57 protein-coding genes and 2 pseudogenes (2 of these 59 cut by a window edge) are annotated in these 57,671 nt (G+C 38.1%); 22 read left to right on the top strand and 37 right to left on the bottom strand.

Features of this window, described 5'->3' with window-relative positions; genetic code table 11:
• Both CUU64_RS15345 and CUU64_RS15340 read left to right on the top strand, forming a co-directional pair.
• Window positions 1–136, top strand: partial view of an IseA DL-endopeptidase inhibitor family protein gene (locus CUU64_RS15345; protein ID WP_101634461.1) — the 3' portion only. Its footprint begins 395 nt before the window's first position; only the last 136 of its 531 coding nucleotides appear in the window; the start codon falls outside the window, past its left edge; its stop codon occupies window positions 134–136.
• An 841-nt stretch (window positions 137–977) separates the two neighbouring features.
• Entirely contained in the window at window positions 978–1,169 is a 192-nt protein-coding gene (locus CUU64_RS15340) for a hypothetical protein (RefSeq protein WP_101634460.1), read from the top strand.
• Between the two features lie 404 nt (window positions 1,170–1,573).
• On the opposite strand, the gene CUU64_RS15335 is transcribed toward CUU64_RS15340, so the two are convergent.
• The 5 genes from CUU64_RS15335 to CUU64_RS15315 form a co-directional block, all read right to left on the bottom strand.
• The gene (locus tag CUU64_RS15335) at window positions 1,574–1,972 is read right to left on the bottom strand and encodes a rhodanese-like domain-containing protein (RefSeq protein WP_101634459.1); all 399 of its coding nucleotides are present in this window, start codon (window positions 1,970–1,972) and stop codon (window positions 1,574–1,576) included.
• Between the two features lie 342 nt (window positions 1,973–2,314).
• On the bottom strand, window positions 2,315–3,028 hold the full coding sequence (locus CUU64_RS15330; protein ID WP_101634458.1) for a hypothetical protein: 714 nt from the start codon (window positions 3,026–3,028) through the stop codon (window positions 2,315–2,317).
• A 13-nt stretch (window positions 3,029–3,041) separates the two neighbouring features.
• Window positions 3,042–3,827, bottom strand: coding sequence for an ABC transporter ATP-binding protein (locus CUU64_RS15325; RefSeq protein WP_101634457.1), 786 nt, complete (start codon window positions 3,825–3,827; stop codon window positions 3,042–3,044).
• Between the two features lie 12 nt (window positions 3,828–3,839).
• Window positions 3,840–4,850, bottom strand: a complete 1,011-nt coding sequence (locus CUU64_RS15320) for a FecCD family ABC transporter permease (RefSeq protein ID WP_374702727.1) — start codon at window positions 4,848–4,850, stop codon at window positions 3,840–3,842.
• Entirely contained in the window at window positions 4,850–5,869 is a 1,020-nt protein-coding gene (locus CUU64_RS15315; RefSeq protein ID WP_101634516.1) for a FecCD family ABC transporter permease, read from the bottom strand. Before CUU64_RS15315 ends, CUU64_RS15320 begins: the two co-directional genes overlap by 1 nt.
• 207 nt (window positions 5,870–6,076) lie before the next feature.
• Here CUU64_RS15315 and CUU64_RS15310 point away from each other — a divergent pair, with 207 nt between their 5' ends.
• Both CUU64_RS15310 and CUU64_RS15305 read left to right on the top strand, forming a co-directional pair.
• A complete protein-coding gene (locus CUU64_RS15310) occupies window positions 6,077–7,024 on the top strand; it encodes an ABC transporter substrate-binding protein (RefSeq protein WP_101634455.1) in 948 nt (315 codons plus the stop codon).
• A 263-nt stretch (window positions 7,025–7,287) separates the two neighbouring features.
• A complete protein-coding gene (locus CUU64_RS15305; protein ID WP_101634454.1) occupies window positions 7,288–7,746 on the top strand; it encodes an SRPBCC family protein in 459 nt (152 codons plus the stop codon).
• 305 nt (window positions 7,747–8,051) lie between these two features.
• On the opposite strand, the gene CUU64_RS15300 is transcribed toward CUU64_RS15305, so the two are convergent.
• Complete coding sequence (locus CUU64_RS15300; protein WP_101634453.1) at window positions 8,052–8,696, bottom strand: SDR family oxidoreductase; 645 nt, start codon at window positions 8,694–8,696, stop codon at window positions 8,052–8,054.
• 219 nt (window positions 8,697–8,915) lie between these two features.
• Here CUU64_RS15300 and CUU64_RS15295 point away from each other — a divergent pair, with 219 nt between their 5' ends.
• The gene (locus CUU64_RS15295; protein ID WP_257985546.1) at window positions 8,916–9,650 is read left to right on the top strand and encodes a hypothetical protein; all 735 of its coding nucleotides are present in this window, start codon (window positions 8,916–8,918) and stop codon (window positions 9,648–9,650) included.
• A 97-nt stretch (window positions 9,651–9,747) separates the two neighbouring features.
• On the opposite strand, the gene CUU64_RS22095 is transcribed toward CUU64_RS15295, so the two are convergent.
• The 4 genes from CUU64_RS22095 to CUU64_RS15280 form a co-directional block, all read right to left on the bottom strand.
• Window positions 9,748–9,915, bottom strand: a complete 168-nt coding sequence (locus CUU64_RS22095) for a hypothetical protein (protein ID WP_180954626.1) — start codon at window positions 9,913–9,915, stop codon at window positions 9,748–9,750.
• A gap of 243 nt (window positions 9,916–10,158) precedes the next feature.
• Window positions 10,159–11,760, bottom strand: a complete 1,602-nt coding sequence (locus tag CUU64_RS15290) for an ATP-binding response regulator (protein WP_101634452.1) — start codon at window positions 11,758–11,760, stop codon at window positions 10,159–10,161.
• A gap of 235 nt (window positions 11,761–11,995) precedes the next feature.
• Window positions 11,996–12,865, bottom strand: coding sequence for an SDR family oxidoreductase (locus CUU64_RS15285; protein WP_101634451.1), 870 nt, complete (start codon window positions 12,863–12,865; stop codon window positions 11,996–11,998).
• A gap of 275 nt (window positions 12,866–13,140) precedes the next feature.
• The gene (locus CUU64_RS15280; protein ID WP_101634450.1) at window positions 13,141–13,956 is read right to left on the bottom strand and encodes a ZIP family metal transporter; all 816 of its coding nucleotides are present in this window, start codon (window positions 13,954–13,956) and stop codon (window positions 13,141–13,143) included.
• 360 nt (window positions 13,957–14,316) lie between these two features.
• Between CUU64_RS15280 and CUU64_RS15275 the strand changes: the two genes are divergently transcribed.
• Window positions 14,317–15,456 (top strand): YibE/F family protein, encoded by a 1,140-nt coding sequence (locus CUU64_RS15275; protein WP_374702725.1) that lies wholly within the window; start codon window positions 14,317–14,319, stop codon window positions 15,454–15,456.
• Entirely contained in the window at window positions 15,453–16,223 is a 771-nt protein-coding gene (locus CUU64_RS15270) for a YibE/F family protein (protein ID WP_101634449.1), read from the top strand. Before CUU64_RS15275 ends, CUU64_RS15270 begins: the two co-directional genes overlap by 4 nt.
• Before the next feature lie 108 nt (window positions 16,224–16,331).
• Here CUU64_RS15270 and CUU64_RS15265 read toward each other — a convergent pair whose 3' ends face one another.
• Window positions 16,332–16,529 (bottom strand): DinB family protein, encoded by a 198-nt coding sequence (locus tag CUU64_RS15265; RefSeq protein WP_101634448.1) that lies wholly within the window; start codon window positions 16,527–16,529, stop codon window positions 16,332–16,334.
• A gap of 222 nt (window positions 16,530–16,751) precedes the next feature.
• Here CUU64_RS15265 and CUU64_RS15260 point away from each other — a divergent pair, with 222 nt between their 5' ends.
• Entirely contained in the window at window positions 16,752–17,627 is an 876-nt protein-coding gene (locus tag CUU64_RS15260; protein WP_101634447.1) for an STAS domain-containing protein, read from the top strand.
• A 350-nt stretch (window positions 17,628–17,977) separates the two neighbouring features.
• On the top strand, window positions 17,978–19,381 hold the full coding sequence (locus CUU64_RS15255) for a DHA2 family efflux MFS transporter permease subunit (RefSeq protein ID WP_101634446.1): 1,404 nt from the start codon (window positions 17,978–17,980) through the stop codon (window positions 19,379–19,381).
• A gap of 64 nt (window positions 19,382–19,445) precedes the next feature.
• Here the strand turns inward: CUU64_RS15255 and CUU64_RS15250 are convergent, their stop codons facing one another.
• A complete protein-coding gene (locus tag CUU64_RS15250; protein ID WP_101634445.1) occupies window positions 19,446–19,637 on the bottom strand; it encodes a hypothetical protein in 192 nt (63 codons plus the stop codon).
• A gap of 907 nt (window positions 19,638–20,544) precedes the next feature.
• Between CUU64_RS15250 and CUU64_RS15240 the strand changes: the two genes are divergently transcribed.
• Window positions 20,545–21,366: an STAS domain-containing protein gene (locus CUU64_RS15240; protein ID WP_101634443.1), complete on the top strand. Its 822-nt coding sequence runs from the start codon at window positions 20,545–20,547 to the stop codon at window positions 21,364–21,366.
• Window positions 21,367–21,807: 441 nt separating this feature from the next.
• Here the strand turns inward: CUU64_RS15240 and CUU64_RS15235 are convergent, their stop codons facing one another.
• Both CUU64_RS15235 and CUU64_RS15225 read right to left on the bottom strand, forming a co-directional pair.
• On the bottom strand, window positions 21,808–22,131 hold the full coding sequence (locus CUU64_RS15235) for a hypothetical protein (protein ID WP_101634442.1): 324 nt from the start codon (window positions 22,129–22,131) through the stop codon (window positions 21,808–21,810).
• A gap of 875 nt (window positions 22,132–23,006) precedes the next feature.
• Window positions 23,007–23,864: an STAS domain-containing protein gene (locus CUU64_RS15225; protein WP_257985545.1), complete on the bottom strand. Its 858-nt coding sequence runs from the start codon at window positions 23,862–23,864 to the stop codon at window positions 23,007–23,009.
• A 570-nt stretch (window positions 23,865–24,434) separates the two neighbouring features.
• Here CUU64_RS15225 and CUU64_RS15220 point away from each other — a divergent pair.
• Window positions 24,435–24,695, top strand: coding sequence for a hypothetical protein (locus CUU64_RS15220; protein ID WP_101634440.1), 261 nt, complete (start codon window positions 24,435–24,437; stop codon window positions 24,693–24,695).
• Window positions 24,696–24,923: 228 nt separating this feature from the next.
• On the opposite strand, the gene CUU64_RS15215 is transcribed toward CUU64_RS15220, so the two are convergent.
• Window positions 24,924–26,321: an aldehyde dehydrogenase gene (locus CUU64_RS15215; protein ID WP_101634439.1), complete on the bottom strand. Its 1,398-nt coding sequence runs from the start codon at window positions 26,319–26,321 to the stop codon at window positions 24,924–24,926.
• 234 nt (window positions 26,322–26,555) lie between these two features.
• Between CUU64_RS15215 and CUU64_RS23190 the strand changes: the two are divergent.
• A pseudogene (locus CUU64_RS23190) lies at window positions 26,556–26,663 on the top strand (class I SAM-dependent methyltransferase); the annotation flags it as partial.
• A 124-nt stretch (window positions 26,664–26,787) separates the two neighbouring features.
• Here the strand turns inward: CUU64_RS23190 and CUU64_RS15210 are convergent.
• Window positions 26,788–27,300, bottom strand: coding sequence for a CBO0543 family protein (locus CUU64_RS15210; protein ID WP_101634438.1), 513 nt, complete (start codon window positions 27,298–27,300; stop codon window positions 26,788–26,790).
• 588 nt (window positions 27,301–27,888) lie between these two features.
• On the opposite strand from CUU64_RS15210, the gene CUU64_RS15205 reads away from it, so the two are divergent.
• From CUU64_RS15205 to CUU64_RS15185, 5 genes are all read left to right on the top strand, one after another.
• Entirely contained in the window at window positions 27,889–28,140 is a 252-nt protein-coding gene (locus CUU64_RS15205) for a DUF2187 family protein (RefSeq protein ID WP_101634437.1), read from the top strand.
• A 184-nt stretch (window positions 28,141–28,324) separates the two neighbouring features.
• A complete protein-coding gene (locus tag CUU64_RS22090; RefSeq protein WP_180954625.1) occupies window positions 28,325–28,477 on the top strand; it encodes a hypothetical protein in 153 nt (50 codons plus the stop codon).
• 99 nt (window positions 28,478–28,576) lie between these two features.
• Window positions 28,577–28,786 (top strand): hypothetical protein, encoded by a 210-nt coding sequence (locus tag CUU64_RS15195; RefSeq protein ID WP_101634435.1) that lies wholly within the window; start codon window positions 28,577–28,579, stop codon window positions 28,784–28,786.
• 121 nt (window positions 28,787–28,907) lie between these two features.
• A complete protein-coding gene (locus tag CUU64_RS15190) occupies window positions 28,908–29,087 on the top strand; it encodes a hypothetical protein (protein ID WP_101634434.1) in 180 nt (59 codons plus the stop codon).
• A gap of 345 nt (window positions 29,088–29,432) precedes the next feature.
• Window positions 29,433–29,537 (top strand): YjcZ family sporulation protein, encoded by a 105-nt coding sequence (locus tag CUU64_RS15185; RefSeq protein WP_101634433.1) that lies wholly within the window; start codon window positions 29,433–29,435, stop codon window positions 29,535–29,537.
• A gap of 412 nt (window positions 29,538–29,949) precedes the next feature.
• On the opposite strand, the gene CUU64_RS15180 is transcribed toward CUU64_RS15185, so the two are convergent.
• The 6 genes from CUU64_RS15180 to CUU64_RS15155 all read right to left on the bottom strand — a co-directional run bounded on the left by CUU64_RS15180 (window position 29,950) and on the right by CUU64_RS15155 (window position 35,274).
• The gene (locus tag CUU64_RS15180) at window positions 29,950–30,489 is read right to left on the bottom strand and encodes a DsbA family oxidoreductase (RefSeq protein WP_374702726.1); all 540 of its coding nucleotides are present in this window, start codon (window positions 30,487–30,489) and stop codon (window positions 29,950–29,952) included.
• 932 nt (window positions 30,490–31,421) lie between these two features.
• Complete coding sequence (locus CUU64_RS15175; protein ID WP_374702724.1) at window positions 31,422–31,787, bottom strand: hypothetical protein; 366 nt, start codon at window positions 31,785–31,787, stop codon at window positions 31,422–31,424.
• Window positions 31,788–31,917: 130 nt separating this feature from the next.
• Complete coding sequence (rpsN, locus tag CUU64_RS15170) at window positions 31,918–32,187, bottom strand: 30S ribosomal protein S14 (protein WP_101634431.1); 270 nt, start codon at window positions 32,185–32,187, stop codon at window positions 31,918–31,920.
• A 110-nt stretch (window positions 32,188–32,297) separates the two neighbouring features.
• Window positions 32,298–32,552, bottom strand: a complete 255-nt coding sequence (locus CUU64_RS15165; protein ID WP_101634430.1) for a type B 50S ribosomal protein L31 — start codon at window positions 32,550–32,552, stop codon at window positions 32,298–32,300.
• Between the two features lie 274 nt (window positions 32,553–32,826).
• Window positions 32,827–34,467 (bottom strand): sensor domain-containing diguanylate cyclase, encoded by a 1,641-nt coding sequence (locus CUU64_RS22960; RefSeq protein ID WP_101634429.1) that lies wholly within the window; start codon window positions 34,465–34,467, stop codon window positions 32,827–32,829.
• Between the two features lie 363 nt (window positions 34,468–34,830).
• Window positions 34,831–35,274, bottom strand: coding sequence for a GNAT family N-acetyltransferase (locus tag CUU64_RS15155; protein WP_101634428.1), 444 nt, complete (start codon window positions 35,272–35,274; stop codon window positions 34,831–34,833).
• Window positions 35,275–35,436: 162 nt separating this feature from the next.
• Here CUU64_RS15155 and CUU64_RS22085 point away from each other — a divergent pair, with 162 nt between their 5' ends.
• Window positions 35,437–35,598 carry a hypothetical protein gene (locus tag CUU64_RS22085; protein ID WP_180954623.1) on the top strand — a complete coding sequence of 54 codons (162 nt, stop codon included), beginning with the start codon at window positions 35,437–35,439 and terminating at the stop codon, window positions 35,596–35,598.
• Between the two features lie 524 nt (window positions 35,599–36,122).
• Here CUU64_RS22085 and CUU64_RS15150 read toward each other — a convergent pair.
• From CUU64_RS15150 to CUU64_RS15130, 5 genes are read right to left on the bottom strand one after another with little or no spacing between them, the layout of a single operon-like run.
• Window positions 36,123–36,551, bottom strand: a complete 429-nt coding sequence (locus CUU64_RS15150) for a dUTP diphosphatase (RefSeq protein WP_101634427.1) — start codon at window positions 36,549–36,551, stop codon at window positions 36,123–36,125.
• Window positions 36,552–36,578: 27 nt separating this feature from the next.
• Complete coding sequence (gene nrdF / locus CUU64_RS15145; protein WP_101634426.1) at window positions 36,579–37,529, bottom strand: class 1b ribonucleoside-diphosphate reductase subunit beta; 951 nt, start codon at window positions 37,527–37,529, stop codon at window positions 36,579–36,581.
• Between the two features lie 17 nt (window positions 37,530–37,546).
• Window positions 37,547–39,730 carry a class 1b ribonucleoside-diphosphate reductase subunit alpha gene (gene nrdE, locus CUU64_RS15140; RefSeq protein ID WP_101634425.1) on the bottom strand — a complete coding sequence of 728 codons (2,184 nt, stop codon included), beginning with the start codon at window positions 39,728–39,730 and terminating at the stop codon, window positions 37,547–37,549.
• Window positions 39,699–40,088 (bottom strand): class Ib ribonucleoside-diphosphate reductase assembly flavoprotein NrdI, encoded by a 390-nt coding sequence (nrdI, locus tag CUU64_RS15135; protein ID WP_101634424.1) that lies wholly within the window; start codon window positions 40,086–40,088, stop codon window positions 39,699–39,701. The genes nrdE and nrdI overlap by 32 nt, the downstream gene beginning before the upstream one ends.
• Window positions 40,088–40,321: a glutaredoxin family protein gene (locus CUU64_RS15130; protein WP_101634423.1), complete on the bottom strand. Its 234-nt coding sequence runs from the start codon at window positions 40,319–40,321 to the stop codon at window positions 40,088–40,090. The genes nrdI and CUU64_RS15130 overlap by 1 nt, the downstream gene beginning before the upstream one ends.
• 422 nt (window positions 40,322–40,743) lie before the next feature.
• Between CUU64_RS15130 and CUU64_RS23350 the strand changes: the two genes are divergently transcribed.
• A complete protein-coding gene (locus tag CUU64_RS23350) occupies window positions 40,744–40,938 on the top strand; it encodes a hypothetical protein (RefSeq protein WP_483861838.1) in 195 nt (64 codons plus the stop codon).
• Between the two features lie 317 nt (window positions 40,939–41,255).
• Entirely contained in the window at window positions 41,256–41,432 is a 177-nt protein-coding gene (locus tag CUU64_RS22080) for a hypothetical protein (RefSeq protein ID WP_180954622.1), read from the top strand.
• Between the two features lie 183 nt (window positions 41,433–41,615).
• On the opposite strand, the gene CUU64_RS15125 is transcribed toward CUU64_RS22080, so the two are convergent.
• From CUU64_RS15125 to CUU64_RS15115, 3 genes are all read right to left on the bottom strand, one after another.
• Window positions 41,616–41,855, bottom strand: coding sequence for a hypothetical protein (locus CUU64_RS15125; RefSeq protein ID WP_101634422.1), 240 nt, complete (start codon window positions 41,853–41,855; stop codon window positions 41,616–41,618).
• A 33-nt stretch (window positions 41,856–41,888) separates the two neighbouring features.
• Window positions 41,889–42,158 carry a hypothetical protein gene (locus tag CUU64_RS15120; RefSeq protein ID WP_101634421.1) on the bottom strand — a complete coding sequence of 90 codons (270 nt, stop codon included), beginning with the start codon at window positions 42,156–42,158 and terminating at the stop codon, window positions 41,889–41,891.
• A gap of 67 nt (window positions 42,159–42,225) precedes the next feature.
• Window positions 42,226–46,491 carry a cation-translocating P-type ATPase gene (locus CUU64_RS15115; protein WP_101634420.1) on the bottom strand — a complete coding sequence of 1,422 codons (4,266 nt, stop codon included), beginning with the start codon at window positions 46,489–46,491 and terminating at the stop codon, window positions 42,226–42,228.
• 162 nt (window positions 46,492–46,653) lie between these two features.
• Here CUU64_RS15115 and CUU64_RS22075 point away from each other — a divergent pair, with 162 nt between their 5' ends.
• Window positions 46,654–47,199, top strand: coding sequence for a hypothetical protein (locus CUU64_RS22075; RefSeq protein ID WP_180954621.1), 546 nt, complete (start codon window positions 46,654–46,656; stop codon window positions 47,197–47,199).
• Between the two features lie 447 nt (window positions 47,200–47,646).
• On the opposite strand, the gene CUU64_RS15105 is transcribed toward CUU64_RS22075, so the two are convergent.
• From CUU64_RS15105 to CUU64_RS15070, 7 genes and pseudogenes are all read right to left on the bottom strand, one after another.
• A complete protein-coding gene (locus tag CUU64_RS15105) occupies window positions 47,647–48,018 on the bottom strand; it encodes a hypothetical protein (protein ID WP_101634419.1) in 372 nt (123 codons plus the stop codon).
• Window positions 48,019–48,131: 113 nt separating this feature from the next.
• Window positions 48,132–50,242, bottom strand: a pseudogene (locus CUU64_RS15100) (RNA degradosome polyphosphate kinase).
• Between the two features lie 339 nt (window positions 50,243–50,581).
• A complete protein-coding gene (locus CUU64_RS15095; protein WP_101634418.1) occupies window positions 50,582–52,222 on the bottom strand; it encodes an alkaline phosphatase in 1,641 nt (546 codons plus the stop codon).
• A gap of 647 nt (window positions 52,223–52,869) precedes the next feature.
• Window positions 52,870–54,582, bottom strand: a complete 1,713-nt coding sequence (locus tag CUU64_RS15085; protein WP_101634416.1) for a CocE/NonD family hydrolase — start codon at window positions 54,580–54,582, stop codon at window positions 52,870–52,872.
• 17 nt (window positions 54,583–54,599) lie between these two features.
• Window positions 54,600–55,511 (bottom strand): fumarylacetoacetate hydrolase family protein, encoded by a 912-nt coding sequence (locus tag CUU64_RS15080; RefSeq protein WP_101634415.1) that lies wholly within the window; start codon window positions 55,509–55,511, stop codon window positions 54,600–54,602.
• A gap of 73 nt (window positions 55,512–55,584) precedes the next feature.
• Window positions 55,585–56,358 carry an N-acyl homoserine lactonase family protein gene (locus CUU64_RS15075; RefSeq protein WP_101634414.1) on the bottom strand — a complete coding sequence of 258 codons (774 nt, stop codon included), beginning with the start codon at window positions 56,356–56,358 and terminating at the stop codon, window positions 55,585–55,587.
• 26 nt (window positions 56,359–56,384) lie between these two features.
• On the bottom strand, window positions 56,385–56,780 hold the full coding sequence (locus tag CUU64_RS15070; protein ID WP_101634512.1) for a RidA family protein: 396 nt from the start codon (window positions 56,778–56,780) through the stop codon (window positions 56,385–56,387).
• A gap of 493 nt (window positions 56,781–57,273) precedes the next feature.
• On the opposite strand from CUU64_RS15070, the gene CUU64_RS15065 reads away from it, so the two are divergent.
• On the top strand, window positions 57,274–57,671 hold the beginning of the coding sequence (locus tag CUU64_RS15065; protein WP_101634413.1) for a PucR family transcriptional regulator. 1,267 nt of this gene lie beyond the right edge of the window; the window shows 398 of its 1,665 coding nt (coding positions 1–398); the start codon lies at window positions 57,274–57,276; the stop codon falls past the right edge of the window.

Raw genomic sequence — 57,671 nt, 5'->3', positions numbered from 1 at the left:
GGTTTATCAGCGATCTAATGTCCGTTCTTATCTTTTTACAGTTCCTGATGTAGAAGGAGGAAGCGTCAAACGGACGGTTACTTTCTACAAAACGTCCTCTGGCTGGAAGGTAAACAAGTTTGATGCGGTCCAATAAGAAATAGCCCAGAAAAGCAAGGTCAAATATACAACCTTGCTTTTTCATATTTTAAAAATCCTTACTAACATAAAACCTTTTATGTTCACGGTTTTTTTGTACAATAAGCGATGCAGTACTAATCGGTTTACCCATTAAAAAAGCGTGTATTTTCAGGCAATGTAACGAGTGTAATTATTTCAAGTTCGTTAGAATCTGGTAAGATTGTAAGAAGACCCATTCCCTTTCCAACTCCTCCATAGAAATATCACTTGCTTTTCAATGTTCCCTCAATTTAAATTTGCGATCTTCGATCACCTGGGACGGAAAATTTGCTCCTGCAAGCATCCGTATGTGAAGACAATATAAATATCCACCTGCAAGCCCGGATTCTTTTTTCCCGATTCAACCGAATGCTCTGCCCCCGGAATCTTCACATAATTGTCGTTGAATGCTACGATTCCCTAGAGATGGCTATCGATAATCCCAAATGGACCCTGCTGCTATACCCAAAATCATTTGCATTAATATGCAGTTTAACCATTGAAAACATCCCCTTTTGTCTTTATACTGTATTCTAAAATAACCTTCATTGTCTGATTACTTATCATTCTCTGGCAATCGAAATTTTTTAATAGTCTAATATATGGACCCTTCCACTTATCTTGGTGCAGAGATTAACAGGTATATACAATTGCATTACTCATGCCCTTTTTGAATCGTACATAGACTCCAACATTTAGAAACAAAGGACCCAAATGAAATTCTTATTTTCAGTTTTGTCAATTTTGTGAACATGCAGGATAAATAATCAAACATAAAGAATAAATTTTCTAAGAAAAAAAAGGGAGAATATTTATTTATGAATATATATAACTTACAGCTTATGAAATGCGCATCATGCCAAAAAGAATTAGAAGCAATCGACTTAATTATAATAGATGAAACTAATGCGCTTACACATGTACAATGCCCTCATAAAAAAGATGTACCCGTAAAGGACTTAGGTTATTTAAATGATATTTTAGAGAAATATCCAAATATCCAAGGTTAATTTTCCGCTCTTGTGAAGCTAAAATAAAAACCTGAGCGGCAAGATTGGAAATTTGAAAATCACCCATTCTTGCTTCTCAGGTTCCGATTGTTATACGAATTAAATTATTTATGCCATTATCTCTCCCCGTTACTTGTTGTCTGGAATATTGCAGAAAGCTTGATTAACAGAACATTAATTCAGATATCCCAACTCTCCTCTTTTATATCACCCTATTAATTAGCCTTCTGCCAATTCATATACTGACTGAACAGTATTTCTCATCATATATTCTGCTGAGGTTTTTAATAAAATATTTCCACGTAAAAAAACTCGTGTAATGCATGAAAAAGGTTACCCAAAAAGGAATAATTACAGCCTTTTCGAGTAACCTGCTCTATATATACTCAATTCAATCATTTTCTTTATTCGTTTCCGACTACCTCAAAACCAGCCTCTTTCCAAGCTGTAGTTCCTCCCTGGATGTAGGCTACATCAGTGAATCCCATTTGTTTAAGAAGATAGGCTCCAAGTGTGGCTTGCCCGCCCGCACCACAAGTCACCAATACAGGTCGGTTTCGATCAGCTAACTGTGGTTCCCGCAAATGTTCAGGGAGCTCAAGGTCTGCCCTGATTGGCAGCATGCCAAGTGAAATATTGAGACTGCTAGGAATTAACCCGCACGCACCTGCATCTGCAGCGTCTTGTACATCAATTACTAAAGTATTTGGATTCTCCTTTATCTTTTCACGAGCATCCGCTGAACTAATGCCTGGAACATTTTCACGAGCTTCTTCCACCATTTCTCTAAATGTTTTTGCCATTTTGTATCCTCCTATCTAAATTCACCATGTAAAGGAATAATAATATTTATCATACGCCAATATTACCCATTAATACAAACATATTGCTCCATCATTTATCGAGAATATGGAATCCGCCTCTTTCGGTTAATCAATCTTTTTCCTCAAATAATCAATTACTCAGTGAATTTTGTATACATAGGTTCAGGATCAATCAAATACCGTGAATGGCCTTAAGCAAAGCAACATTACGTTTATTCCTTTCTCTCCAATGCCTTCAATAATTCTTAGAAAAAAGGACCACATAAAAGTGATCTCCTTTGTTTCATGAACTCATAAAAGTAAGCTGCATTAATTTGAAGATTATATCAGGCACCGATCATTTGAAACCTTTGGACAATACGGGCATTTATCATTGCCTGGAATCATATAATAAAGACAACAAGTAATCCGTGCATAATTTGCCATGCTTTCTTCAGGCGTTTGACCAGTTAAGAACTTTTGGAATGGAGACCTTCGTTCCAACCCCCTCCATGTTTCATCCCGTAAAAAATATTCAATGTCTTTCCTCGCCCGGTCCGCAATGTCACTAGATTCTTGAAATAGCTGCACGTACATCCAAAGCATATATCCCCACACATTTTCCCATAGTACGAATGGTGAGGATTTTGTAGCCTTCGCTACTGCTTTTATTAGCTGCCTACATTGATCACAGATTAATGTCTGAAGTGCGGAATGTGTTTCTGCGTCTCCTTCCACGGGAACCCATTCACCTTGAGGAAAAACCCACATAGGTGACCACCTTCCATTTACATCCCCATCTAAAAGGCCAACCTTTCCGTAATCTCCTGACCATTTCATACGATACTTGCTTAAGATGAATAATTGGGATACATATACAAATGCAGCATTTCTCATTAGGACCGAGGCCATAGCATGAGGCTTTGATGCATTCGTTCTTTGCTGTGCAAGCTCAAACACGGATGATAAATCCTTAGCAAAATTTTCAACTGATACTTTTTCATCACAAAGGATATTAAAGCGCTCGAGTTCTTTCCAAATCGCTACTTCTTGCATTTTGTTCCCGCCTTTATTTAATCAAATCGTATGAAATCATGGCTGGCTTCCCGGTTCTTGGGTCGACTACTATCTCTGTATCTATATTAAACACCTGCTTGAGTACAGCCCGATCCATTACCTCTTCTGCGGAGCCTTCCTTAACAATTTTTCCATTTTTCAGAGCAACCAACTGGTGGGCAAATCTTGCAGCTTGATTCAAATCGTGTATGACCATGATGATGGTCCTGCCATCCTCCTGGTTGATTTTTTCCAAAAGCCGTAATACTTCCAATTGATGGGCTAAATCCAGGTAGGTTGTTGGCTCATCCAGCATTAGTAAATCCGTTTCCTGTGCGATGGCCATGGCAATCCAGGCCCGCTGCCGCTGTCCCCCGGAAAGTGTCTCGACAGCCTGTTTCTGCAAATCAACTAAGCCTGTAACATCAAGTGCCCAATCTATCATTTCCCGATCATGCTTTTTCAGGCGTGAAAACCCGGTTTGGTGGGGAGTACGTCCATAGGAAATTAAATCATAAACTGTTAAACCTTCTGCTGCCTCTGGGCCCTGCGGCAAAATGGCCAGTTTTTTTGCGACTTCCTTTGCAGGAGTTTGATGGATTACTTTCCCGTCAAGATAGATTGCTCCGGAAGTTGCCGGGTGCAACCGAGCCATCGTTTTCAGGATTGTCGATTTTCCACAGCCATTTGGTCCAATAATAGCAGTAATTTGGCCAGCTTTAACATTCAAGTCCAAATCCCGGACAATCGTAGTTTCTTCATATCCAATCGTTAATTGTTCTGCTGACAGGGTTGTCATCCGTCAACCTCCTCATTTACTTTTCATTAATAAAACTAGAAAATACGGAACACTGACAACAGCAACTACCAGCCCTGCCGGTATTTCCGTAGGGGATAATGCATTTTTCCCGATCGTATCTGCCAGCACTAATATGATAGCGCCAATTATTGAAGCAATTGGAAGCAATAATTGATGTTTTGGACCAACTAGGCGGCGTGCAATATGTGGAGCGATCAATCCTAAGAAAGCAATCCCTCCCCCCGCTGCTACTCCAAGGCCGGCAAGTGCGACTGCAATTATAAGGAGAATGATGCGCTCTCGCAATGAACGGATACCAAGAGCGCTCGCCATTTGGCTTCCGAGATTCATGATATTTAGGGTATGAGCTTTTAATAGTGCATATATAGATAAAATCATAAACCAAGGAAATAACGCCCATACATACGGCCATTGGGTCGCCCACAGGTCACCTGACAGCCAAACCATGGCCTTTACAAAATCATTGGGTTCTAATCTTAATTGCAAGGCGATGATAACGGCACTTAATCCTGCGTTTATGCCGATTCCCACCAGTATCAAACGGCTAGAATGAATCCCCTTCTTCCATGACAGCCCCATAATGAGGCCGCCTGTCAATAGGGCTCCCAGAAATGCAAAAATAGGCAGAATGAAGGTACCTGCCAAACTGAGACCTCCAGCTACAGTTTGAAAAAAAGTGATATAAATAATAACGGCAAGCCCTGAACCTGAATTAATGCCCAGGATACCTGGATCAGCAAGTTCATTCCGAGTAATGCTTTGTAAAATCGAGCCGGATATAGCCATCCCCGCGCCAACCATAATCGCTAATACAATGGCAGGAAGACGAAATTGAAACAAAATTAATTCCTGCTGAGCTGATCCGTTTCCAAGGAAAGTCTGAAACACTTCCGTTGGGGCGATAGATACAGCACCAAGATTCAGGCTTATAAGACAGGATAGCAAAAGGAGGCCAAGCAAAATCAGGATATTCCACTTGAAACGGTCTTTTTTCTGTTTTATCATAATCTGCTCCTTCCGCTTCTAACCAAATATAGAAAGAATGGAACACCTATTGCCGCAGTCACTACTCCAATTGGCGTTTCGTAAGGCGGATTGATCATTCTTGAGCCAATATCCCCCAGTACCAACAGCAAACTGCCAAAGACCGCTGTTACAGGAAGGGAAAAACGGTAATCCGGACCAACCAGCATCCGGCTTATATGTGGAACAACAAGACCGACAAAGGAAACCGTTCCGGCAGCAGCAACTGAACTCCCAGTCAACAGAAGAACGGCAAAGACCCCCAGCATGTTCACGATTTGTAGGTTGATTCCAAGACCTTTCGTCACTTCAGCTCCCAGACTTAATATGGTTAAAGCTCGGGCCAGGATCATAACGATCGCTATCCCTATTGCTCCGACCACTCCAAGCATCTTAATGCCGTCCCAATCAGAAGCCTCTAAACTACCGGCATACCAAAAACTAAGCTCCTTCGCGACATCAAAATGGATGGCAATCACAGAAGTTAAAGAGCTAAGAAACATGCCAATCGCAACCCCGGCAAGAGCCAGTTTTACCGGCGCGATTCCTCCTCTTGAGACAGCTGTAAGGGAAAAGACAAGCACCACGGCGGCTCCTGCCCCTGCCATGGATATTAGAATAGATCCCGACCGGGAAATGCCAGGGAAAATCGTTAAACTAACTACTAGTGCAAAGGCAGCTCCGTGTGATACTCCTATTATTGCGGGCTCAGCTAAGGGGTTTCGAGTCAAAGCCTGCATAATTGCCCCAGAAAGCGCAAGAAAAGCCCCAATTATGGCCGCTGTTATGGCTCTTGGCAATCGAATTTCATGAACCACCTGATGTTCCTTGAGCTCCGGATGAAAATTAAAAATAGCCTGCCAAACCGTTTTTATTTCAATATTTGTTGAGCCGTAACTGAGAGAAATAACAAAGGCTGCAGCAAGAAAAATGATTCCAGCTAGCATAATCCATCCCGTTCGTACAGTTCGCCCTGCTGGTATATTGGTTTCTTCCATTTGGTCCTTCCCCACTACATTCAGCCTTCCTATTGTTGTTTTTATATATTGAGAATCGTTTTCAATGTAGTAAGTATAAAATTAATTCAATAGTATTTACAAGATATTTGTGTAAAATAATAATATTTATCCTATGATTATATTGACTTTTAATGTGAGAATGATTATCATTTCCATGTATATGCTTTATGAGGAGGAAAACGACTTATGAGATCCCAGAAAAAATACATAGGGGCAATTGCTGCTCTGCTTTCTATTCTACTACTTGCTTCAGCCTGCGGTAAGAATGAAAATGGAGCTGAAGAAACAAATAACGCACCAAAACAAATCACTATAACAGATGCAAACGGAAAAGTAACCATTCCATCTGAGCCTAAAAGGATTCTTGCACCTTATTTGGAAGATTCCCTTGTTGCGCTTGATGTAACTCCGGCTGCCCAGTGGTCAATTGGAACGACGGTTCTAGAGTACCTTCAATCTGATTTACAAGATGTACCGAAAATCGGCTGGGATTTGCCTCTAGAACAGACAATTAAGGCTCAACCCGATTTAATCATCTTCAGCTCCGCTGGTTCAATTCAAAACGGACAATATGAAGAATATAAGAAAATCGCCCCAACTTACGTATACAAAGATCAAGACAGCGCTGATTGGAAAAAACAGCTGGAAATAATGGGAAAAATAACAGGAAAAGAAAAGCTTGCAACAGAAAAAATAGCACAATATGAAGAGAAAACAAAAAACGCATCCGAAAAGATCAAAAAGGCAATTGGAGAAGAAACAGCTGCATTGATCTGGATTGCAGGAGATAAATATTACTTATTTGAAAATACTAGATTTGCAGCAAATGTTCTCTACAATGACTTGGGTGTATCCCAACCTGAGATGGTACAAAAACTGCCAAAAGCAGAAGCCGCTTGGCAGCCCATTTCACTCGAGTCTCTATCCGGACTTGATGCCGATCACCTCTTTTTAGTCAGCAAACCAGAGGAGCCCGGCCTTTCAAAATTAGAACAAAGCAATATATATAAAGGTCTTCCTTCGGTTAAAAAGGGCCATGTCTATAAAATGGATGACCCTAGCCATTGGACAATAAACGGTTTGATTGCCAATGAACTTTCCATAGATCGAATTGAAGAATCTCTTACAAAATAATTTTATAGCATGGTAGTTTACAAACGCGAAGAAATCCTCTTCGCGTTTGTTGTATTTAATCACATGTGTATGAACGCTTAATGATTTCTCTTAAAATGGTAAGAAATTTTTTCGGGCGTTATGATTCGTAACAAATATTCTAACGAGGTTTCTTATAAAATATAATTATGCCTGGGAATGGTAACTTTGCATGTATTGTATAAAGGATTGCATGGAATATAAAAATACATTATGTTAAAAATAAGATGAGGAGGTTAAAAGTGATGGATAATCGAACATTTGTCTATGTAACTTACATTTCAACAACGCCCGAGAAGATATGGGAAGGTCTTACTAACGGAGATATCAGCCAAAAATACTTTTTCGGGACCAGGGTTGATTCTGACTGGAAAGTAGGTTCGCCAGTCACATACTCCCGTAACGGGATGGTTAGCGACTATGGAAATGTTCTAAAATATGAGCCACAAAGCCTGCTTTCGTTTACATGGACCTATAAGGGGGATAACACACCCCGTCAGAGTCCAACACGAGTCACTTTTACACTCAAACCAATGGATAAAACTGTAAAACTTACGCTTAAGCATGAAAATCTATTGGCAGCAGATTTCGTAGAAAATGATGATACCTTTGAGGGATATAATAATGGATGGCCAGCCGTACTCAGTAATCTGAAGAGTTTCCTCGAAACTGGAGAGACTTTGCCGGTCATTCGGGTGGATTAAGGATGGAAAGAAAAGCGTTTAATCTTTTTTTGATAAGTGTAAATCCGTACATAATGTGGATTTAGTAATTTATTGGATATATTCTATCGAGGTTTTTAATAAGATAATCGTTCTACAATGTTTTGCGCTTATATGACTGTTCTCTTAAGTAGTCGGACGCTTATATATTTCAATTTTCGCTTATATTTCCAAATTTCCGCTTATATCCTAATTGTTTCAAAAATTAATACTGTCTCATTACAAGCAGAAAGGCTGCCGGACAAAGCAGCCTATTTTTTATCCTTATTGGTTTTCCTAAATAAGAATTAAATCGACTTCAATGCTTCAGAAATCGGAGTTTCTCCAGACACAAGATCAAATGAACGTTTGTAAGTACGTTCCTCATCTAAAGCCAGCATGATAGTTTTGGCCACATCTTCACGAGGGATAGATCCTCTTTCTAAATTCTCGGCGGCTGAAACTTTTCCTGTCCCCGGATCGTTCAGAAGGCCGCCTGGACGAATGATGGTATATATCAGACTGCTTTGCTCTAGCACTCTGTCTGCATAATGCTTCGCTACATAATACGGCTTGATTTTTTCGTTCCAGTTTTCCCTATGATGAGCCTGTAATGCACTTACCATTAAGAACCTTTGAATTCCTATTTTTTCGGCAGCTTCCATCGTTTTCACAGCTCCATCCAAATCGATGAGAAGCGTTTTGTCCATGCCGGTGTGCCCGCCGGATCCCGCAGTAAAAACAATCGCATCGCAGCCTCTTGCTCCCTCTGCGATTTCGTTCACACTGCCTTCTAAATTGACAATTGTGGTTTCCACCCCTATTTTACGAAAAACCTCTTCCTGTTCTTCCTTTCGAACCATAGCTCTTGCTGTATGTTCCTTACTTTCACTCAATAACTGAATTAGGTGACGGCCAATTTGTCCGTTCGCTCCGACTACGAATACCTTCATTCCTCAAACTCCTTTCGATCTACTATATTGTGCACTAAAATTATTTCGTAAAATAAACCCCGTATCAAATAATCTGTTCAAAAAATGGAACACCCAAAGGTTACTATTACTAGATCAATCATGCAATAAGCTGATTACATTTCCTTTGTAACGGGTAAATTATAGCAGCAACATGGTTACAATTTGTTTCAAACCTAAAGATGAACAAGGTGGTCCTCAATGAGTAAACAAATGGAAATATATTTACACACTGGAATCAAAGTGAGCGTACCAGAGTATTTAAACAAATTAAACAGAAAAGAAATAGAGCCCTTTGCCTTTGACCAAAATGTTTACAATGATTACGTAATAAATGAGAAAGAACAGGCTTGGTTATCAATTAATCACAATGGTGATTGCTTTTTTATAACCAGCTTTCAGGTGCAAACTCTCGCAGAATTAAAATTAGCAAGGCAGGCCTTTATACCGGAATATCTTGATCAAGATTTAAAATACCCTCTTATTGAAAAAATGAACCATTTGAAGCTGACCCCCATTTCAGATGGCTTTGACAAAGCTTTTGCTCACGTGTCTGTTTTCCTAACGGACATCCAATCATTGTCCCCAAAACAGCAGTCCCGCTTTGCCAATGCTGACGGAGATGACGACCCGATTGTCATTGATAAGCTTAATTACATTTCAAATTTTTATAATAAAAAAGAAACCCGCTTTCTAGCAGGTGCTGAATCTTTTTCATTTGCAACCATTTCGGAAAATGAAGAGTATTTCTATAAAATCCATCTTCCTAATACAAGTATTTTATATTTGAACTTTTATCTCTATTTTATGGAATATGGAAAAATACCTTCTAAACAAATGATGCCGCGTTTATTGGGAAATCTATGGCGCTCCATGCAAAGCAACAGAAATGATTTCAACCCTCTCCTTTTTAAAACGATGGACTTGTTTTCATGAGGGATATACAGTTCGAAACAGAACGGATGGAAAGGGACTTCTCCGGGACTCGAAGAGGTAGCTGCTTATTGGTCACCTGTCTTTTCATCTTCCAAAATTAATGATAATTCCCTGCCTCTTCCCACCCAACTGTAAATGGCGTTTCCTTTTCTCCCACTGTTATCTTAATGAGTTTCCATCCTTCACTTAAATACTGATTCAATTCATCTTTACTAATGTCTTTTCTTTTGGTTATGTTGTGGCAGTTATATTGTTCATCACTCATATTGATTCCTCCTTCATGTATAGATGGTAAATAGACTATTATTACAGTAGAGCTAGGATCTTCTTACGAACCAGGCTGATCGATCAGCCCTAAAAAATTCTTTCATACTAAATTATTTTTTGCAAAATACCCCGAGAAATACCAAACAATAAAGGATTACATGACTTGAAACAATAGGTAAACACGTCAAACAAAACAAGACCGCACCAGATATGATGCAGTCTTTCAATCCTGTTAAATTTTTCAATCAAGAAGATGTTCCAGTTTCTTATGTGAGAGTAGCTTTGTCACAGTCGCAATAAATTCACGAACATTTATCGGCTTTGTTACGTAACTGTCAAATCCCCTAGCTAAAGCAATTTCAATGTCTTTCTCCATAGCATTGGCACTTAAGGCTATAATGGGCGTATCCTTTAATAAAGGGTTAGCTTTTAAAATATCAAACACCTCAAAGCCACTTAAATCTGGAAGATTGAGATCTAACAAGATTACATGAATGTTTCCCCCTTGGGCATTTATAATACCTTCTTTGCCATTTCGTGCAGTTATGAGCTCAATGTTTTGAGAATTCATTATATGACCGACCAAGTTTAAATTGGACTCGTTATCTTCAATATATAGAACACGGCCTGCCGAAAGACAGGGTTCATATACAATATCCTCAGTTAGAGCAACACCGTGTAAATCAGTTGATTCCTTAACAATTAAAGGAAACTGAACCCAAAAATCGCTTCCCTTTCCAATGATGCTTTTTACTCCAATTTGCCCTTCCATTAAATGAACCAGTTGTTTAACGATCGATAAGCCTATCCCTACTCCGTCTTCTAGAGTTCCCTCAATCCGATAAAATGGTTCAAATATTTTTTTATATTCATCAATAGAGAATCCCTGTCCACTATCTTTAATATGAATGATAAGACTTTCTTTTTCTATTACTGTGTACATCGTGACCATTCCATTAACTGGTGTATATTTAATGGCATTATCCAACAAAATAAGCAGGATTTGTTTTATACGGATTGGGTCTGCCAAAATAGTAACTTCTTGCAGAAGATCAAGCTGGCTACGAAGAGTTATATTCTTCTTTGCTGCCATTGGTTGAACAGATCGAATACTCTCCTGTGCGATGGCATGTATGTTAATTTCATCGAAACATAGCCTCAATTTCCCCGCTTCAATGGAAGATAGGTCTAATATTTCATTAATTAGAGATAATAAGTGATTTCCATTGGTCAAAATTTCAGATATGCAGCTAATTTGTTGTTGATTTAACTCTTGATCCATCTCCAGAATTTGCGCAAAGCCAAGAATTGCATTAAGAGGTGTCCGTAATTCATGGCTCATTTTGGACAAAAATTCCGTTTTTGCCAAATTCGCTTTTTCAGCCGCTTCTTTTTCACGCCTAATATTATTACTATGCATTTCATATGTTTCCACAAAAATAGCGGTAATATCATCTACCATGGGTTCAATAATACTGCACACGGATAAAGTTGTTCTCGTTTGAAATTGTTCTTTTTGCACGATTTCAACAATGATGTCCCATATGACTTTTCTGTATGTGTTAATTACACGAAGTGAATCACTTAATGAAAAATGATACTGAACCGCAAGTTTAGCCACATTCTTGCCAAATTTAATCGCACAAGGCATTAACTCGTTATAATCCTCATATAAAGCCCGCCCAAAAAAGTTGATGATTTCTGCCCTATCGATTGTTTCTAAAAAAAAATACCACTTTTTACCGGCATCTTGCCTGTATTTGTTCTGAAGTTCATCAATGGTTCGTACCAGTTTCTGGTTATTTTGAATTATTTGTTCACCTATGTGTCTTAATTCACTCAAGGCTGATATCCCCTTCTGTTGTGTCGCCGTGTTAATCTTTTAAATAAACCTGCTTAGTAAATTTTGCTATTCTACGAAAAGAACATAACAACATTATATCGTTAAGAATTAGGAAGATTATATAAAAATTTCAATGTAATATTTATCCATTTAGGACGCACCTGTAACTGGGACTAACGCCTATGAAAAAACCGACCTCCCAATTCTGTGTGGAGGTCGGCTTTCAAACATTGAATTATTGTTTTGGTATTTCTTTTATCACTTGTGCCAGAGCTTCTTTGATGGGGGTAAGTGGTCGTCCGAGAAGTTTTTTGAAATCATTGCTTTCAATCGCCAGTTCGCCTTCACGAATACCTTTCTGGATATCTTCCAGCATTGGAATAAGGAAATCCGGTACACCCGCTCCTTTCATTATGTCGGCGTAAGCAGCATCATCAACTTGCTGTACAGATACTTCTTTTGCCAATACTTCGCCAAGAGCCGCTGCTAGTTCTTCCTGTGTCAATAACTTTCCGGAAAGCTCGTAAATTGTGTTTTCGTGCCCGTTGCCTGACAGTACCGCCGCTGCAGCCTCAGCGTATTCTTGCTGGAGTGCCCAGCCTACCTTTCCTTTTCCCGCAGAGGTTACCCAAGGAGCATCTGCCATGACCCCCTGAATACTTGAAATTTCATTCTCTAAGTACCAGTTATTGCGTAAAAACGAGTAAGTAATACCTGTTTTCAAGATGGCTTCCTCTGTTGCCTTATGAGTCGGTGCAAGGAAGATATTGCTTTTCTGTGCATTAACGATACTGGTATATGCAATAAATTGAACTCCTGCCCGCTCTGCCGCGCCTACTGCATTCGTGTGTTGTCTAATTCTAGTTTCGTTGTCTCCATCCGCTGAAATAATTAATAAGCGGTCAATCCCTGCAAAAGCAGAATCCAAAGTTTGCGGATTGTCAAAATTACCTTGGCGGACTTCTACCCCGCGTGCTCTTAGCCCTTCTGCTTTCTCTGGATCACGGACGCTGACAGCCAATTGATTCGCTGGCACAGTCTTCAGTAACGTTTCGACAATCTTGGTACCCAGCTTCCCTGTTGCTCCAGTTACTAATATTTTCATAACTCTTTCCTCCATTCATTGTTGTGGAAAAACCATTTTTGTTCAGGATAACGAATTATTAATGTTCATGCAAATTCAAAATGTGTTGTAGGCAGGAATATTATTAAAGATACACTCCTTCATTGTTGTATTGTTCTTTAAGTAAACAAGCTGTTTTCGAACCAGTTTAACATTATCGGTCCTTAAGTTTAAAAATTGGTCGAAGAATGTCTAAGCGTTACATATATAGTTGTTTCTATTTTATTCTATCAAAATTACCTATCCCGATAGTTGATTTACCCCAATGCTACATCTAATATCATCATCAACACAAATCCAACCATTAAACTCATAGATGCCAAATCTTTATGGCCATTCTCTTGTGAACCAGGGATAACTTCTTCTGCTACAACAAAGATCATTGCTCCGGCCGCAAAACTTAATGCATAAGGTAGTAATGGTTCAATAAATGAAACCGCAATTGCACCGATCACCGCAGCAATTGGCTCGACCATTCCTGAAAATTGTCCATACAAGAAGCTTTTTCTTCGGGACATTCCCTCACCTCTTAAAGGCATGGAAACCGCAACACCTTCTGGGAAGTTTTGAATACCGATTCCAAGGGCCAGAGTCACAGCCCCAGCTAAAGAGGCTTCGGTTCCCCCATTTGCAAGTGCACCGAAAGCAATACCAACCGCTAATCCTTCAGGGATATTATGGAGCGTTATCGCAAGTACCAACAATGTGCTTCTTTTTCTCCCTTTTGAACGATATCCTTCCGCTTTGCTGATGTCGGCATTCGGATGCTGGTGGGGAATGACTTTATTAACCCCCCATAAAAATATACCTCCTAGTAAAAAACCAAAGGCCGCTGGAAACCAAGCCCCTATTGGATTGTCATTCGACATTTCAATCGCTGGAGATAGTAAGGACCAGTAACTGGCTGCAATCATGACCCCGCCAGCAAACCCTAACATACTATCCAACAGCCGCTGATTTAATGTTTTTGTTGCGAACACGAGAGCAGCTCCCAAAGCCGTCATTCCCCAAGTAAATAAAGTAGCGATGAATGCTTGTGTGACAGGGTTAAAATCTTGAAAAAAATGAACCATGACGGAAACTCTCCTTTTATTCCCATATAGATGAAGTTTAAAATGTTTACCTTAGGAAACATTTTAAGGTGAATGCATAAGATAGTCAATTATTTAACATGTATAATAATTACTTTCATTATGAAATATAACCTATCATCATTAAAGGAAACCAGGTGGAAGACATTTTCTTGCGATTTGAAAAGTCAATTGTTATTCTATGTCCTGTGTTAACCGAGTACGCTCGTTGGTGAGATTGCATATCTGCTGATTTGCACCATCCATAGGGGAAGTTAAGGATTTAAATTTTTAATTGAACTTGGACAACAATAAATCCAAACTTTGTAACACAATCCCATTCTTATCGTTGGAGGAATTTTTTTGAACAACACAGTAAACAAAATAAAAGCAATGACTTATAAACAGATTTTTATGTATGGCATATTAGGCTTTTGTTTTGCCGCCTCTGTTTTTTTCGTTAATCATAATTATTCATTCTATGATCGTCCCATAGCCGAAGTAATTAAAGTTACGTTGACTAATAAAACTAATATGATTGATGTACACGATAATAAAGATAATCTATTCGAACAGAGTATAATAGCCGAGTTAAAAAATGGAGGAGAAAAGGGACATCTTATCCATTTAACTAATGAGTATTCATCTTCAGGTGCTTATGATCAAAAATATCAGGTTGGAGATGAGTTGTTTGTTGCGATTAATTCAAAAAAAGTTGAAAACTCGGATTTTACTGGAACCATAAAAGATGTAAAACGTGATCAATATGTTTTAATGATTGCATGGATTTTTATCTTTACTCTACTTATCGTTGGAAAAAAACATGGATTTTTTTCTATCATAAGCTTGGTAGCTAATGCCGTTATATTGTCGTATGCGTTAGATATTTATCTAAACACATCAAACATTAGTTTGGTATTGATTTGCAGTGTAAGTGTTATCTTTTTTACTATTCTTTCTTTATTACTTGTCAGCGGTTTTAATGAAAAAACTTATGCTGCTATTGTTGCTACTTTATTAGCCACTTTTTCCACAATTGTAATTACTTATATGATTATGTGGATCACTTCCGGAAATGGGCTTCGGTATGAAGAAATGCAATTTCTAACTTCTAAATATCAAATGGTGTTTATGGCAGGGTTACTAATAGGATCATTAGGTGCCGTAATGGATGTAGCCATTACAATGTCTTCTTCCATATTCGGTTTATATGAAACAAATAACAACATACCAGTGAAAGCACTTAAGACTTCAGGGATGGAGATTGGAAAAGATGTTATGGGAACCATGACAAATATTTTATTTTTTGCTTATATAAGTGGTTCCATTCCAATGTTAATACTGTATTTCAAAAATGCTTCTGCATTTGGTTATACTCTTTCCATGAACCTTTCATTAGAATTGGCTCGAGCCCTAGCAGGTGGAATTGGAATCGTGTTAACTATCCCCATAGGACTCTATACGTCTATTTTTTTCATTAACCGAAAGAGGGCAAGACAATGAATGTACTAGTTTGGCTGGCGTCTATTTTATTTTTACTCATGGTGGTTGTTGGCGGTAAAAAAGGAGCACGGTCTTTTATTTCGTTATTCTTAAATTTTGTTGTGGTAATTATCACAGTTATTTTTATGGCAGACCCAAATGCTGATCCGATTATCTTAACGTTGATTGCATGTACAGTAATTAGTTGTATTAATCTTTTTTATATTAACGAAGTGAATAGTAAAACAATAACAGCATTCATTTCTACGATGATCACGATAATCATTTTGCTTTTTTTTATTAACATCGTGACAAGAATTTCCATGATTCAGGGTTTTGGTAAAGAAGAAATAGAGGAATTAAGTATCTTTTCCCTTTATATAGGAGTAGATTTTGTTAAAATTGGGGCAGCCGTTATGATTATGAGTACAATAGGTGCCATTACTGACGTTGCCATTTCTATTACATCTCCCATGCGTGAAATCTTTTATCATAATCCCTTAATTAGCAGGCATGAATTATTCACTTCTGGATTTAATATTGGAAAGGATATCTTGGGGACAAATACGAATACTTTATTTTTCGCATTCATTGGAGGCTATATGGGTTTACTTATATGGTATGAGGAATTATCCTATTCTTTGGGCCAGATTATAAATTCTAAAATATTTAGTGCTGAAATAATATCTATATTTTGTGCTGGAATTGGTATTGGTCTGATTATCCCAATAACTTCATGGATTAATGCTTATTTTTTAACAAGGAAAAGAGAAAACAACCACTTATAAGGTTTAACTGGAAACGCCTTGACTACTGCGATCAAGCCGTCTTTACAGGTTATAACAAAAACACTATATGGCTAAAACCGCAATCTAATGTACGTTAACAACCTCCCATCATATTTTAAAAAGGCTGCCAACAAGCAGCCTTTTCTTTATCTTTATTTCTATACCACTCTCATGGTCTGTTAATCCTTTTACTGCTTCAAATAAGTGATTCGGTGCAGCTTCTATATCATTTATCCAGTGTTGCACATCATCTTTGGTTATATTTTCATTTACTCTAAATTCTCCAATCGGATATCTGCTATCCATTATACTCCCCCCAAATATCATCTATAATAAGGAATAAAGTAAAATGCGGATTTAAAAAACTCCATTCTTGATGCACCACTTTACATTTTTACGCAATATAGCGTTTTATTTCTAACTTTAGCTATACAATCTAGGACACAGATTAATATTCCAAGTCTTTATCTTCAGAGGAATAAATTGTATAGTAGATTCAAATATGTAAATTTATAAGGGGATTTTATAGTGAAGGAAGAATTACAATATATTGGCCATAAAATCGTTGAAAATGAATCAATTTTAGCCAAAAAGATAACTGAACTTATCGACTCAGACTATACGAAAGGTTTAAAAAATGCCGGTGCTCCGACATCAACACTTATTGAATATAGAGGAGAATTAGTTAGATATTTTGGAGAGGCGCTATACGAGGATAGAGAATTAATTTCTAAAAAAGTGATTGACTGGGGCAAAAAGGCGGCGGCATTTGCGATACAATACGATGTCTCATTAAGTAATTCATTAAGAGCCGTTTCTTTTTATAGGACTGTGATTTGGGATGTCTTTACTGAGGAATTGAAGAAAAAACAATTTGCGGCTATTACTATGCTCGATGTATCCAAGATTATTGATCCATTGCTTGATAAGGTTTTTAGTGTGATGGGTGAGGTGTATGAAAACAGAAGCAACGAATTAATGAAGATAGCTTATAGCGCTTTAGAAGAATTATCAGTGCCTGTTGTTCCTATCATAGAAGGGATCGCTGCTATTCCGATAGTCGGTGCCATTGATACCAACCGTGCTCAATTAATGATGGAAACCTCATTATCTGAAGGTTCCCGGCTTAATCTAAAAACCATCATTTTCGATGTCTCTGGTGTCCCGATCATTGACACAATGGTTGCTGATCAAATTTTTAAAATCATAACTGCGTTGAGGTTGACTGGTATAGAAGCAATGATAACCGGTATAAGACCAGAAATAGCACAAACCATTGTAAGATTGGGCTTAGATTTTAAGGACATTAAAACGGCAGCGACTATGCAGCAGGCTCTCAATCAATTAGGCCTTGTAATTCAACCAAAGTCACAGAAAATGGCGAACACGATCCATGGGTCTTAAATATTAAAATATAAATAATGTAAGATAACCCGGATACAGAACAGCCAAATAGGCTGTTTTTATTTTATGTATGATTACAAATCTAATTCGGAAACAATTATTACTGGACAAAAAGAGGTTTTAATATCCCTTGTTGTAACTGATTCTATTTAACTTAGGGGCCTGGTTTTGTTATGTTTTACTACAATATTCTATTGTTCGAAAAATCTTGGCCGTTATCGCGCAATTTCATGGAATCTTGAAATCAATTCATGTAAACTACAAAGGGTCTTAGCTATTATGACAAATGGGATACCTAATAGTCCCTGAGGATAAAATTGAACAAACACAACAGATGGGAGAACAGAAGAATGGAGAAACCAACGTATAATCAGTCAACAATTGTTGCTCTGCTGCTTGCTGGAACGTTCATCGCGATCTTGAATCAAACATTGATGATAACAGCAATACCGCCGGTGATGGCTGAAATGAACATTACCGCTAACAGTGCACAGTGGCTGACGACTGTTTTTATGCTTGTAAATGGGATCATGATTCCTGTCAGCGCCTTTTTATTGGAGCGTTTTACGACTAGGCAGCTGTTTATTTCTGCGATGAGTATATTTGCCTTTGGAACACTGGTTGCAGGGCTTGCACCCAATTTTGGAATGCTCTTACTTGGAAGGATGATCCAGTCCAGCGGGGCTGGTGTCATGCTGCCGCTTATGCAGACTGTCTTCTTGATGATCTTTCCTGTACATAAACGCGGGGCGGCTATGGGATTAGTGGGTCTTGTTATCTCATTTGCACCGGCGATTGGTCCCGCATTGTCTGGCTGGGTTACGGAACATTACTCCTGGAGACTATTGTTTTTCATCATACTTCCCATCGCTTTGATTGATATTTTAATTGCAATGAAGGCACTACGGAATGTTACAGAAGTTACTAAACCTAAAGTGGATGTTCTTTCCATTGTTTTATCATCGTTTGGGTTTGGCGGATTGCTATACGGCTTCACTAGCGCGGGCAACTATGGCTGGACGGAACAAAATACGATATTGTCCCTATTCATTGGAATTGTAGCCCTGACTTGCTTTATTGTAAGGCAGCTGCGGCTGGAACAACCTATGCTTGAGTTCCGGGTGTTTAAATATTCTTTTTTCCCGCTAGCGATCCTGATTGGGATGATAGCCTTTATGGGACTTATTGGAGCCGAAACGCTAATTCCCCTTTTCATGCAAAACATGCGTGGCTTCACAGCGTTTGAAGCAGGGATTGCTATATTGCCTGGAGCCTTGATAACCGGTATTCTTGCGCCCTTTATCGGTCGGATTTTCGATAAAGTCGGAGCAAGGTGGCTGGTCATTACAGGGCTGTTCATTATTACACTATCTTCCTTTGCATTTATCGACTTAGGGCCAGCAACCACTATTACCTATATCACAGTCATGTACAGCATCCGGATGCTCGGACTGTCTATGGTCATGATGCCGATTTCCACAGCCGCCTTAAATCTTCTCCCGAATCGATTACTTCCGCACGGCGCTGCCATGGACAATACGATGAAAATGATTGCCGCATCGGTTGGAACAGCAATCCTTATCACAGTAATGACCACAAGCACTGAATTGGCAAAGCATCGTCCGGATATTCCCCATCCCGATATATACGGAGTCAATATTTCCTTTATTGTCGTTGCTGTCCTTTCGGCAATAAGCTTGTTCTTATCCTTCTTTATCAAAAGCAGGAAGCCGCTTAAGCAGCAAGCAGATTAATAGAAAAAAGCATGGGGCTGATCCCTCATGCTCTTTTGGCTTTCCTTTTTAGGCGAATCGACTTTTATAAAAAGTCATTAATGTTTTCATTTACCCAAACGTAAACTTTTTCTTTTACTTCCTGGTCATTTTCCCCCTTTTGTTCGGCTAAGCTGACTAACTCCGATGGCATATTTTTAATAACAGTGTCGATTTGTTCGTCACTTGGGGGCATTCCTAACGCATCGATAATACAATCGCTGATTAATTCTCTCATTATTTACTCTCCTGTATAAAAGATTTTTTTTCATTTAGTAATACAAAATAAGTAGTAAGTTCTTCATCACTTACATTTATTTTGGTCTCCAAGTCTTGGGATTGTAGTACAAACTCTTTGATTCCAATGAATTCAGAATGCGCAATAAGAAAAAATTTAGCGCCTTTTTTGTACAAATCCTTATAATTCTTTTTTAGCCTATAAACCCTCATTACTTTCTCCAGAAATTTAAAATAATTTATATTATTTTACCATAGTTACCCTAACATTTAATAAAAATTTTTTATTGATGAACAGCAATAAACATTGAAAAAATAAAAAGAGTGGCTTCAAACCCACTCTACAAAACTTGGTTGCCGTAATAGCGATTTCTTTTTGTAATTTCGAAACTTTACACGAAATCTCTTTTCTCTTTCATAAAGGAAGACAGGCTTCCCTTCATGATAAAGAATATCAAAAGAAAGAAATGGACCGGGTGGTTTGCGATAGAATCTTAAAGTGTTTTATCTGTTCGCCACCAAATCGTTTGCTTTAGGATTGTATAAGTAACGAAAATGACTATCTATCAAAGCTTGGTAGTCCAAAGCCTGGCAATAAATTTCTTCTAATATGCTTTGTCCCAGTTCCATGAAAATAAATTTTAAATTTTCTAATTATACTGGTTTAGCTTCCATTAGATGCCAACAATCACCTCATGAAAGTCGGATTTTAAAGAAGATGTATGTTACCCCAATTAAATACAGGTCTAGGTATTGAATTGCAATACATGCACTTTGTAATAAAATAATACAAAAAAATACTACATTTATTATTATGAAATAAATTTTTAGTATATAGTTTATTTCTTTAAAAATTGGGTATAATAATTTTGCGGTGTTTTATTTCACTTAAAAAAGGGGAGAAAAACATGGAAAAGGTCCTAGAAACAGATAAATTAATGACTTTCCTCCAAGAAAATAAACAGAATTTTGAGAACGATTTACTAAACGAAGCGTCGAATGTAAGAGAAAAAATCGATGACATTTTAACACTAGGAAACATTGACCTAGTAAATAATGCACATAAGTTAGTTCGCTACGTTGTGGATGCGCAGGATAAGGAACTTGAATCCTTCGCTAAACAAGAGGGTATCGCGTGGGCTACATTCGAACTCACGTTAGCTTTTAAATTAGAGTGGGTTCAAGCTATTCGAAGAACCCTATGGGAATTTCTACAAAAATATAATGATTTTACAAATAATATTCCATACGAGGAATTTTTTTTAATGGAAAAACAAATTAACAGCCTGATCGACCAATTTTTGAATGTTTTCTTTATCAATTATACTAATTACAAGGATTCATTGATAAAGGCTCAACGAGAATTGGTGGAAAATTTATCGGTACCTATCATTCCAATTACACCAAGTATTTGTATCTTACCTTTAATTGGTTCGGTAGATACTTTTCGAACCAATGTCATTGAAGAAAAGGTTTTGGTGGAGATTGGAAAGTTACATATCCAAACTTTGATTATGGACTTGTCCGGTATTGCAGAGATGGACATTGAAGTGATTGATCATTTACTTAAGATTATTGATGGAAGTGCCATGATGGGATGTCAAACAGTAATTACAGGATTGCGAGCTGAGGTAGTTAGAAAAATGATCCGCTTAGGCTTCAGGTTTGATAACAACACCCAAACATTAGGAACTCTACAACAGGCATTGAAACAGTACTTAACAACTTGAATAGAATTTTTCACGTTATATATATACTTGGGGAGTTGCTTCGGCGACTCTTTTTTAATCTATTATTGTACCCCGGTAATATCTAAAAGTAGGGACGCTTATATCCGGAAGTTTCACTTTGCATATGCTGATTTTAACCGATACAATTGGATTTCGCTGGTATATACCAAATGTAACTGATATATTCAGTCCTTCACTCCATAGTCTAGTCAGATTTTTTATGGGATTTGAAAAATCCGTCTTTAATTAGATTGTAATGATAGATTTCTTTAGTATGGAACATACATTTAAATCATATCATACAGAATTAGATAAAGATTAATTTCCAATGAAACAGGACTGAGCTGGTACTAATGTTTTTTTGGATCCTGCTCCGACAAATAATTATTAACCAAAACCATTTTTATTGCTTTTTACACTGTTTGAATGAACATCTTTTGGTTAATCCTGTTTTTCTTTGATCTGTTCACGAATCTTTTCCAGTTCTTCCAAGGACAGTTCCCCTAACGATTTTCGAATCTCTTCCTCGATATTTTTTCTGTTGCTTTCTCGGTAACGATCCCACCAATCTCGAAGTCCTTCCGTTTTATCGACAATATAGTCAAAATCTATCTCTTCTACTTCATCATCTGAAAGATAATTTAATACAGCGGCTAACATACGATTCAGGTTACTGATTTCATCTTTGTTTGTATCGTTGCTTGGTGAAGGCTTGTTCGTTTCCTTCTCTGGATCATTATTGATTGCTGCAGGTTTGCGCGGCATAATGTTCCTCCTTTTTTCGTTTTATTCTTTTAGTATTTCCATTTAAAGTGAAACGATTAGCCCTATTCCAATTCTGGTATTAATAATGGCATGGGTAAGCTGTTCTATTGGTTTCAGCTATATATTTCAATTCATCCTTCATTTTTAGTAATGTCCAATCGATCTCTATTACTCTGTCAATAAAAGTTTTTTCTAAATAGGTACATATCGATTAACTATAGTGAGAGTTAGGGATGATCGTATTTGATGGTTTAGTTGGGTATGAATTTCGTAGAAAATGTTATTCAGTCATAAAATGTTGTCCCTTCGGTTTAAAAGTAATATTTTATAGTGGTTTTTTGAAGGAGATGATTTATGAAATAAAATGGTGGAGGTTAAAGACTGAAGTTATTGCTGTTTTGAGGGACAAACTAATCGTTATTTATTACCCAAAGTTTATCTACCGGCCTTTTACTGCATGAACATCCCATGCATACTATTGAAAGGTAATACAACGAGAAAAAGTTAAATCAGGAGAAAAATCGGATATAAAATCCATCAATGTCTTCTGCGGCAACTTTGTAAATTAACTTAAAAGTTGATTATGCCAGAAAGTCATGTCTTTGAAGAAAGAAGTACCCGCTATTTCGTAAATTTATCCGCTTCCCCACATAGGTGAATGCATTTATAAATTTATTAAATATGTTAGCCCCATTAGCATGATTAGGGGCATTTAATCTTCTAGAACAAAATTTTCAATATGCTAAATTAGCTTTCTAGTCGTTTTTCCAGTTGTTTCAATAAGTTTTCTTTAAAGTAATCATTACCATGCATAACAACTACTCAGAAATAGGCGCTATCGTTTCATCCATTTTTTTGTAGAAAAATTATGTTTATTAATCACGGAAAAGGTGAATATCGGCTAATGCCTGTTCCAGATTAGCTCTAGTTACCTGCTTACTGAAATCCAATCCAAGACTTACAACAGTTTGTGCGATTTCAGGGCGAATTCCTGTTACAATGGTTTTTACTCCAAGCAGTTTTAATGCATCCATAACTTTAAAAATTTGGTCTGCTACCATTGTGTCAACCATTACTACCCCAGATAGATCAAGGATTAGATGCGATAAGTGTAATCTTCCAGCTTCTTGCAATGTTTGTTCCATTAATAGTCCAGCTCTTTCTGTATCTATGTTGCCGATCAAAGGCAAAACAGCAATACCCTTAGACAGTGGAACAACTGGAACTGATAACTCCATAAAGGCAGTTTTTGCATTATCAATGGTTTTCTTATAGTAATCCACATAGGTCAAACTAAAACAATAAACAGCATGGTCAAGAAGTGGATCAATAGCCCTGGAAGCTGCAAACACTGTTTGAACTGACATATTATGTTTTAGTATTCCTTTTTCTAGGACTTCACTTATAAAACTTCGATAATACGCAGTATCTCTCAGTGCCTCATCTAATGGAATACCTAAACTGTAAACAAATTGCCCTGTTTCTTTGCCCCATTTTTCTATATTATCATAAGCTTTTTCTTTATCTATTCCATATACAAGGGCTTCGCCAAAAAGTGCAACAAAATTGGCCCTAATCTTTATAACTTCTTCTACATCCAATTGTGAGATGAGTTGTTTTTGTATCTCATTAGCCTCAGCAATTCTATTTTCATGAACTCTTTTAGCTATATCATGCTTGGCTTCTAATATTGCTTCCCCGAGAATTTTTAATTCACTTTCCATTTCTTTCATAACCTCCGAAATAGATATCTGTTTTAAACAATTCAAGTACATACAAAAAGGTACATTTATGTTGCACATCTTTCTTCTTACCTATTACAAGGTTCGCTTTTATAACTAACATGACAAAAGACAGTGGATTATCATAAGATAAAGTTCTCTCTTAATCTTCTGTTTATTTAATGCTGAACCTGCATTCAATTTTATACTGTACGCCCTCTCAGGTAAAGATGGTGTTCAATTAAAAGATTGCAGGGAGATATCATCTTCCCTTTTTCCAAAAGACAAAAATATAGTCAAGTTTTCCTAGTTTACTATTATTAAACATACGGGAAAAGTACCCAGGTAGTAGACGAGGTTGGATAGCGGGGTGGCAAACATGATATTGGGCGAAGGTGGTGCCAAATATCTTTTTCCGCTTTCCCAAAGACATTTACACTCTTCGATTCCATACAATTTATTATTACGGTTTACGCAAACAATTATTTGCCAGGTTTGTTGGGATTGGCATTATATAACTTATCAAATTTTATATCCTCAAGTCTATTTATTTACTTGTCCTTTAAGTTAGGAGATAATAAGATGCCTTTAAATCACATTAAATACATGTTAAATGAGTTAATCCAATATAAGGATACGGATATCACTTATTTCTTTTCAAAGTATGAAGTCCCTTTTTCCGTTACGTTGAAAAAGGGGAAAAATCCATACCGATTCCTAATCACCTTCATGGATGAACAAAATGCTGAACTATTAACTGATTTAGAAACAGCTGCTCGTGTGATCGATGAATTAGTAGAAAACACTAGTGAAGATAATGGATTTGCCGCCTTGCATTACTAAAAGCCGCCACAAATGCGGTTTAAATTTTAGATTAACGTATTCATTATTTCGAAACTCAGTATCAAGGTTTCCATCATCATTATGTATAGGGCCACATATTTTTTAGATTTCATTCGATAATTTCTATTCCCTCTTCCAAATATCGCTTCAAACTTCATACACAAAAGATCCATTTATCTTTATATCCCGGAAACTCATCGCATCGAAGTCCATCAGAAACAATGGATATTATTTCAAAAAACGGCGAACCAGCTTAAGATTTTTGTCATTGTATGGCGGGAAAAGCAGTTTCACATTTAACTTCGTACTAGTTTTGAGAATACTTCTTTCATGGGAAAACGTTATAAAGCTATAATGACCATGGTAAGCGCCTATTCCGGAGTTTCCCACCCCGCCAAAAGGCAACTCAGGGTTTGCCAAATGCGTTATGGTATTATTGATGCTTACCCCTCCTGATGAAATTTCCCTTAGCACTTTTTCTTCCACTTGTTTGTCAGATGTAAACAGGTAAAGTGCCAGTGGTTTAGAGAGCTTGTTAATCGATTTGATCGCATCATTTAAATCTCTGTACGTTAAAATTGGAACAAGCGGTCCGAATATTTCATCTTCCATTGAAGCGGAATTCCAATTGGCTTCGATTAATGCTGGCTCAATAAAACGTGTATTCGAGTTCATTGCTCCTCCGAAAATGATTTGATCCCTATCCTTTTCTAGGATTGTCTTTAACCGATTAAAATGTTTATCATTAACGATACGACCAAAATGGGTACTATCTTCAATATTGGAACCATAAAAGGCATTAAGAGTTTGCTTCATTTCCTCAATCAGTTCTTTTTTTATCTCTTCATGGACTATCAGATAATCAGGTGCAACACACGTTTGTCCCGAGTTTAATGTCTTGCCCCATACGATTCGATGTGCTGCAACTTTTACTTCTGCAGTCTTATCTACAATAACAGGACTTTTGCCGCCTAATTCAAGCGTAACGGGCACAAGGTTTTTGGCGGCTGCCTCCATGACAATTTTTCCTACTGGTACACTGCCTGTGAAAAAAATATAGTCGAAAGGTGCATGGATTAAAGATGTGTTTGTTTCGATTCCACCTTGAACCGAACGTATATAGGATTTGTCAAAAATCGTTTCGATCATGTCTGTGATGGCCCGAGAGACATTTGGCACCACCTCCGAAGGCTTAAGAACGACACAGTTTCCAGCGGCAATGGCACCAATAAGCGGTTCTATCAGAAGCTGGAAAGGATAATTAAATGGACCAATTATTAATACTGTTCCATATGGTTCGTACCTAATCATGCTTTTTGACGGGAACAGCGCCAACGGTGTTTTTACCTTTTTCGGCTTCGCCCATTTTCTTAAACGCTTCATCGTATGGGTTATACTATTTAACACAAATCCGATTTCGGAAGTGTAGGATTCGAAAGGATGTTTTCCCAGGTCATGCTCGAGAGCCTCGGTTATTTTAGATTCGTACTTCATAATTCCTTCTTTTAATCTTTGTAGTTGGCGCAAACGGAAATTTATATCTTTTGTTTGGTTGGTATGAAAGAAATTTTGATGTTCCTTAAGCATTTCTGTAACATTTCCTGGCTTTAATTCTACCTCAACCATGCTATTTGCTCTCCCCCTTTTCTTTTTGTGCGTACGTGATCAATGCTTTTATGTAATTTCCAGGAAGAAAGCTAGATAAAACAATGATCTGTATATAAGGATCAATAGCTTCTAATAGGCAATTGCATGAAGCCTAACTAGTCCAGTTTAACTTCCTTAGTATAAGCTTTTGGTCGAGCATACCACAGTATATTTGCTTAACCTAAAATTTTGGATGACTTTGTTGCAAAAGAACTCGTTATGGACGATGCAGACGAAAAACTCTTTGTAGAAAAAGGAATCTCGAACAGAGTTGAAAATATGGTGAAAGTAGCTACAGCGAGTGGAGTACCAATGAATTCGTTCTGTATTTAGGCATAAAAAAAGCAATGAAATAAAAGATGAATGTGAGATAATCAACCCCGTCATAAGCTTAACCTTTAATTTTTTCGTTATGATCCACAAAGATCGTTTGATTAATCTTTTGCTAATCATTTTTAAAAAGCTTAAACGGTACGTGGAAGTAAGATATTAAGAAATAGATAATAAATATTGACAAGACATATGTAGGTAAAGGATATCGATGATGCAATGCAATCACTGAAAACATAACAAGGTCAAATAAAAAGGAATACCAAAAGGTCCATCCGTGAGCATATGTGATTCCCCCTAATGCTAATAAAATCCACTCTACCGCAATATAAATTCCTGACCAAAGAAATATGTAACGAAGTCGATCAACCCAGTGTATAGGAAAGTGAGAAAGATATAGAAAAACGCTAACAGGCATAGTAATAAGAGCATAAACAATCACAGTCATATCATGTCCCAACAGAAAATCCGGATGGAATTTCCATAAAGAATAGTCTCTTACTATATATTCGTAAAGCAGACCTCCTGTGGCAATAAATAGCATACTTGCATGGTATTCTCTCCAGGTATTCCACTTTCCCCACTTAAAAGAAGCCATAATCGTTAGAATGGCAACTGTAATATGCATACTCGAAACCCTTTCATGTACTTTTTAAATAGTGTGCTTCTTTCTATCTATTTTTAACGGCCAAGATATTATGTTGGGAACCATACAATTTAGCTGCTTGCATTCATAAATATTTTAATATCTTTTGGACACTAACCATCTCATCATTTGCGAAATCAAAAAGGGATTGGCGTTATTCATCCCTTCTACCTTTTCATTACTCTATTCTGACATTCTTATTCCAACATTAATCCCAGCTAAGAAAATAGTCGTGATAAAAATAATGGGAAGAACGATCCAACCCCATCCGCCATACCGAAATGAATCAGAATGGATGGGTTTCTCTAAAATCTTTTTTAATGAGTCCTGATTTTTTCTACAAGGGATTTATCTTTGCACCAACATCTCAGGCATTTCAGGTCCTAAAGGTGAGTATAATCTTGTAACTATGTTTAACACAAAACAATACAGGGTAAAAATATGCAACACCTCCTCAAGGAACTCTGCCATCAAACGAACGGCGGAGTTCTTTATTAAGAAGTAAACCACAAGAAACACATGTAAGGGTTTACAAACAAATGGTGAATTTTTTATGTAGGGGCTGAACACATGGCACAACAATTGCAAGCTAAAATCGGGGATGAAATCATTTTCAAACAAGCAGTCAGAGGAGTAATCGAAAAAGTTAACATGAATTCAGTTATTGTTAGGATTATTAGCAATCCTACAGATTTTGAATTTTTAAGTGAAAGAACAGTGGTTAATCATAAGAACTACCAAGTAGTGAGCGAAAATTTCTTGGGAAAAAGCTCTTCAAACGGAATTCGGATGATGCAAGAACTTCTGATTTACTTTAATTAGACATATGTAGTATTTCGGTTTAACATTCGAAAATTTTTCCTTTACATATATCAACAATTCTCTATCAGGATGTGTCAGGCTTTTTTTGAAAAAATTCCCATGTTTTATTTTCAAGCAGAAAGGGAAAGTTTATCACTCACAGCGGTTTACCATGTTGCAATTACATTTAGGTGAGGTAGCAAGAGTGGCTACTATAGTATTTGGCGAAGGCGGGGCCAAATACGTTTTCTTTGTAAAATGGTTGATCGGGTACTCTATTTCCTTTATTTTTATCCTCGGAAAATCGATTGATAAATCTTTCTTCGCTGATACACTGAAAAATCCGCAGTTATATTAGGAAGTTAGCTGAAATTTTTTTCTTCTTAAACAAGTAGCAGTTAGCCTCTACTGACTGTGGTTCATGGGTCCTTTGAGGATTTAATAAGGAGGAAAAATTATGGCTAATCAAAATCCATATCGAAACCAAACTTGTCAACAGGATCTTTACAGCGCATTTATGTATCATCTTTCACAAAGCGAGGAGTATAAACGGATGAAGGAAGCGTCAGCACATGATGCTCGTTCTTATTATAGTAACCGAGCAAGGGCAAGCGAACATAAAGCCCAAGGTTATGAATACAGAGCACAAATGGGTGACCAAATATAAGCTTGGTTATCAACAATCTAACTACGCAATGCACGCCCAATATTAATAAAAGCAACGACTGTTATACTCTAAATAAATTACATCAATATTGTACATCATACACTTAGGGGAGGTGATACGCATGGAAAATCAAAATCAAAATCAAGGCCAACGCAACAATAATAATGGCCAAAACAATAACCAACAAAACGGTTTTCTTGGCGCAATTGGGCAAGGGTTGGAAAATGTGGTTGATACTATAACTGGCCAAAATAGAAATAATAACCGCAACAACCAAGGAAACAATAATCAAAACAGATAATTTTATATAAAAACGCCATTACTCTTATCTCTAGATAGGGTAAGGCAAGGTCAATAAAATCAAAGGGACGACATTTTACATAAAATATGTCGTCCCTTTTTTACTTTTAACCGATTAAAATATCCATTAAGAATTTGTAATTTTTTTGATGTAAACGTTTTTTCTCTTCCGCGTTTATAGTATGTACAAGCTCGTAAGGTGGCTGAGTCTTTACATTAGTTTAACTGATGAAAAGACACATTTTTTAATAGGACAAACTTTCTCCCCTGTCCTATTGATTGGTTTGTACATAGTATGAAAAGTGTAAGGATCGCTTTTTCACTAACTCACAAAGGAGGATACTATATGAGTGGATACTCTTGCGGCGGCTACGGCGGTCAATTTGCTTTTATCCTTGTAATCTTCGTATTACTGGTGATTATTGGCTGCACAGTTTGCGGAGGTTATTAATCCTCATTTAAAGCCTGGTAATCGGTCGAACCTATTATCGGGCTTTTCTTATTAGCAAATAGCGGCACTTAACTGCCATAGGTTTGTTATCCGTTTTTTATCAACATATATTGGTCCTTACAAGGACTGCAATAGAGTAAGAGAAATCATTCCCCAACGAAATAGGTGCCAAACACAGCCCGAATATATTCAACGATACCCACAAAATGTCCCTTGGCAATATTAGAAAAAAAACAAATGAAAACATGCCTCTCAAAAACAGAATAAGCCTCCGATTTCCTTGTTTACAGGTTCACGGAGACCACTTCTTATTTTACAATGTATAGGCATGAGTTATTTAACTAACTCCTATCTTTTAGGGATTTCACATCCATCGTCATCACAGATAGGCCATCTTGGTTGTTTAAAACAGTTATTCTTCTTCTGCAAGGATTTTTTGCAATGCCTGTACGAACACCTCAGTTGGCTGAGCACCAGTAAGGGCGTACTTTTTATTTATAAGATAGAATGGGACCCCTGAAACCCCGTACTGTTGTGCGGTTTGCTCATCAGCGTGAACTTCGTCGGCCATCTCATCGCTTGAAAGCATTTTTGCAACAGCTTCCCGGTTTAAGCCCACTTCCGCTGCCAACTCCGTTAATGTTTCATGGTCACCAATATGCTTGGATTCGGTGAAATATGCACGTAAAATACGGTCAGTCATCTCTTTCATTAACCCATGCTTTTTCGCAAACATCGTCAAACGGTGAGCATCAAAGGTGTTCGTTAAGATTAGGGTATCCAACTGATAATCCAATCCGACTTCCTTCGCCATCTGGACCATATTAGCCGTATTTGCCTTTGCTTGGTCTATACTCATGCCATATTTCTTGGATAACATTTCATACATGTTTTCTTTTATGTCCCGTCCCATTGTCGGATCCAATTCAAAACACCTGTAGGTCACTTCAATTACATGGTCAATCTTCTGAATGGCGTCTTCCAGACGCCGTTTGCCAATATAGCAAAATGGTCAAGCAAAATCGGTCCACATTTCAATATGCATATTTTATCCCTCCAATTTTTTAATCTTCTATAGTATAGGGGTTTGACCAGGTTTTTACACGCAATTTGATTCTGTACTCCTACAGTACAATGTACTAGCTTTTTGGCTTAATTGCCTATTATCCATTAAAAAAGAATAAAATTAAAGAATCGTTTTACAATAAAAAACAGCACTCGTAAGTAAGCGAGTACTGCTCTCTAAATAAATAGTTATTATTGTAGTTTGGAGGTAGAAGTCACAGAAAGCGTAATCGAGGATTATGAAGCAGTGTTTCCAGTGCTCACCATTACCTGAATGATTTTTTTTTGAATAAAGTTTGAAGCTTACGTTCAACCCTATTACAGTCTCCTTCATTTTTCACCAATGCCATTTTTAATTCATTGATTGCCCGGAATACTCTTTTGCCTCAGAAACATGGATGTTTAATTTCGTCATTAGATAGGTTAATTCTTTAGCATATTTAAAGGTTTTCATAATATTCGCCTCTTTTCAATGTGCTTAAGGACATTATATGGGAAACACATTTAGTTAGGGATAAATTTACTGTAAATCAACAAATTCTTGTAACTAGCTTCACGAAACACAGACTAATTTACTATTGATAAATAACTAAAAATTAAAACAGTAAAGAGGTAACAACATGATTGATTGCATATGGAAAGAGCACCCATAAATGGATGCCCTCATAGAGTAATACAAAATATAAATAGAATAGTTATGTCTCTAAAAAGTATTGCAAACCTTCAACTATATCGTTTACCCGGTACTATTAATTGTTGGCTTTCTGAATATTTGATTTTACTAACTTTATTCCAAGCAGCATTGGAAGCGATCCTATACTACGATATAATCAAGAAATACTGTTTGTTGCTATTTGCCTCAGCATCAATTTTTCTTACCTCGTCGGTATAGTCAATCCATTTATAATTCCTTAATTTCTTATCCAGTTTCTTGGTTATTTCATCTTCAATATCATACATTAATGTAATTGTTTCATTAATTGTCATTTTAAAGTGATTGGCTGCCTGATGGTGGGGTGACTGTTCTTTCAAAAGGGATAAAAATTGCTCCTTTGTTTCAGATTGTTGGGCAAGCATATCTTCTATAGTTTCTATAAATTGATAAACCCGCCTTTTTTTCCTTGGCAGAGAAGCAACAATATGCCTTGCAAAAGTTTCCATCATTCTTTCATTCAATACAAACACCCCCCGTCTTTTCTTCTACGCCGAGTCTTTCCTTATTGTATATTCATTCTTGTATACTGATTATTCCTATGTCAGTAACTACGATTAAATGCAGACAGATAGGAAACCCTACACATGCCAGTATCTTTGATTACCAGCTCGATTTCTTAACACCTGGGATCTGTCCCTTATGTGCTAATTCACGGAAAGCGATACGAGACATCTTAAACTTTCTTAAGTACCCTCGTGGTCTTCCGGTAACTTGGCATCGGTTATGAAGCCTCCCGGGAGCAGAATCACGAGGAAGTCTGCTCAGCGCAACGTAATCTCCCTTTTGCTTCAATTCTTTTCTTAATTCCGCATACTTGTCAACCAATTGTTGTCTCTTTATCTCTTTAACAACTTTTGACTTCTTTGCCACTTGGAAATCCTCCTAGACATTTAGGGCTATCCCCTTTTACTTAATACACTTCAAGTACTTCCAGTTCAATAGACGTGAAACATTAAAATTCAATCTAACCTAGTGTTTGATTATTCTTTATCTTTCAAATTATACTTTTGCAAGAATCGATCCACTCTTCCTCCTTTGTCAGCAAATTTTTGCTTTCCTGTGTAAAACGGATGAGTATCTGAGCTAACCTCGACTTTAATTAGAGGGTAAGAATTCCCGTCTTCCCAATCGATCATTTCATTGGATGCCTTTGTAGAACCAGTCAAAAACTTAAACCCCGTGTTGGAATCCATAAATACTACTTTACGATAGTTTGGATGAATATTTGGTTTCATGCTATCACCTCAAAATTTATTTAATGATAATCGAAATCATTACGTTTTATAGTCTATACTATTATCGGCATATTGTAAACATTTTAATTCGTAATCATTACGCTTTATAAATTAAAATGATTACGTTTGTTTGGCATATGAAGTTTATGGGAGTTCGCGTGCATGCGTTTTTATAAAATTTTCCATGCTTAGAAACTCTTCATTTCTGGTTTTGCAAAAACTAAACTTCCGTCAACAGAAAAAAGCCGCCAAATAAGGCAGCTAATCTTAACTATTATGAAGCAAAATCAATGTTTTTTTCGTATATATAAACTCGGTTTTTTCCTGTACGCTTAACATTATACAAAGCCTGATCAGCCTGTTTAATAGTTTCATGTACTCCAGGATACTTTAGGCCATCCCACACTGCTCCTCCAACACTACAACCGACATGGACGGTTTCACCATTTATGTAGTATGGTTTATTTATCATTGAGATGATTTTTTCACCTATGATTTTTGCTTGTTTGATTGGGTCATTTATTGAGGTTAAAACAATAATGAATTCATCGCCGCCAAGTCTTGAAACGTACTCGTCACTTGTTATATTTTGTCTTAAACGTAAGGCTACTTGTTTAAGAAGTATATCCCCAGCGTCATGGCCAAGTTTATCATTTACAGCTTTGAAGCCGTCTAAATCTAAATACAAAATCGTTAAGGTTTCATATGTTCGGGTTGCGCTTTCTAAATATATATCAAGGGCCTTTCGGTTTGGAAGGCCTGTAAGATGATCATGGTGGGCAACAATCTCCATTTTCTCTAAGGCAGTCTCTGTCTTCGTTAGATTTGTAATAAGATTCCTTAATGAATTTGACAAGCTTTCTATCTCGTTGATTCCTTTATATGGCGGAATTTCAACTGTATCTCCCTCACTCAGGCGGTCCGCCACTTTCGTTATTCTTTTCAAAGGCTGTGTAATTTGGGCAGCAATTAACCATCCGCCTAACGCAAAAAGAATAACAAACACCATTCCAGTTATAACATAGTAGTGTTTTAATTCTTCTTTTACTGGTGCATAAGCAACCTCCACAGGCTGCCTAACTAAAACGGTCCAGCCTAAACCTTTATAGTTTTTATAGCCATCCGCTCGGACATATCCTGTTAGGTACTGTTTTCCATCCTCCCATGTTTCAATCGTCCAACCCTTTTTTTCGCTTCCGGCTAAACCGACACTTTTTATATTCAAAGGTTTGCCTAGCATGTCGTTGGGTCCTAGTATTACATCATTGTTTTTTTCACTAACTATAAAAAATTCAATTCCTTTTCGATTTTCTAAAGAATCTACCATGGTTCCTTTTACTTCTTTCATCCATTCCCTGCTTAAATGAGTAGCTAACACCCCAATGAATTGATTATCATAGCCATAAACAGGTGTACTTATATCGACAAACTTCAATTCTTCGCCTGAAGGATTAGGCAATAATTTCGCAAGGAGCACTGCCTCATGTACATCGCCTATAAACGTCTCCTCTAACGCCTCTCTGTATACTGGCCGGGCAGAAATATCAGCATCTCTAAGAATACCGTGTGTTGAAGCAAGTACATTTCCGTCTTTATCCGTAAATCCTACCCAAGCGAAGGACGGAAAATTTTCTTGTAATTTATTTAGTAAATTTTCAATACTTTCTACATCCTGTGGATCCCTTAATTCCTTTAATTCACTAAGAAGAGATACTTCTCCATATCTGGACCACATGTATTGATCCAAATTTTCTCCCATTGTATAAGCAGCTTCTCCAAGCGAATTACCGATTTCTGTCTCGACTTCCTTAACAGAACGCTGTCCTATAATTATGCTTAATGTACAAATTAAAATAAACACCATTAATCCAAAAGTGATGGATAACCGTGCACGCAGACTGTTAGACACACCCATAAACCCCACTCCATGAAAACAACAAAAAATACAATCAACCTATTTACAAAAGGTGATAAAAAATTCATTTCCCTCTGTTTTATATCGGATAGTACATCGATATTTTTACAACTCAATGATGAACTAATATATGTAAACTTGCTTCCCATCAAATTGACATTTTTCCAGCCGCGTCAATGTGTGTTTGTTGCGGATTTTCCGCAGTTTGTTGCGAAATGAGCCCAGTTTGGTACGAAATTTATTGCATTAGTTGCAAATCCCTGAAAGCGTTACGAACGTCATAGAATAAGTTGTCGCTCCCTAATTTAATATAAGTGTCCATCATCAAAAAAAGCTGCTCAGGCAGCAGCTTTTTCGAAATAACTAAAAATATTTAATATAACTATGATATACGTTATCTATAGACATCCCCATGTCCTCATATAACGCTTTTGCAGGGTGATTATCGGGTGCTGTCTGTAATGTCACATACCTTGCATTCTTTTCTTCACAAAACTGGTATACTCGCTTAATCAGCGACCTGGCAGCTCCTTTTTTTCTCCCGGACTCCTTTACAAACAAATCATTTAGTATGTAAGCTCTTTGCATACCCACAGATGAAAAAGTAGGATACACTTGTACAAAGCCAACTGCTTGAGGATCATCATCATAAGCAACAAAAATAACTGATTCCTGATTTGTTATTCGTTCCTGAATAAATTCTCTTGCTCCCATCTCATCGTTCGGTTGACCGTAAAACATACGGTATGCATTAAATAAAGGTACAATATCTTCTAATACCTCAATGTTCGCTTCAACAACTTTCATATACACCTTTCCCCCTTATTGAATTCTAACAAACTTTTTACCGACCCTCACAAAATGGTAAACATTATGGTTAAGAAATATAAATCTAGTCCTTATCCCTAATCGTACTGGAATATTTTCAACTGCTCAAACAGAAAATAGCAAATAACGGAGGTGACGATATTGCCAAACAATAAGGAAAAAATGCTAAAGGAAGCCGCTGAAAACACAAACGGTGAATCAATGCAAGGACCAGATTTTGAAAGACCAGGTTTGTCATGGACTTTGGCTGCACATGAAGGAACACAATCAAAACAAGATCAGACAGAATCAACAGACAAGTAAATCAGTTAAGGATATAACTACAATCACCTGGTAAGGTAAGGTTCGGTACTTGTTTTGTACACAGTATTAATGCTGCGGTTAATCTTTGTACCGGGCCTTTTTTTGAAAACCGATCAAAAAAAGTCAACATGCGAGAAAATTATTCTATACTTGATTACCATATCCGAAACTTGTGTTCTTTTTCCACATCTAGCCTAATATAAAAAGCTGCTAAACTTTTATCAAAGATAGATGAATAAAGTTAAATGCTAAGAAGAAAAAGAGCCAATGGCCCTTTTTCTTCTTAGCACCATTGACTCCTATTGCTTAAAAACACAATACCTTATCGTCTTAGCTTAGCTCGATAGTAGTCTTGTATACTTTGTATGATTGATAAAGTCAATGGCTATCAGCATCTCATCATCATAATTCGATCATTCTCCTGTAGCTTATCCAGAGGAAGTGACAAGTTTTGGCTGCCCTCATCCATAGCTAACAAAATACACAAATGCTCTTAGCGCGCTGCTCTTAAAACATACATTTTTCTACTTCGTTCCAGTTGAGCCGTGGCCTCCACGATCTTCATTCCCGAGCTGATCCACTTCTATAAATTCTATTTTAGGCATTTTCTCCATAATCCTGAATTGGCAAATACGCTCCCCAAACTCAATCTTAGAATCACGCAATGCATAAGCAGGAAAGAACCATTGGTCATTGTCACCCTTGTAGGATTCGTCAACTACTCCCATGGAGTTCGTTTGGATAATTCCGTAGTTCTTAAATGTGCTTGAACGTGGCACAACATGCGCTTCGAAATTATTGGGCAGCTCCATGCCTATTCCTAAAGGAATGAGGGTGAACTCATCTTTTTTAAGCTCCATTGTTTTTGCTGCACGTAAATCGATCCAATCTCCCTTTTCGATTTTCGTGATTTTTGGCAGGTCTTTATTGAAGTATTTAATTCTGATTTTCATATTCTGATCCACAACCTATCCTCACTATCAATAATCATAATCTTCATCATTCATTTGTTCGACAACTGACATAAGGTAGCCATTACCAACAGCCGAGAAGAAGTCATGATTCGTTGTTCCAGTTGATAAGCCATTTATGACAATTGGGTTGACGTCATCTGCTGTATCATTGAATAAAGGCGATAAGCCTAAGTTCATCAATGCTTTATTGGCGTTATAGCGCAGGAACACTTTTACATCCTCTGTCCAGCCAACTTCATCATAAAGATACTCCGTGTATTTCACTTCGTTTTGATACAACTGGAATAATAGATTGTAAGTCCAGGCTTTGATTTCTTCTTGTTCCTCTGGTGTCAGCTCGTTATAACCTAATTTGAACTTATATCCAATATATCCTCCATGCTGTGACTCATCACGAATAATAAGCTTAATGACCTCTGCAACGTTCATAAGCTTAGATTTTCCTAAATAATATAATGGTGTATAAAATCCGGAGTAAAACAGGAATGATTCCAGGAATACGCTAGCTACTTTCTTCTCCAAGCCTGTTCCATTTTTATAAATTTCATCGATGATACTTGCTTTAATTTGTAACGTTTCATGTGTTTCGGACCATTCGAAGATTTCACGGATTTCTTTATTTGTATTTAATGTACTAAAGATAGATGAGTAACTGCGAGCATGCTCAGATTCCATGAAGGCGATATTATTCAATACAGCAATTTCATGCTTCGTCCTGGCATCCGGCTTCAATGCATCTATACCTATTTCAGATTGAAGCGTATCTAGCATGGTTAACCCAACGAATACTCTCTCCACCAGGCGCTTTTCGTTATCAGGAAGATTTGTCCAATCTGCCTTGTCTTTTGATACAGGCATCCGAGTTGCCAACCAAAACTGTTCCGTTAACTTCTCATATGTTTTCTTGTCCATTATATCTTCTAACGCATTCCAGTTTATAGCTTTATATCGATTCATGTTTGAACAAATCCTCCTTAGATTGAGCACGATTCACAATAGTTAGCCCCAACCTCATCGCCATCATCGGTATAGGTTCTAATGTAGTAGACTGATTTAATACCTTGCTTCCAGGCGTAATTACGCAAGATATTTAAATCACGTGTTGTTTTCTTTGTTGGATATTCACTATTGGCTTTCCATTCATACAATCCCTCAGGAAGTTCCGATCTCATGAATAGAGTCATGCTCAATCCCTGGTCAACATGCTTTTGTGCGGTAGCATAAATATCAATGATCTTTCGCTGATCAATGTCGTACGCTGATTGATAATATTTAATAGTATCATCCGATAAGTATGGTGCAGGATAATAAACTTTACCACGCTTGCCTTCTGTCCTTTCTTCAATGCGCTGCGTGATAGGGTGAATCGATGCTGTAGCTTCATTTACATATGAAATGGAACCTGTAGGTGCTACAGCCAGTCGATATGCATTGTAAATACCATGTTTCTGCACTGATTCCTTAAGCCGCGCCCAATCTTCTTTTGTCGGAATCTGAATATGCGCAAACAGCTCTGCCACTCTAGGATGCTTTGGCGTGTAATCGGTTTGTAAATAGTGCTCAAAGTATTCACCTGTTGCATAAGTGGACTTTTCAAATTCATAAAATTTCTTGCCGGTCTCAATTGAGATATTGTTACTCTCCACCAAGGTCCAATAATTTAACAGCAAGAAGTACAAATCTGTAATCTCAATGGATTCCGGTGAACCATACATGATTTGGTTCTTGGCGAAGTATCCATGCAGGTTCATTGCTCCGAGGCCGACAGAATGATACATATCGTTACCATTCTTAACGGTAGGGACTACATCGATATTAGATTCATCTGAAACATATGTTAACGCACGAAGCATTACTCTTACGGATTTTCCAAAATCCGGCGAATCCATCAGATTAACAACATTAGTTGATCCTAAATTACAGCTGATATCGTGACCTAAAAACTCATAGTTCTGGTCATCACGAATGATTGAATCTTTCATGACCTGGAATATTTCTGTACAAAGATTGCTCATTACGATTCTTCCGCTGATAGGATTGGCATTGTTGGCAGTATCTATATTGATTATATACGGATATCCACTTTCATTTTGCAGATTGCTAATCTCTGTTTCAAGCTCTCGTGCCTTGATTTTCGACTTGCGAATGTTAGGGTTGTTTACCATGCTGTCATATTCTTTGGTTATATCAACATGCGAGAATGGTACACCGTATTCCTTTTCAACATCATGTGGTGAAAACAGATACATATTTTCGTTATTTTTTGTTAATTCATAAAATTTATCTGGCACTACCAAGCCTAGTGAAAGAGTTTTGATTCGTACTTTTTCATCTGCATTTTCTTTTCGTACAGAAAGGAAGTCAACAACGTCTGGGTGGAAGATGCTTAGATAAACCACACCTGCTCCATCTCTCGCTCCGCCCTGATTAGCATATGAGAAGGCATCTTCGAACATTTTCATCACAGGAACGACACCATCTGCAAGTCCATATATTCCCTTGATTGGATCATTGTTTGCACGAATATTGGTTAAGCTGATCCCTACGCCGCCGCCTAGTTTTGATAACTGTAATGCAGAGTTAATAGAACGGCCAATGGAATTCATGTCATCCGAAACAGTTAATAAGAAGCATGAAACCATTTCCCCTGCACGTTTCTTACCAATATTCAAGAAAGTAGGAGTTGCAGGCTGATAGCGCTGGTTTATCAATTCATCTGCCAAGTCAAGAGCCAATTGTTCATTACCGTTTGCGAGCGCCAGTGCATTAAAAGCCAGCCGGTCTTCAAATCGTTCCAGAAAGCGTTGTTTATCATCTGTCTTCAACGCATATTGCTGATAAAATTTATAGGCACCCATGAAAGATCGAAAACGGAATTTATGCTTGTAGATTTTTTTAAATAGTTCCTTCACGAATTTCCTGCTGTATAGATTTAAAAAATCTTCTTTGATGAAATTGTTTTCGATTAAATAATCTAGCTTTTCATCTAACGTATGAAAGAAAACAGTATTCGGATTTACATACTCCAAGAAGTATGCTTTTGCAGCTTCTTTATCCTTATCCAGCTGTATCTTATTGCCCTTTGGTATGTTTAATAAGTTATTTAATTTAAAATATGTATCTTCTTTAACTTTGAGGCTGAGCTCTGGACTCTTCAATCGATGACACTTCCTTCTTAAATTGCATGATATCTTTGTCGGTACCGCTAAATTCAAATTTGAATATCAGAGGCTTGCCGTATTTCTTTGATAACTCTTCTGCATTAAAACAATAGCTCATATCAAAGTTTTTATTCCCGCTTCCAACAAAGCCTTTTAAAAAGTGAATATTCTTTTTATGTTCAATAAAGCTGCTTATCACATCTGTAATATCATCATCGTAGGTAGGGGCTATCACAATAAATTCTTGATCAACCTCTGTAAGAGGGTTGGAGTAATTTAATTCTACGGAATCCATCCCAACCCGCTCTACAAAGTTTTTTACATTACCTGTTAAAGAAAGATAAACGATTAACATTACTTCTTTAACGCTTGTAATTTATCCGGTTGAAAACCAGTGAAAGGTTCTTGCCCCTCTACAACAACTACCGGCATTTCACGCAACCCTAATGTATTTACCACGAAGTCATATGCCTTTTCATCTTCTTCAACATTGAATGTTTGAAATTCAATACCTTCACCCTGTAAAACATTCTTTGTCATATCGCACCTAGGGCAACCATTTTTAGTGTATACAGTAATATTACTCATCTGAAAAACTCCCCTTAATTCATATTTTTATAATTTAGCATGTTAAGTTCGGATTTTGAAGTGTTTTGTTTTTCTGTATTCCTTCTTTAATTATCCTTAGTGATTACTTCTTGAAAATGAACCCGTTATTGTTTGAGTGTATCCTTATTCCATTGTCCAATTTCTGAACTTTCTGCACTGATATAATTAACTTGTCGAGAATATTTTTAGCTTCAGAAAAGTTTATGAATTTGGTGTCTCCTCCTAAAAAAAAATCGTTTGTATATTAAAATATTAATCTTTTATTTCTTAATTATTGAGCATATCATTATATAGGCAAAATTACCCATATTTTATAGTAAGAGAGGCGGTCCATATCAATGCAAAATGTCGATGCATTCATTAAGGAAATGTTTAAAAAAACAACTCCCGAATAATATGAAATAATCCATTCACTACGGCAAAAATTTTCAGATCCAGTAATTAATGTTCTGCTATCTTGCATTGCAACAAAGCACTATGGCAAGTTACCGAAGGACTCCATTGAAAAAATTTCCAATGAGTGGAAAACCATAGGTGTTGAGACATTGGATTACTCTATAATAGCAGCAATAGACACTAGCGAGGAATATAAATAGGTATGCCTTAAGAAAATAGAGTCTAAACCTAGTATAAGTATTGAAGTAAAAATAAGCAAAGTGCACATATAAGCTTGTTAATTCTTGCAAAAAATATAAAACCGTTGCAGGTTATCCAATTTACAAATTACATTTAATAGGTCTGTTTCCAATTATTCTTGCAGTTTTAAGGCAACAAAATAAACCCTAGCAGAGCATCCACTCAATAAAAAAAGCCCTCATCGCACAAGGTTTTTTTTATATCAAACAACCCGCAAGGAGCATTTGTAAAGATGAAAATTATAAGGAGATGATGGATGTAGCAAAAGATGTAGTATTTGGAGTCTTTACTTACTATTAGTGCCGTTACAGAAGAGACAGCCGCTTCTTCTGAGGAGGTTTCAGCAGCAGTACAGCAGCAAACAGCATCCATGGCGGAAATCAACAGTAAAATGGCCGAGCTGGCTTCTTCTACAGAAAAACTGAAGCAAGCTATAGGGATCTTTAAATCCTAGAGACATTATTTTCCAGCCTTGTTACGAAAAACCCTCGATCACTCTAATTGGAGTCAACGAGGGTTTTATTACTTGTCCAATAATTGTTATGGAACTGTCGCCTGAAGCTTAATATACTCAAGGTACGTGCATTTAGCCATTCCCCTGCACGATACCTCAGGTTTCGAATGGATCCGGCTTTCATTAAAATTTTCTTAGCTTTGCAAATGAAATCAGGTTTAATAAATTGATTTTATTTTCTTTCCCCACTGAACGTACGCGACCAAAAAAGGCACCAAGAAATTCTTCCCAAAGGGGGCCAAGGCTTTTTTTTGCAGAAGGATCATCCCGGAGTGATGCAATGGTTGCATGCAATGCCTGATCAAGATGCGTAAGGGCTTGTTTCAAATGGCCAATTACTTCATTATCCTGATTTTTTTCCATTTTATCTCTCCTTCAATGCCATACATCTTACTTTTAATGAAAGATACGGTTCTGGTTTTCAGATTCATATGCTTCCCCATCGATAAAAATATCTTTATCCAGGCTTTTTCGAATTCGTTCAAATTTAACCTCTGCCGCAAAATCTTCAATTCCTTCTTTGGTCATAACGATCAAATACTTCATTTGTCTCGATACATCCCTGACGATCGGGCGCATGGAGTTTTTTACAACAGGCAATAGTGCCGATGTAGCCAGAACCATTGCAGATCCAATCACAATGCGTTGTAAATTCCTTTCTAGCATGAGCAGGCCTCCTTTATTGAACGTTATTACTTATTTGGTCATGTTTTTGTTTTTTTATACCCCCGAACTAAGCGGCTGCCTCCATTTCTTCATGGCCTTTCAGGGAAGTCGGGAAGAAGCGTAAATTTAAAACAGGGCTTGCGATCCGCGCGGCAGCTGTTGCTACTAGAAGAATTGGGCCCCAGCTCCACAATGGCAATGAAACCGTTTTAAAAATCCCCGATAATGGGGGAAGATAAACCACACTTAATAAGGATAGCCAAGAGATTCCAAGGGCTCCTATCAAAAAGCGGTCATTTGTTAAATCTTTTAGGGATTCGCCTGAATTAGCTTGCCTCCATGAGAATGTCTGGATAAGCTGGCCTGCCACTAACGTAGCAAATGCAATAGTTTGTGCAGCCCCCAAAGACATTCCAACCCTTAGACTCCAAATAAACAAACCTAATGATCCGGTTCCTAACATAGCCCCTCGTGTTAGAACTTCTCGGTATAATTTCCGGTCCACAATATCCTGGCGTTTTGTTTCTTTCTTCTTGCTGCCTGGGTTTACAGCAAGAATCATGGCAGGTAGAGCATCAGTAAGCATATTCATTAATAGAATTTGTACCGGAACCACTGGCAATGGTAACCCCGCAATAACAGCCATCGAAGTCACAAGAATCTCGGCCAGGTTTCCGCTCAAAAGACATCCAATCGCTTTTCGAATATTTCCGATAATGGTCCGGCCTTCTTTTACTCCATCTACAATGGAACCGAAATGATCTTCTTTTAGAACCATGTCAGCCGTTTCTTTTGTTACCTGTGTACCGGTTTGTCCCATTGCAATTCCTACATCTGCTTTTTTTATTGCCGGGGAATCATTTACCCCATCACCCGTCATCGCTACGATATGCCCTTTTTTCTGAAGCATCGTTACAATCCTCAGCTTATGTTCAGGGCTAACTCTCGCATATATGACAACGTCCTCTATGATATTCTTCAACTCTTCATCCGATAGGCGATCCAATTCGTGGCCTGTCAGCACTTTTTTGTTGGCATCATATATACCGATTTGTTTAGCTATTGCCAGCGCTGTTAGCGGATGGTCCCCGGTGATCATAACAGGCTTAATTCCTAGCTCAACAGCTTCACGGATGCTTTTTTCGACCTCCGGCTTTGGAGGATCCATCATTCCGACAAGTCCAACATAAATGAGTCCTGAATCTATGTCCTCCATGACTTGCTTGCCCACCGGTTTGTCTATTTTACGATATGCAAAACCTAAAACACGTAAGGCGTGACTTGCCAGTGCATTATTTTGTTCCATAATTTTCGAACGAATCTTTTCATTTAACTGATAGATTTTGCCGTTTTTCTGATAGTGTGTACAAATATTTAAGAGCTTTTCAACAGAACCCTTTGTCATAACAAAGCATTGGTTCTCGTTATTTTCTTCATGGCAAACAACACTCATTTTTCCACTGCTTGAGTCAAAAGGAATTTCTTCAAGCCGTTTAAAGCGATGGTTATTTTTTGTTAACCCAGATTTTTCGGCAAGCGAAAGAAGCGCCCCTTCAGTAGGATCACCTTTAACATTCCATTTCCCCTCAACTTCATAGATGTGAGCATTATTGCAGGCCAGACCTATCTTCAATAGCTGCTCTACATCGGGACACTCTGTTTCAGTTACCCCATTTTCCATAATTCCACCAACTGGGTTATAACCATCTCCAGTAACCAGAAACTCTTTGTCTAGAGTTAAAATCCGTTTGACAGTCATTTCATTTTTCGTTAAAGTACCAGTTTTATCAGTACATATTACGGTCGTCCTCCCCAATGTTTCCAGGGCGGATAATTTTCGTACCAGTGCTTTATTTTTTGCCATACGGAAAATGCCTGCTGTCAGGGCAAAGGTAATGGTCATCGGGAGTCCTTCCGGTATCGCTGAAGCTGTGAGAGCCAGGGAGGTATTAACCATCTGCGTAATTGGCACTCCCCTTAATAATCCCGAGACAAAAACAAGTACCCCCACTGCCAGAGCACCTTTCATAAATTTCTTACTTATGGATGTCACTTGCTTTTGAAGCGGTGTGGCATGATCTTCATCCTCGGTTAAAAGGGTTAACAGATGGCCCATTTCTGTATGTTTGCCTGTTTGGACAACAACCGCCTTACACTTTCCACGAGTAATATGCGTACCCATATAGATCATGTTAGTTCTGTCTGTAATCGGCACAGTTTCCTTTATGTGGGACTCCTGCTTTGCAACTGGGAGCGATTCGCCAGTCAATGCTGATTCATTAACCTCTAAGCTCCAGGATTGGATTATCCGAAGATCAGCAGGCACTCGGTCACCAGATTCGAGCTCAACAATATCTCCAGGCACTAGTTCGTGCGCTGCAATATCACTTACCTCACCCTCGCGAATGACCCGGCAGGTTGGAGGAACAAATTGGCTCATCATTTCAACTGCGCGATCTGCTTTTCTTTCTTGGAATGTGCCAATTCCGGCGTTAACCAAAAGAATAGTACCCATGATAAGACCATCAAACAAATGGCCTGTAAACATGCTAAGAAGCGCGGTCGCACCCAATACCTGCGTGGTAAATTCTTTAAACTGGGCTAAGTAGGTTGTTATCCAATGAGGACGGGCTTTCGATATAAGCTGGTTTTTGCCATACAGCTTAAGTGCCTCATTTACTTGTTCATCGCTTAGGCCATTCTCAGTATCCGTCTTAAAGTGACGCAAAATTTTACCAGCTTGCATTGAATGCCATGGTGTTTTACCTGTCTTGGAAAGTCCACTTCCGCGGATACCAGAACTAGATAACTGGCGTTCCGTCCAAACCTTTGCTCTCGACATGAACTGTAAAGATAATACATCACCTATTAAATTTATAAGCGGGGCACTAATGACTAGAGGCATCGCCAAAATGGACCCTGTTACGTTCCAAAGCTTGGTTAATAATCCGTTTTGTTTAACCAACCTCTTTAGACCCAGGCTATAATCCATCGTTTTTGTTACGTCCCGTATTTCGTCAAATGTGCAGTATGGATAAAAGGAAATCACTTTATTCTTTTCAAGAGCCTCTTCCTTGACAACTACAAGTACATCTTCGCGCTTTTGTATTTGAAGTTGATCATGCGGGATCAACTCGATCCTGAATTCTTTTAGGCTTTCTGCTAAACGATTAGGATTAATTTTATATTCGTTATTGATAAATGAAACTTTCCCACCTGCTAAAAGAGTCAACAGGGGAATGCACTCTTTTAAAATAGATCCTTCTGTGGATAAAAGTGAAGCATCTTCAAACACAATCGTGTTTAGTTTTGTTAACTGATACACAGACCCATTCTTAGGAATGGCTTTCTTATTTTCTCTGGCCGCATGCTCTGCCTGTTTCCACGCATATTCAGTGGAAACAGTGATTGGACGTGGATTTGCAGCAAGCAAAACAGCTAAAAACACCATCGGGTTTCGAGTGACTGCAAATGCAGCTGCTGCTCCGAGAAACCCAAGCTTTGATGAAATACGGCTGTATGCTTCAATCTCCTCTAAAACGAATTCCTGATCCATCAGGTCGTTACGGACTGTTGCTCTTCTTTTCCAATTTAAGTACTGTATCAAGCTTAAGCCAGCTAACACAATCAAATTTTCACGAATCAATGCCAAAGTGATAGCACTTGCTGATAATAGAACATCTACATTAACCTTCTTTTCTCGCCATAGCATCTTAAGTCTCTTCTTTATAAATGGGTAACCTGTTGCAATCGACAACCCCGCCGCAATATAAAAAGGAACAGGGTGCCTTCCCCATTGCCACCTACCGAAAAATAATTGTTTTATACCCAGAATTGCTAGCCCCCCAACCGATAAGGCTAGGGGCAAGGGCACTTTATCATCTGAAGGTGCCCGGGCTCTAGAATGGCTTGGAAGGTTTCGTAACATGGACCCAAACATTTGTTGCGGAGCCTGTCCACCTCTCCCTAACGGAAGTTCATGCGATACAGCTACTTCATTAAAGACCATGGAATCTTCTTGTGTTGTTTCCATGCCATGTTTATGAGGTTCCTTGTCTACTGGACCATTTACACCCAAATGGTGAGTAAACAGGGCTTGTTCAAAGCGTGCGATATAGGAGCACAATTGAGCGAGCGGAAGAATATTTTCATCATAATAGACAAGAACCTTGCCTGTGATGATACTTGCTTCCACATGGAGAATTCCTTCTATTGAGGAGAAAATATCTGTAAAGCGAAGTCCTACTTCGGGATTGTTTTTCAGCCCATACAATTCTGTACGGATCCTCCCTGACAAAGCATGGTAGGCTCTTTTCTTAAAAGATAATTCCATATGCTTTTGGCACCTCCCCGGTTAGATAATAGAATTATTCTTTTCTTTTGTAGCTGATTTATTCATCGGCGCCAAAACCGGAAAGTCGGTTTTACATATTTTCTGGGGATAAAATTGTCTTTTTTGGGGCAAACTTTAATGAAAAAGAGGAGGTTTTTCAACATGTTAAAGCGTTTATTATCATTTAGCAATCCATTGGGAATAGCCTTCACAGCAGCCGCTATTATATTGACTGTGTCACCTGAAGCCAGGAAAGGAACGCGTAAAATGCTGGTTAAGGGTGCTGGGGCTTTGCTTTCCGTTGGCGATCAAGTAAAAATGTTAACGCTCGGGGCGAGAAAAGAACTGGGCACATTTGTTGATGAAGCAAAAGTGGAAAAAGAACAAATGGCCTTGCCAGATTTTTCAGAGATGATGAAGAATGTTGGACAAAATACAAAAACAAAAATGAACTCAGTATTTGATGATATGAAGTTCCCGGTAGAAAAACCTCTGTCAGGCTTATCTCACGCTATGGAAACCAGTGAAGAATTTATGGATCATAACTTTAGAGAATTGAATGATGATCTCACTAATGGTACGGTTACCAAGAAGCCAGCTAAGAAAGTCGCCGTAAAAAAGAAAAATATTCACGTACAGCATAATGCACCAAATGTTCTGAGTGACCAAGCTTTTAATACGCTGATAAGCAAACCAACAATTGAATAGAAAAAGAGAAATCACTCATCATAAAGGCCAGGAAAAACAAGAGACAATCCATAACAAGGTACATTACTATCTTATAGTAGTGTACCTTGTTAATTTTTTATGTATTCTACTAGTATTAAAAAGTATTTACATTAAAACGTAAGTCGAAAACACTCTCGGTTCTCTTATTGTTTATTAACACGTTATTGAACGAAGCTGTTAGCAAAGCAAGTAGTAACGAAGTGTTTCGTTCATGGTAATATAGGAGAAATAAAATCGAAAAGGAGCCTGTTTCAGATCTACGGTTAAGGACATTTTACTTGCCTGGTTCTTGAATTTTGTCTTTCTTGGCCAGGATGAAGGACTTTTTACTAGCCTGGTTCTCCAATTTTGTCTTTCAATATATTGCGACCCTATTGCCTTTTGCTTTTAGCCAACTTTTTATAAGAACTCAATTGATGATTCTAGTTAACATGTGATGCAATTTTCAGAGTGAGTGAGTTTTGGCATTTCATTATGTAACAATCGGTAGTTTGTCCCATTTGGGTTGTTAAATAGTATGCTTCCTGCATTATGACCGACATAAGTACCAATCCGACCGCCAATCATGCTCCCGATCATAGATCCAATGATTGTTCCCACTCCCGGAATGATCGCTGATCCAAGGATTGCACCATATTCCAGTCCAGCCATAGTACCAAAACTGCCCGTGACATTTTTGGTGGTTTGAATAGCATACACTTTTTTGTCCATAGCACCAGCCGCCAATGCCCGCGTGTCATTTATTTGAGCCATGCCTCCAGATAATACACCTGCCCAAAATGATACCCCTTTAAACATATAGCACCGTCCTTTCCCTTTTACTATTTCCATATTGATGAAGAACCATGTAAACAAAAAGGAACCGAGGAAACATATGTATTTTGGGGAAAGCATTTTTTATTTCTGACTTTCTATTCTTCGTCATCCTTTTTATCGTAAGCCATTTCAAACAGCATCATTTGGCTGTCAATCTCTTCTTCATCGGGCGCTTTTTCTACATACAAATAACAACCGTTAGAGTCTTGTTCACGTGCTTTTACATTATCACTAAGCAGAGTTAAAAGAATATGTTTGATCCGGTATTTAAGATCCTCATCATATATGGGAAAGGCAATTTCCACTCGTTTTTCCAAATTTCGTGTCATCAAATCAGCTGACGAAAGAAAAGTTTTTTCTTCTCCGTTATGGTGAAAATAAAAGATCCGACTATGTTCCAATAAGCGTCCCACTATGCTTCGAACCCTAATATTTTCGCTAACCCCTTCTATACCTGGACGAAGACAGCAAATGCCTCTGATAATCAAGTCAATCTTAACTCCGGCACGGGAGGCCTCATACAATTGTTTGATGATTTGTTTTTCTGTCAATGAGTTTATTTTTGCAATAATCCTGCCATTGCCATATTGTTCATGGTACTTGATTTCTTCCTCTACTAACTGAAGAAAATCATTGCGAATGTGAAAGGGAGCCAAAGAAAAATGCTCAAAATTGGGCTTCTCCATAAAACCGCTCAGATAATTGAAAAAGTTTGTTGCATCAATTCCAAACTCAGGATGTGATGTAATAAATCCTAAATCCGTATATATTTTGGCTGTTTCTTCATTATAATTACCGGTTCCCAAATGCACAAACCGTTGAATGTTGCTGTCTGATTTCCGGACAACGAGAGTGATCTTGCTATGAGTTTTTAAAAGTGTCTTACCATAAATCACGTGGCATCCAGATTTTTCAAGCTCTTTAGCCCAATGAACATTATGCTCCTCGTCAAATCGCGCTTTTAGTTCAACAAGCACTAACACTTGCTTCCCCCGTTCTGCAGCCTTTTTTAAATTCTCAATGATTGGAGAATGCTCACTTACACGGTAAAGAGTTTGTTTGATTGCCAAAACATCGGGATCTTCAGCAGCGCATCTGATAAAATCAATGACAGGCTCGAACGATTCTTATGGATGATGGAGCAGGATATCCTTCCGTGCCACAACATCAAAAATACTTTGCTTTTCCTCGCTGATATCCCTAATTAGCGTCTTTGAGGGATGAGGGATTAACTTTTCAAAAACTAAATGTTCCTTAATAGGAGCAATGTGTTTATAAAAACTAAATAAAAAGGTTAAATCCAGAGGCCCTGATACCAAATACGAATCGCTCACATGAATGTTATGCTGATTCAACAAGTAGTCAAATATTTCTTCGTCAACTAATTCCTTTGAAAGCTCTAATCGTACTGTTTCTCCCCAGTTCCTGAATTTAAGCTCTTCTTCAATTTCTTTAAGGAGATCCCTTGCTCCCTCCTCTTGTAATTCTAAGTCAGCGTTTCTAGTAATCCTGAATGGTGTTACGGATTTTACCTGAAAACCTCGAAACAGCTTATAAACGAAATGGCTGATCAAATCCTCAATTAAAATAAATTGTCTCTCGCCAGTTTCCGTTTGATTCGACACTTCCACAAACCTGTTAAATCCTTTAGGTACTTGAACAATCGCCACTTTCTTTTCTAAAGGGGGCATTTCCTTTTCATCAGTAAGAACAACCGCAAGATTGATACGTTTATTAGCGAGCATTGGAAAAGGACGATAAGCATCAATACCCATAGGTGTTAACACCGGAAAAACAACTTCATCAAAGTGCCTTTCTAGTTTGATTAAACTTTCTGGCGAAAGGTCATGAATGGAAAGAAAAGTTACATTCTCTTTCCATAATAGGGATAATAGCTCTTTGTAACGATCATATTGTCTTGCTACCATGTCGTGTGTCAGCTTTGAGATTTTTTGCATTTGTTGTTTGGGAGTCAACCCGGATTTATTATCAGGCTTTGTAAACCCTGCGTGTATCTGGTCTTTAAGACCAGCGACCCGGACCATAAAGAACTCGTCCAAATTCGAACTGAAAAAAATTTAAGCTTCTCCAGTAAAGGGTTCCGATTGTCTTCTGATTCTTCCAACACACGTTGATTAAAAGCTAACCAGCTCAATTCGCGATTATTATAATACGCCGGATCATTTAAATTAATGTTTTCTGGCATTTCTCTTCTCACACCTTAATAACTAGAATATTACGTAGGATTCTAACAACAGTTGGACAATTTTTATATATAATGTTATTTATTTTTCCCAACATTATTTTTTAAATGCTTGTCCTGACATTAACCGAGTTAGGGACCATATTTGGAGGTTTTTTTATTGATACTATAAACCAGATTTTCTCAGGTCAGCTTAAACGATACTTTCACCGCTTCCTCGAAAGGTCAAATTGGTCCAACTTTCCTCTTCTTTTTAATTTATGTATGCTGTGTTATTTATGTATCTATTCTCTGATAAATACAACAATCCCCCGTGAAAACCGGGGGTTGTTTTAAAGGATATTATTTAACTAGCTTGAATACACTTTCTGAAACATAGAAGTCTTTTCCGTTGTATACGTTGATACCAGTCAATTCATTTGCAACACCTGAAACCTTCACGATGTTTTTGTTAGCTGGAAGCTCAACCTTTTGGTTTCCTTTTTCCGCTACAAAAACCGGATTATTGGCATCAGTAGTGTCAATACGTGTTGTATAGCCTTTCTTCTCGAAACCTTCTTTTGCATTAGCGTACAATTTGTTCGTTAGCTGACCTAGGTCAAAGCCCATGAATTTTGCCATTTTCTTAGGTAAGTCCGTGTTCTCAACCAATCCAAATAGTCTTTCTGGTCCGTAAGAATATAAGAATACATCTTCACCAGTGTGACCTGTAGATGTGATTCCAAGGTTTGCACGGTTTGCAAGCATATGTGCCATCTCAAGACCTAGATTTTTGGATTCCATTAATTTTCGTTCTTCTTCAGCCGTTAAGTCATCTAACCCGTAAAGAGCAGCAACTTCTTTAAGGTTTGATTTATCTGGCTTCAACTGGCTTAGTGCACCTTCGACCGTCATCTTCGCTTTCTTCAACGGATCAATATAAGCTGATACAGGCGTATGAGGGTAAGTTGAATTCGTGTTCTGGCTACCAATGGACAGACCGCTGTTTCCGTGGTCTGCTACTGCGATAACCATCGTATTGCCGTCTTTCTTCGCAAAGTCTACAGCTTTTTTGACAGCAGCATCAAAAGCCAAGACATCACTGATCATACCTACCGGATCATTCGCATGTGCCGCCCAGTCCGGTTTGCTTCCTTCCACGAATAGGAAGAATCCATCTTTGTCTTTTTTCAGTGTATCAATAGCCTTACCAGTCATGTCCGCAAGAGTAGGCTCAGATGGCTTTGTAGTTGCACGGTCCATATCATAGGCAAGTGCTCCAGGAGCAAAGCTTCCCCAGATTTTATTTGATTTAGTATTTAAAAGCTCATCACGATTTTCTACAAAATCATATTTTTTTCTTTCCAGTTGTTGAAGAAGATCTTCTCCATCTTTTCTGGCATTCTTCCCAGTTCCTGGAGAGAGTGATTCTTTACCGCCGCCTAATACTACATCAATGTTTTGGTAGACTTGCTGTTCTGCAATGTCACCATAATTGCTGCGATGTGTAGTATGGGCTGAAAAATCAGCTGGCGTTGCATGCTGAATTTCCGATGTGGCGATAAGCCCCGTTGCTTTACCTTGCTGCTTTGCACCTTCCAATACATTTGCAACCGGTCTTTGTGCATCTTTTTCACTAACCTGTTCCAAGCCTGGTGATGTAACTACTGAAGGCAATATGCCAATATATTTATCATCTGATTTATGTCCGGTTGCCAGTGCCGTACCAGCTGGTGCTGAATCTGTGATGGCAGACTCGGCTGAATATGTTCTTACTCCACCAGCCATCATTTGATCCATGGCAAGATTCCCGCCCTTGTACCATCTAGACAATGTGGTAGCAGTGGAACTGGTTCCGTCCATAACCATCATAATTACATTTGTAGGCTGTTTCTTTTTATCCTGTGCCTCAACTTCCTCTTTTTTTGGAGCTAACGCAAGAGATGAAATCGCTACAGCTCCTGCTAGAGTAAGTCCTGCTACTTTTTTGCTGATTTTACTCAATTATGTTTCCCCCACTCGTGTTATCTATGAAAACATAGTAATATATGATTGTTAAGTAGCTATGTATTGAATGTAAAAAAACCGGACGATGGTTAAGCTTTTGTAAAAATCCTTAACAATTCACAATATATTTCCATAATAATGGGTACCCCGATTCCTTTATTTTATAGTGTGCTGACAAAAGAAGATATATCCAAGAAGTAACTTCCATCGGACATCATTTTAAAAACACCTCAAAAAGAACTAATCTCCGGTGCTTCATTTGAAAACAACGAGATTAGTCCTTCTTGGCGGAACTTCATTTCTTCCGGTTAATCTTGCAAAAAAATGCGTAATAATGCTCACTCCTGACCATTAATCTAGAACAATATATTCTTTAAGAGCGTTTATTGCTTGTACATTCGTCAAAATGGACCATAGGAAACCGTAGAGAAATACAGTGGATAATAATAAAGGGTAAATTGTCCTCTGGTACCGCCAAACTAGTTGAACACGAAGGAGCCGTAAAACCGGGAACAGAGAAACCAATCACACGAGACTGGTATGAGGTGGAATTTAAGCCCAGCAAAAAGACAACTGTCCCATATCATAAGGAGCAGTTGTCTTTGTTAGTTTAATGACCGTAGATTATTGATTATAGACTTCGCTTATCTTGGAATGATTGGTAGAACAACATGCGTTGGATATTTCTCGTCATGATATATTTTTTGGGTAGCTAGCTTGCTATCTGCATAAGTTCCAGATTTGTCTATTCTAAATGAGTTTAAGTTTACGTCAAATGCAGGAAAGTTGCTGCTTGAAATTTCGACGCGGATTTTATGGCCTTTTTTGAATAAATTGCTCGTGCTTCCTACATGGAAGCGGTATTCATAAATTTCTCCTGGAGTAATTGGTTTTGGATCTTCATTAGAATCTCTATAGCTGGCCCTTTGAATGCCTTCCAATAGATTGATAGCCTTTCCATCTGGATGAACATCCACAAGTTTTACAGTAAAATCAGTATCGTCAACAGAGGAAGAGGCATAAATAATAGCCTGGACTGGTCCGGTCACCTCTAAATCTTCAGTAAGTGTATCCGTTGTATAAACCAATACATCGTTGCGCCCCTCTACTATCCGTTGATCCTTAGGGCCCATTGGAGTTAACGCAGCGTTGCAGCAGCTATGTCCTCCAACACTTGGTACAGGATCAAGCGGGTTATAAACATAAATGTCCGGAATCTCCCTGTCTGGTGTTTGGCGATTCAAGGTTCCATCTCCATTTAAAGAGTTTGCTCTACCTTTGCTGTGAATGTAAAAAGGAGTATATTGCGTTCTGGCTAATGGCCATTCCTGCTCCTGCCTCCATTTATTTTCACCCATGACAAAAATGGATACCGGCGGTTCTTCCATAATGCCGTTCTCTTCACCTTTCAACCAGTAGTCATACCAGCGAATCTGAATTTCATCAACAACATTATTCGCTTCTTCCCCAAAATAGATGTCACCGACAAAGTTGGTCCATGGCATGTGATACCAAGGTCCTATTACCAATTTTTGATTTTTATTCAATTTTGAGATTCCGGTATAATTTCGTATGGTTCCTTCTATGAAGATGTCATACCATCCTCCAATATTCAGGGAAGGTATATTCAACTGATTGTATTTATCCCCCAAGTGCCATTTTTTCCAATAGTCGTCAAAGGTCGGGTGAGAGAGCCATTCATAATAAAATGATGTAATATCACGGTCGATCAAAGGGTGATCGGTAAGTGGCAGATGGTCGTATTCTTCGTTGATGCTTGTATTAATCTTCATTAATTTCCGGGCTGCTTCCGGCTTCCCTTTTCTCATAGCCTGGTCCAGCGATAAAAAGGCAGACCAGGATTGCAGGAAGGCTAAATGGGTCGCACCATTTTTATATGACCAATCTTCATAATATCCGTCATTTGTAAAAGCCGGGGCAATCGCCGTTAGACCATCAGGATTCTCAACAGCAGGGTGCAATTGGGTCGCCCCAACATAGGAGAATCCATACATGCCCACTTTCCCGTTTGATCTCGGCAAATCTTTCACAAATTCAATCGTGTCTAGTCCATCCTGGCGCTCATAATGAAAAGGGTTAAATTCGCCTTCAGAAGCAAATTTCCCTCGTGAATCCTGGGTTACTACAATGTACCCTTGCCTGGCATACCATTCGGGATGAAGATAGCTCATAAATTCAGAATGTGATTTATCGTACGGGGAACGCATAAGCAGAACAGGAAATTTGCCATCTCCTTTCGGATAATAAATATCCGCCAGCAAAGTAACGCCATCTCGCATGACGATTGGTATATTAGCTTCAAGCTCCACGTCATAAATTTGGTTAACAGAAATCATTCACATACCTCCCCGATTTAAATTGTGGATGTTTTTCTTTCACCGACACGATTTGATAAAGTACCGAGCCCTTCCACTTCGACAACAATTTCATCTCCTGGTTTTACCCATGGCTTCGATTCCATCCCCATTGCCACTCCCTCTGGTGTACCAGTTAGAATCAAGTCTCCCGGCTCCAAGGTTATGTACTTGGAAATATATGAGATTAATTCATCACATGCAAAAATCATGTCTGCTGTATTTGAATTTTGCCGTATGTCACCATTAACAATGCAGCGAATTCCCAAGTTATTTGGATCTTCAATTTCATCAGCCGTAAGAATATAAGGACCGACTGGGCACCATGTATCATAGCTTTTGCCTAAAAGCCATTGACCGGAACGGAACTGCAGATCCCGGCAAGAAAAGTCATTTGCGTTTGTGTAGCCGAACACGTGCGAAAGTGCAGCTTCCCTGCTTACATTTTCTGCCTTCTTGCCAATAACGATAGCCAATTCAGCTTCATAATCGAATTGATTTCCGTCTTCCGGAAGAGAAATTTCTTGAAGATGTCCTGTGATTGCATTGTTAAATTTACTAAATAAGATTGGAAATTCCGGTATGGCCATTCCTGTTTCGTCTGCGTGGCGCCTATAATTGAGACCTACACAGATGATTTTTCCAGGAGATGGTACGCTTGGCCCAATTGTTATCGAAGATTCCTCATGGAACCAGGGTCCCGCTTTGTTTTCTTCCTGAATTGCGTTAGAAATAAAGTGATCCAAGTTACTTTTAGCAGCTTCACCTCCACGTACTAGCTCGTCCATTGTAACCGGGATGCCGTGCTCTTCCCCAAGGTGATTTTTCGCAAGGGCAACATCGATAATTCCTTTGTCCGTTTTAACACCTAAAGTAAGACCATGGCTGGAACTGATTGTTAGTAAGCGCATACAAAATTCCCCTTTTCAAAGATGTCGGAGCTTTCCTTTGTTAAAAAGTAAGCTTCATAGACTATTGTACAAATTATATGATTCTATCACCATACTTTTCTTCTACTTCATAATCATGGGATGCAAGCAGGAAATCAGCATCATTGCATGCACGGGCAACTGCAGCCATTTCGTCGCGTTTGGTCCAGTAGTGGTTACCGCTTGGCCAGTAGTTCCCATATATTTCACGATAATGGCGGGTTTGAAGTCCGATATTATAAATGGCATCGCTGCAAATAACTGCAGTACCTTTTGATGTTTCGACATACACGAATTGCATTCCTGGTGAATGGCTTTTCGCAAAAACGCACTTCAATCCAGGAACGACACTAACAGGCCCTGATTCTTGTCCATCCAATAGCCACAAAGAGCCAGGTTTATAAAGCCTTTGGAACATATGCTCCATATCTTCATAAACATACTGCCCGCCCATAACTCCGCTGAATCCTGCTTCCATTTCCTTACGTTGAACGACTGCAACTGCATCTGGAAACTTATAGACAAGGCCCGCGTGATCCAAATGAAGGTGGGTTAGGATGACATGGCCAATATCCTCCGGTTTTACACCATGTATGGCTAGCTGATTTTCAATTTTTTGCTCTTCTCTTTGTGTAGCCTTCATCCCCAAACGCCCCATTATTTCGGTAGTACGAAATCCTGCATCAACCAAAATTGGCTTTTCCGCTCCTAAAATCAGAAAAGCATAGGTTGGTACCTTAACGGTTGTGCCAGGAGCATGTCCTAACACTGTAAAGCTAGCTTCCGCTTCTATATCTCCAAGATTCATAATACGGATTTCTAATGACATACCGCTTCCCCCTTTTTTATATTCTTTTATTCTTCATTTACGACAGCAAGGCATTCCGTTTCAACGGATATACCGCCCCACAGACCAGCTACCCCGACTACAGCACGTGTTGGTGCAGATTTTACATCAGGAAAGAACTCTGAATATACTTCATTAAACTCGTCAAAATCCTTAATGTTAGCCAAATAGACTGTCACTTTTAATACATTGCTCAATGACGATCCTCCAGCCTCGATGACCGCTTGCATATTTTTTAACGTTAAACGCGCTTCTTCCTTGAAATTCCCGCGTACCACTTCTCCGGTGTTATGATTAATAGGTCCGTTTCCGCCAACGACCAAAAGATTGCCATACCTTGTTGCTGGTGAATACTGGCCTACCGGCTGTGGTGCATCATTGGTCCATACTACTTGCTTCGTCATCATCTTCAGCTCCCTATCATATGTTAGGACTATTTTAACATTTTGAATTTTCGGAAACATTGAACAATCATCCAAACTTTTGTACTTCTATTTGTATATTTGTCTAAAAAATGCTGCTGTGGGCAGATAGAAGGAATTTTGAAGACTGTAATAGAATAAAAGTATAGCTGGTGTATTCGGAATATGCTGATATATATGGAATGAATCTAACTTAAACTTAGCCTGACATATCTTAAATTGGCTGATAGATGTCAGTTTGGCTGATATATCTCTAGCTAATTTAGCTGATATATTTCAAATTTGGCTGATTTATTCGAAATTCAACAGATCTACCTCAAACTTGGCTGATATATTCGAAAATCAGTTGATTTATCTCAAACCTGGCTGACACATCTCAACATTAGATGATATTTCCTAAATTTAAGCGGAGACTCTCAAATTTAGTTGGTATATAGTAAATTATTGCTTTTTTATTTGTTCGGGAGGACTGTCGATGATCACACTTCGTGAAATCATGAATATGCCTTGTCTTTCCAGGGCACAAGTTATAGCTGGAGCTTCAGGGATAGATCGCCATGTTTCCTCGGTAACTGTGACAGATGTGCCTGACTTCTATCAATGGCTGCGCGGAAATGAATTTATCTTAACGACTGGTTTCGCCTTTCAGGGAAATGCAGAAAGTTTGGTCAAGAGCATTCCTTTCCTTAAAGAAGCTAATGTAAGCGGGCTAGGCATTAAGTTTAACCGCTATTTAACTCAATTACCGGATACTGTTGCCACTGTGGCTGACGAATTGGGAGTACCGATTATTTCCATCCCCTATGAATGCTCCTGGACCGATATTATCAACCCAATTATGACGGAAATTATCAATCTGCAGGCTGCCCAGCT

This window comes from Bacillus sp. V5-8f (assembly GCF_002863565.1).
Lineage (GTDB): Bacteria > Bacillota > Bacilli > Bacillales > DSM-1321 > Peribacillus.
Note: the sequence above shows the minus strand (reverse complement) of the source record. Positions and strands in the feature narration are given on the sequence as shown.

Coding starts and splice junctions, on each gene's coding strand:
- CUU64_RS15215 (WP_101634439.1), bottom strand. CDS start 26,321: ATGGTTGAGGTAGAATTAAAGCCAGGAAATGTTACAGAAATGCTTAAG.
- CUU64_RS15190 (WP_101634434.1), top strand. CDS start 28,908: ATGGAAAATCAAAATCAAAATCAAGGCCAACGCAACAATAATAATGGC.
- nrdF (WP_101634426.1), bottom strand. CDS start 37,529: ATGAATCGATATAAAGCTATAAACTGGAATGCGTTAGAAGATATAATG.
- CUU64_RS15330 (WP_101634458.1), bottom strand. CDS start 3,028: ATGCAAGAAGTAGCGATTTGGAAAGAACTCGAGCGCTTTAATATCCTT.
- CUU64_RS15310 (WP_101634455.1), top strand. CDS start 6,077: ATGAGATCCCAGAAAAAATACATAGGGGCAATTGCTGCTCTGCTTTCT.
- CUU64_RS15270 (WP_101634449.1), top strand. CDS start 15,453: ATGAATGTACTAGTTTGGCTGGCGTCTATTTTATTTTTACTCATGGTG.
- CUU64_RS15195 (WP_101634435.1), top strand. CDS start 28,577: ATGGCTAATCAAAATCCATATCGAAACCAAACTTGTCAACAGGATCTT.
- CUU64_RS15185 (WP_101634433.1), top strand. CDS start 29,433: ATGAGTGGATACTCTTGCGGCGGCTACGGCGGTCAATTTGCTTTTATC.
- CUU64_RS15150 (WP_101634427.1), bottom strand. CDS start 36,551: ATGAAAATCAGAATTAAATACTTCAATAAAGACCTGCCAAAAATCACG.
- CUU64_RS22075 (WP_180954621.1), top strand. CDS start 46,654: ATGTTAAAGCGTTTATTATCATTTAGCAATCCATTGGGAATAGCCTTC.
- CUU64_RS15235 (WP_101634442.1), bottom strand. CDS start 22,131: ATGCCGCGCAAACCTGCAGCAATCAATAATGATCCAGAGAAGGAAACG.
- CUU64_RS15315 (WP_101634516.1), bottom strand. CDS start 5,869: ATGGAAGAAACCAATATACCAGCAGGGCGAACTGTACGAACGGGATGG.
- CUU64_RS15070 (WP_101634512.1), bottom strand. CDS start 56,780: ATGACGAAGCAAGTAGTATGGACCAATGATGCACCACAGCCGGTAGGC.
- CUU64_RS15300 (WP_101634453.1), bottom strand. CDS start 8,696: ATGAAGGTATTCGTAGTCGGAGCGAACGGACAAATTGGCCGTCACCTA.
- CUU64_RS15225 (WP_257985545.1), bottom strand. CDS start 23,864: ATGAAAGAAATGGAAAGTGAATTAAAAATTCTCGGGGAAGCAATATTA.
- CUU64_RS15210 (WP_101634438.1), bottom strand. CDS start 27,300: ATGCATATTACAGTTGCCATTCTAACGATTATGGCTTCTTTTAAGTGG.
- CUU64_RS15125 (WP_101634422.1), bottom strand. CDS start 41,855: ATGGAAAAAAATCAGGATAATGAAGTAATTGGCCATTTGAAACAAGCC.
- CUU64_RS15265 (WP_101634448.1), bottom strand. CDS start 16,529: ATGGATAGCAGATATCCGATTGGAGAATTTAGAGTAAATGAAAATATA.
- CUU64_RS15080 (WP_101634415.1), bottom strand. CDS start 55,511: ATGCGCTTACTAACAATCAGTTCCAGCCATGGTCTTACTTTAGGTGTT.
- CUU64_RS15205 (WP_101634437.1), top strand. CDS start 27,889: ATGGCACAACAATTGCAAGCTAAAATCGGGGATGAAATCATTTTCAAA.
- nrdI (WP_101634424.1), bottom strand. CDS start 40,088: ATGTTAATCGTTTATCTTTCTTTAACAGGTAATGTAAAAAACTTTGTA.
- CUU64_RS15085 (WP_101634416.1), bottom strand. CDS start 54,582: ATGATTTCTGTTAACCAAATTTATGACGTGGAGCTTGAAGCTAATATA.
- CUU64_RS15335 (WP_101634459.1), bottom strand. CDS start 1,972: ATGGCAAAAACATTTAGAGAAATGGTGGAAGAAGCTCGTGAAAATGTT.
- CUU64_RS15280 (WP_101634450.1), bottom strand. CDS start 13,956: ATGGTTCATTTTTTTCAAGATTTTAACCCTGTCACACAAGCATTCATC.
- CUU64_RS15255 (WP_101634446.1), top strand. CDS start 17,978: ATGGAGAAACCAACGTATAATCAGTCAACAATTGTTGCTCTGCTGCTT.
- CUU64_RS15120 (WP_101634421.1), bottom strand. CDS start 42,158: ATGCTAGAAAGGAATTTACAACGCATTGTGATTGGATCTGCAATGGTT.
- CUU64_RS15165 (WP_101634430.1), bottom strand. CDS start 32,552: ATGAAACCAAATATTCATCCAAACTATCGTAAAGTAGTATTTATGGAT.
- CUU64_RS15305 (WP_101634454.1), top strand. CDS start 7,288: ATGGATAATCGAACATTTGTCTATGTAACTTACATTTCAACAACGCCC.
- CUU64_RS22095 (WP_180954626.1), bottom strand. CDS start 9,915: ATGAGTGATGAACAATATAACTGCCACAACATAACCAAAAGAAAAGAC.
- CUU64_RS15105 (WP_101634419.1), bottom strand. CDS start 48,018: ATGTTTAAAGGGGTATCATTTTGGGCAGGTGTATTATCTGGAGGCATG.
- CUU64_RS15155 (WP_101634428.1), bottom strand. CDS start 35,274: ATGAAAGTTGTTGAAGCGAACATTGAGGTATTAGAAGATATTGTACCT.
- CUU64_RS15220 (WP_101634440.1), top strand. CDS start 24,435: ATGCCTTTAAATCACATTAAATACATGTTAAATGAGTTAATCCAATAT.
- CUU64_RS15295 (WP_257985546.1), top strand. CDS start 8,916: ATGAGTAAACAAATGGAAATATATTTACACACTGGAATCAAAGTGAGC.
- CUU64_RS15325 (WP_101634457.1), bottom strand. CDS start 3,827: ATGACAACCCTGTCAGCAGAACAATTAACGATTGGATATGAAGAAACT.
- CUU64_RS15075 (WP_101634414.1), bottom strand. CDS start 56,358: ATGTCATTAGAAATCCGTATTATGAATCTTGGAGATATAGAAGCGGAA.
- CUU64_RS15285 (WP_101634451.1), bottom strand. CDS start 12,865: ATGAAAATATTAGTAACTGGAGCAACAGGGAAGCTGGGTACCAAGATT.
- CUU64_RS15130 (WP_101634423.1), bottom strand. CDS start 40,321: ATGAGTAATATTACTGTATACACTAAAAATGGTTGCCCTAGGTGCGAT.
- CUU64_RS15240 (WP_101634443.1), top strand. CDS start 20,545: ATGGAAAAGGTCCTAGAAACAGATAAATTAATGACTTTCCTCCAAGAA.
- CUU64_RS15340 (WP_101634460.1), top strand. CDS start 978: ATGAATATATATAACTTACAGCTTATGAAATGCGCATCATGCCAAAAA.
- CUU64_RS15115 (WP_101634420.1), bottom strand. CDS start 46,491: ATGGAATTATCTTTTAAGAAAAGAGCCTACCATGCTTTGTCAGGGAGG.
- CUU64_RS15250 (WP_101634445.1), bottom strand. CDS start 19,637: ATGAGAGAATTAATCAGCGATTGTATTATCGATGCGTTAGGAATGCCC.
- CUU64_RS22960 (WP_101634429.1), bottom strand. CDS start 34,467: ATGGGTGTGTCTAACAGTCTGCGTGCACGGTTATCCATCACTTTTGGA.